This is a genomic window from Beutenbergia cavernae DSM 12333 (assembly GCF_000023105.1).
Classification (GTDB): domain Bacteria; phylum Actinomycetota; class Actinomycetes; order Actinomycetales; family Beutenbergiaceae; genus Beutenbergia; species Beutenbergia cavernae.
Genome location: NC_012669.1, coordinates 2,395,811 through 2,452,895 on the forward strand (window position 1 = coordinate 2,395,811; position 57,085 = coordinate 2,452,895).

Genomic DNA, 57,085 nt, shown 5'->3' on the forward strand with positions numbered 1-57,085 from the left:
CCGCCCCGAGGCGATGTCCACCGTCACGAGCCGCTGCTCCTTGCCCTCGCCCTCCAGGCAGGCCAGGACGTCGGCGCGCGCGGGATGGCAGACCAGGCCGGGGACCTCGAGGCGCCAGCGCTCCTCGCCCGTGTCCGGGTCGACGGCCTGCACGCAGGTCCGCGCGACGACGAGGACCGTGTCGTCGGTGAGGACGATCTCGGCGTCGGGGGCGCACACCTCGGCCATCCACGCCTGCTCCGGTGCGACGGACTGATCGGCGACCACGCCCGGCACGTCCCCGAGCGGCGGGGGGATGCGACCCGCGAGGACCACACCCACGGCGCCGATCCCGAGCGCGACCGCCACCCACGGCAGCACGGGCTGCCACCGCGGACGATCTCCGCGCTCCCCCGCGGCATCGTCCTGGACGGGAGCGCGGCCGTCAGGGTCGAGCTCGATGTCGAGCTCGACCTCGTCGTCCCGCATGCCTCGATCTTCCCTCACGTTCCGCTCGAACGCCGGGGGACGGTGACGTGAGGACGGGTGCACCCCCCGGGCGCATGTGTACGCTCGTACACATGCGCATCGACCACTTCGCCGGAGACTCCCGCACCAACCGCGAGCGCATGCTCGCCGGCGACCTGTACATCGCCGACGACCCCGAGAACGCCCGGCTGGCGCAGCGCGCGATGCGGCTCGCCGACGCCTACCACCGGGCCGCCGTCGAGGACGAGGGTGCCGCCCGACCGCTTCTCGAGGAGCTGCTGGGCAGCCTGGGCGAGGGCGCGTTCGTCAAGGCCCCGCTGTTCGTCGACTACGGCGAGAACCTCCACATCGGCGCGCGTACGTTCGCCAACGTCAATCTCACCGCGCTGGACGTCGCGCGGATCACGCTCGGCGAGGACTGCCAGATCGGCCCGAACGTGCAGCTCCTGACCCCGACGCACCCGGTGGAGCCGGGGCCGCGACGCGACAAGCTCGAGGCGGCTCTGCCCATCACGATCGGCGACAACGTGTGGCTCGGCGGCGGAGTGATCGTGTGCCCGGGCGTGACGATCGGGAGCGACTCGGTGATCGGCGCGGGCTCCGTCGTCACGCGGGACATCCCGGCCGGCGTCGTCGCCGTCGGCAACCCCGCGCGCGTGGTCCGCGAGATCGGCTGAACGGTGCCGGACCCGCACCCCGCCGGGCGCCCGCGCCCGCGCCCGCGACGGCACGACCCGCGACGGAGGGACCGGATCGTCGACGCATGCCTCGACGTCGTCGCGGCCGACGGCGTCGCGGGCACGTCCCACCGGAAGGTCGCCGCGGCCGCGGACGTGCCGCTCGGCTCGATGACCTACCACTTCGCCGGCATGACGGAGCTGCTCCACGCGGCGTTCACGCGGTTCGCCGACGACGTCGCAGAGCGCTTCGAGCGCCGGCTCGCCCCGGCGACGACGACGGCGGAGGTCGCGACCGCCGTCGTCGCGCTCATCACGCAGGACACGTTCGCCACCCGCCGCGACCTCGTCCTCACCCACGAGCTGTACACCCTCGCCGCCCGGGAGCCGGAGTTCCGCGCGATCACCGCCGCCTGGATGGCGCGCAGCCGTCGGGCGCTCGAGCAGCACGTCGACCCGACCACGGCGCGACTTCTGGACGCTCTCGTCGAGGGTCTGACGATCCACCGCGCGCTGGACACCGGCGAACGCGACGAGGCGGCCGTCGTCGTCGGGATCCAGCGGATCATGGCGGAGCCGACGACGGCGACGCCGCACGCCACGCCGGAGTCTCGCTGAGCGCGAAACCGCGTGACGCCGTCGGGCATGCGGCCCAGGATGACGGCATGGACTACACCCACCTCGGCCGCACCGGCCTGTCCGTCTCCCGCCTCGTGCTCGGCACCATGAACTTCGGCCCGCAGACGCCGGAGGCCGACGCGCACGCGATCATGGACGCCGCGCACGAGCAGGGCATCAACTTCTTCGACACCGCCAACGGGTACGGCCGCCCGATCTACCCGGGGGCCACCGAGGACATCCTCGGGCGCTGGTTCGCCCAGGGTGGCGGCCGCCGGGAGCGGACCGTCCTGGCGACCAAGGTCTACGGCGCCATGGGTGACTGGCCGAACGAGGGCAAGCTCTCGGCGCTGAACATCCGCCGGGCACTCGACGCCAGCCTGACCCGGCTCCAGACGGACCACGTGGACCTGTACCAGTTCCACCACATCGACCGGGACACGCCGTGGGACGAGATCTGGCAGGCGCTCGAGGTCGCCGTCGCCCAGGGGAAGGTGCTCTACGCCGGGAGCAGCAACTTCGCCGGCTGGCACATCGCGCAGGCTCAGGAGGCGGCCCGGTCGCGCCACTTCCTCGGCCTGGTGAGCGAGCAGTCGCTCTACAACCTCATCGTGCGGGACATCGAGCGCGACGTCATCCCCGCCGCGCAGCACTACGGGCTCGGCGTCATCCCGTGGTCGCCGCTGCAGGGCGGCCTGCTCGGCGGCGTGCTGGGCAAGGAGGCGTCCGGGAAGCGCCGGCTCGAGGGGAGGGCCGCCGAGGCGCTCGCCGCGCACCGGCCGGCGATCGAGCGGTACGAGGCGCTCGCGGGCCGGCTCGGCGTCGAGCCCGGGTCGCTCGGCCTGGCGTGGCTCCTGCACCGGCCCGGCGTCACCGGACCCATCATCGGCCCGCGCACCATGGAGCAGCTGAACTCGGCTCTCGCGGCGCTCGACGTGAAGCTCGACGACGCCGTGCTGGCCGAGCTCGACGAGATCTTCCCTGGCCACAAGACCTCGCCGGAGGACTACGCCTGGTGAGCTCTCACCGGTCGCACCCGCCGTCCTTGTCGGGACGGGAGTGCGGTCGCGCGATGTCGGCCACCCCCTTGTACGCGTAGGGGTCGCGTCCGGCCACCATGACGATGTCGCGGTAGTCGTGCTTGCCGATGTGCACCCCTTCGGGCATCTGCTGCCACGGCAGGAGCGACTCGGCGCTCATGTAGTGGTTGGTGAGCGCCCGGCGATATCCGCGCCGGCCGGAGTTCTGCAGCGACCGGTGCAGGAGGTAGCCGTTGAAGACGACGGCGGTGCCCGCCGGGATCTGGACGGGCACCGCGTCCTCGTCGGTCCACGGGAAGTCGTACGCCTCGATGGAGCAGTCGAACGTCGGGTCGTCCTGCTCGCGGTCCGGGTAGAGCACGCCATCCCGGTGGGATCTCGGCAGCACCCAGAGGCACCCGTTCTCGATCGTCGCGTCGTCGAGCGCGATCCACGCGGCCGTGAGCGAGCGGTCGCGGGTGGGGATGAAGAACTCGTCCTGGTGCCAGGGCTGCCCCGGCTTGCCCTCGGACTTGATGAAGAGCATCGACTGCATCGCCTTGACGTTCGGGCCGATGACCGTCGTCACGACGTCGACCACCCGTGGTGCGTGGAGCGCCGTGCGCGCCGCCGCCGAGATCTTGTGCGGCTGGTGGATGCACAGGAACTGGCGGAGCAGCTCGTCGGTGCTCGCGGCAGCTGCGGCGCCGGGCGGAGCGGCCCCCACCTCGCCGAGCTCGCCGCGACAGATGCGCGCCGCGTCGTCGTTGAGCGCGGCGACGAGGTCGGCGTCGATCGCGTCGGCGAGGATCACGAACCCGTCCCTGTCGTACGCGGCTTTCAGGTCGTCCTCGTCCGGCGCGGTGAAGACCCGCGGTTCGATCAGCGTGCTCATGCCCAGCTCCCTCGCGTCGAGTGCACGACACCATCGAAGCGTGCCGCCGCCCATCGGTCCATGGCTGGTGCGGCGTGGCGCGCTCGACCGTGTCGAGACCGCACTTGCTGATCCGGCAAGACGACTTGCGCCGTCGGCGCCCGACGCCGCACGCTCGTCGCATGACACACGGGCACGGAGACCACCCCGCCAGCGACGAGCTGACGCGCTTCTGGGAGTCGCGCTACGGCGAGGAGGGCCAGGTCTGGTCGGGGAAGCCGAACGACGTGCTCGTCTCCGTCGCTGCCGACCTCCCACCCGGCCGGGCGCTCGATCTGGGCTGCGGCGAGGGCGGCGACGCCATCTGGCTCGCGCTGCGCGGCTGGGAGGTCACGGGCGTCGACGTCTCGACGGCGGCCCTGGCCCGCGCTGCCGACGCCGCACGGCGGGCCGGCGTCCCGGAGGGCCGGATCCGGTGGGAGGCGGCCGATCTCGCGACCCGGTCGGACGGCGACACCTACGACCTCGTCACGGCGTTCTTCCTCCACTCCCCCGTCGAGATCCCGCGCTCGACGATCCTGCAGCGAGCGGCGCGGCGCGTAGCGCCCGGTGGCCGCCTCCTCGTCGTGACGCACGCGGCGGCGCCGTCGTGGTCGGACGCGCACGACCACCACGGGTACCGGTTCCTGTCGCCGGACGAGGAGGTCGCCGCGCTCGACCTCGACCCGGAGGCGTGGGACGTCGTCGTCAGCGAGCTGCGCCGCCGCGACACGACCGGTCCCGACGGCCGGCCGGCGACGCTCGACGACGGCGTGGTCCTGGCGCGGCGCCGCGCAGTCGCTGACTGAAGCCCGCCCGCGAGGTCAGCCCACCGAGTCCCAGAAGGCGCAGCGGTGCTCCTGCGCGAACGGCGTCGGAGCGATCGCGGCGGCCGAGAGCCCGAGCACCGCGTCCGATCCCCCGTGCAGCCGCTGCCAGCGCGGCGCCCCGCGGTGGTTGGGGTCGCCGTCGTGGGCGAAGGACGACCAGTAGCCGATCATCTCGTCGGCGAGGTCCTGCTGAGCCGGCGACAGCTCCGGGTACACGCTGCCGGGGATCGAGGTGTCCCAGAGGAACGGCAGGTCCCAGCCGTGGTACGCGCCGTAGGGAACGCCGGCCGGCGACGACGCCGGCGCCTCCTCGCGGAGCTCGTACGCGTAGACGGGCGCGTGCCGGCTCGCCGTGCGCGCGGTCTCCAGGACGGGGCATGCGCCGATCCCGCGCCCCCAGTCCGTGAGCACGGTGGCGAGCGCCAGAGAAGGGTGCGCGTGGTCAGCTGCCGGGTAACGCGCGAGGATGGCGTCCCCGTCCGCCCCGAACGCCTCACGCACATCCTCCGCGTACAGCTCCGGCGTCAGGGCGTCGTACCAGCCCACGACGAAGCTGCGCATCTCGTCGCGGGTGCTGCCGACGAGCAGCGGCACGCCGGCCGCGGAGCCACGGGCGATCGCCTCGATCGGCTGTCGCGGGAGGAAGTCGGTGCCGGCGACAGGGCCCCACTGGTCGTCGCGCCGCTCGCCGAACACCGTCGGCTGGGCATCGGAGAAGTCCCGCAGCAGGCTCGCCACCGGCGTCGCGCGCAGGCACGCGGCGACGTCGGCCGCGTCCGCACACCCGATCCGCTCGATCGCCCGCGCGCCGTTGCGGTCGGCGTCGGCCCTCGTCATGACGGGGTTGGCGCAGGCGCCGCTCTGCACGATCGCGCGGTCGAACAGGCCGCGTGATCCCGGCGACGCGAGGTGCGCGCAGACCGAGCGCGCACCCGCGGACTGCCCGGCGAGCGTCACGCGCCGCGGGTCGCCGCCGAACGCGTCGATGTTGCGCTGCACCCAGCGCAGGGCCTCCGCCTGGTCGAGGAGTCCGAACTGCCCGGACGCCGTGCGCGGCGAGTCGAGCTCGGGCGAGGACAGGAAGCCCAGCGCGCCGGTGCGGTAGTTGAGCGTGACGACGACGACGTCCCCGCCGGCGGCGAGCCGGGCGCCGTCGTACTGGCTCGCTCCCCCGGTGCTGAGGTTGCCGCCGTACAGCCACACCAGCACGGGCAGCCGCCCCCGCGTTCCGGGACCGACCGGACGCACGACGTCCAGCGTGAGGCAGTCCTCCTGGCCGACCGCCACCGGGTTCTCCCAGTCGGTGTAGTCGAGCTGGGGACACAGTGGCCCCGGCTGGGTGGCGTCCCGGACGCCGCGCCACGGGAGCGGGGCGCGGGGCGCCGTCCAGCGCGCCTCACCGACGGGCGGGGCCGCGTACGGGATGCCCGTGAATCGGGCGACCCCGTCGGCAGCCTCACCGCGAAGCCAGCCGGAGTCGACACGGGCGAACGGCCGGTGCGCACCGGCGGGCTCCGCCTGCGCGGCAGGTCTGGGCGGCTCCTCCGACGGCGGAGCGGCGGACGCGGCCGAAGCGGTGAGGGCGACGAGGGCGGTTGCGACGACCGCAACCCAGCTCAGACGTGGCATCCCCACAGCCTCGCCGGATCACGGCGCCGGCACATACGACCGTCGTCGGAAGTCGCCTACGTCATCGGGAGTACGGCGGGAAGGTCACTCCGCGGCGGGCGGTGCCGCTTCGTCCTGCTGCGGCGCCTGCTGGCCGGCGTCGGGCTGGGCGTCAGGCTGGGCGGGCGTCTCCTCGCGCTCGACCCCGAGCGTGACCTGCGTGAGGAGCGCGGCGATCGCGCCGACCGCCACGAGCACCGGCGCGACGACGGCGGTGATCGCCGTGATCGCGACACCAGCGGTCAGCGGGATCTCCAGCAGGGTGCGGCCGTCGCTGTTCTTGATGAACACGCGTCGCACGTTGCCCTCGTGGAGGAGGCCCTTGACCTTCTCGAGCAGCTCGGAGCCCGAGACGGTGAACTCCTCGTACCAGGTCTTGCCATCCTCGTGCTTCTCGGTCATCGTGCCGTTCCTCTCGCGCGGATGTCCTCCGCGGCCGGATGTGCCGCGGACACGATCCAGTCTTCCCGACCACCGCCCGCCGGTCGTCCCCATCCAGGCGGATCCGGCCTCAGGGACCACCCGGAGGAGACACCCTTATCATCGCCCGATGCAGGACGATCCCTACGTCTTCCGTCAGTCGGCGCCGTCGATCGCCGAGTACGTCCGCCTGCGCTCGACCTCCGGGCTGAGTCCCCGGACGCCCGAGCAGGCCGCCGGCGCTGTGGCGAACAGCTGGGCGTTCTGTCACGTCCGGCACGCGCCGACCGACACCGCTGTCGCGATGGGGCGCATCATCGGCGACGGCGGCTGGTACTTCCACATCGCGGACATGGCGACGCTGCCGGACCATCAGCGCCGCGGCCTGGGGCGCCGCATCCTGACCTGGCTGCTCGACGAGATCGCCACCCGCGCCCCGGCGAACCCCTACGTGACCCTCATGGCGGACGCACCCGGTCGCCCGCTGTACCGGAGCATGGGCTTCGTGCCGACCGAGCCGCACAGCATCGGCATGCGGCTCGGCTGACCCACGGGCGCAGCCGATCCAGGCCGCGACCTGAACCGACGGGCCGGCCGGCCTGCGTACCGTGGCGTCCGTGCCATCCCCGCGCCTGCACCGTGTCGCCGTCCTCGTGCTCGAAGGTGCGAAACCGCTCGACGTCGGCATCCCCGCGCAGGTGTTCACGACCCGGGCGAGCGTGCCGTACGAGGTGCGGGTGTGCGGCGCTGCCCCCGGTCTCGTCACGGGCGGCGACGGGCTGTCCTACCACGTGGCGGACGGCCTCGACGCGCTGGGGTGGGCCGACGTCGTCTTCGTCCCGGGCTACCGGTTCCCGGACCGTGACGACCCGCCGCCCGCCGTCGTCGACGCTCTCGTCGAGGCGCACGGCCGCGGCACCCGGCTCGCTGCCATCTCCACGGGGGCGTTCGCGCTCGCCGCGACCGGCCTGCTCGACGGCAAGCGCGCCACGACGCACTGGCACTACACGCGGGCGCTCGCGGCGAAGCATCCCAGCGTCAGGGTCGACGAGAACGTGCTGTTCGTCGACGAGGGCTCCGTGCTGACGTCAGCCGGCGCGGCGTCGGGCATCGACCTGTGCCTGCACATCCTGCGTGGCGACGTCGGGGTAGCCGCGTCGAACCACGCCGCCCGACGTCTGGTCGCGGCGCCGTACCGGAGCGGCGGCCAGGCCCAGTACGTGCCACGGAGCGTGCCCGAGCCGCTCGGCGAACGCTTCGCGGCGACCCGGGAGTGGGCGTTGCGCCGGCTCGACGAGCCGCTCACGCTCGAGTCGCTCGCCCGGCACGCCAGGGTGTCGCCGCGCACGTTCTCCCGTCGCTTCGTCGAGGACACGGGGTACACGCCGATGCAGTGGGTCATGCGGGCGCGCATCGACGTGGCGCGCGAGCTGCTCGAGCTGTCGGAGCGAAGCGTCGAGCAGATCGCCGACGACGTCGGCCTCGGCACGGGTGCGAACCTGCGGCAGCACTTCCGGCGCATCCTCGGCACCACCCCGATCGAGTACCGGCGCACGTTCGCGCGAGGCGAGTAGCTCGCTCGGATCCTGGCGCGATCCTTTCGAACCGTGTCGCTGACGCCGCTGTCACCGGCCGACGGCGCCCGCCAACCTGGGAGCGAGGAGAACGACCAGGAGAGGGAATCGCTCATGACTCGCATCGCCATCAACGGGTTCGGCCGCATCGGACGCAACGTGCTCCGCGTGATGCTCGAACGCGGCACGGACCTCGACGTCGTCGCCGTCAACGACCTCACGGAGCCGGCCGCCCTTGCCCGGCTGCTGGCCTTCGACTCGACGTCGGGCCGGCTGGGTCGGCCGGTGACTGTCGACGGCGACGCTCTCGTCGTCGACGGGCGCCGGATCACCGTGCTCGCCGAGCGGGAGCCGGCGCAGCTGCCGTGGGCGGAGCTCGGCGTCGACCTCGTGCTCGAGGCGACTGGCCGCTTCACGTCCGCGTCCGCGGCACGTGCTCACCTCGACGCCGGCGCCTCGCGGGTGCTCGTCAGCGCGCCGTCGGACGGCGCCGACGTCACGCTCGCGTTCGGCGTGAACACCGACGCGTACGACCCCGCGGCGCACACGATCGTCTCGAACGCCTCGTGCACCACGAACGCGCTCGCGCCGCTGGCCGCGGTGCTCGACGAGCTCGCCGGCATCGAGCACGGGTTCATGACGACGGTGCACGCCTACACGCAGGAGCAGAACCTGCAGGACGGTCCCCATCGGGACGCGCGCCGCGCTCGCGCCGCGGCCGTCAACATCGCGCCGACGACGACCGGTGCGGCGAAGGCGATCGGCCGCGTGCTGCCGGGTCTCGACGGCAAGCTCTCCGGCGACTCGATCCGCGTGCCTGTGCCGGTGGGCTCGATCGTCGAGCTCAACACGACCGTCACGCGCGACGTCTCGCTCGACGACGTGCTGGCCGCGTACCGCGCTGCCGCCGACGGGCCGCTGCAGGGGATCCTCGAGTACTCCGACGACGCGCTCGTGTCTTCGGACATCACAGGCAACCCGGCGTCGGCGATCTTCGACTCGGAGCTGACCCGCGTCGAGGGGCGGCACATCAAGGTCGTCGCCTGGTACGACAACGAGTGGGGCTTCTCGAACCGCGTCCTCGACACGCTCGAGCTGCTCGCCGCCGGGTGAGGCGGGCGACCGGGTGGCCGCGGCCCCGCTCGCTCACCCGCCGGCCTCGTGACGGCGTCGGAGCATCTGTTCGCCCGCCTCGACGTACGCCTCGAACAGGTCCGTGAGATCCACCAGGCGGGTCGCCACCCGATCGTCGTCGGCCAGGGCCTGACCGCTGCGCAGGGTCCGGATGAACGCCCTGGACCGCTCATGGCTGGCGGCGAGCAGCTGCTCGAACCCTCCGGCGGCCTCGACGAGCAGTCGCCGGCTGCCCGGCTGCGGGATCGTGCGGGCGAGTCCCCAGGCGACGAGCTCGCGGACCGAGGTGCTGACGGCGCCCGGGCTGAGCCCGAGGTCCGCCCCGATCTCCTGGAAGGAGGTGGCCTCGGACTGGAGCAGCAGGTATCCGTAGGTGCGGCCCGTGGCGCGCGGCAGCTGCCAGGTGGCCAGCATGTCGCCCATCGCCTGAGAGAACGTCAGCTGTTCCTCGGTCACGCGCGCGACCTCCCCGACTCCGTGCGGTCGGCCCATCCCCCGGAGAGGAGGTCGACCAGCGTGTCCGAGACCGCCGTCGGGGCGTCCAGCGTGACGACGTGCCCAGCCCTGGGTATCACGTGCTCCGGGACCCCCTCGGCCCCGGCCCATCGCGGCATGGCTGCCCCGATGTTTCCCGTGCGGTCCTGCTCTCCGCGCAGGAGCGCCAGCGGCACCGGCGTCCGATAGCCCGGTTCCGGCCGTACGAGCGAGGCAGTCGCGCGCCACACGTCCAGGAACGTCGTCTTCGGCATGCGCGCGAAGGTCGCCTCGATCGCGGCGATGGCGGCGGGAGTGACAGATGAGGCGCGGGCCATGATCCCGGGAAGGCGCGCGGCTGGGACGGTGCGGAGCATCGGTGCGGCCGCGCGCAGCAGCCACCGTTCGACGGCGCTGAGCGGCCCGGCGTTCCAGGTGGAGTCGACGACGACGAGGCCGCCGAGCCGGCCGGGGTCGCGGCGCACGAGCGCCTGAGCCAGGTTGCCCCCGAGGGAGTGGCCCACGATCACGGGCTTCCGCAGGCCGAGGAGGTCGAGCAGGGCGGCGACGTCGCCCAGCGCGGCTTCTGCCGTGAAGCGTTCACCGGCGTCGAGCGCCGACGCACCGTGCGCACGCAGGTCCAGTACGACGACGCGGTGGCCCTTCGCATGCAACGCCAGCCCCTGCTCCGCAAACATCTCGTGGTCCAGGCCCGCGCCGTGGACGAGGACGACGGCGCGCCGCTCCCCCGGCAGGTCGGCGAAGTGGATGAGAGTGCCGGGTCGCGGCATCGTCCCGTCGAGATTTAGCATTCTCTAAATATAGATCACGAGGAGGCCGGTGCGGTGCTCGCCGCGGAGACGGCGGGCCGCGCTGACCCGGTGCGGACCAGGTCAGTCCTGGGGCGGTCGCCGCATCTGCTTGATCCCGGACCGACGCTTCTTCGCGTCGATGCGCCGTGCCACCGACCCACGCGTCGGCCGCGTGGCCCGACGGCGCGGTCCGGGCGGGGCGAGCGCGTCGGCGACGAGGGCGGCGAGCCGGGAGCGGGCGGCGTCGCGATTGCGCAGCTGGGCGCGGTGCTCGGACGCCACGACGGTCAGCACTCCCCCGGCCATGCGCCGTCCCAGTCGTTCGACGATCCGGTCACGCTGCACTTCGGTGAGGACATGCGAGGCCGTGACGTCCCATGACAGCTCGACGCGCGAGTCCGCCGTGTTCACGCCCTGACCGCCCGGACCCGACGAACGCGAGAACCGCCAGGACAGCTCCGCCTCCGGGATGGCCAGGGCGTTCGTCACCCGCAGGCCGGGTCGAGCGTGTGCGGGCATTCGCCCATCATCCGGCAGATGCCGCCGGCGCCGGGTCAGCGCTCCACGGGCCACGACCTTCCGGAGCTGGTCGATGTCACATCCGACGGGGCTACGGCGTCACACGGGTGAAGGCGAGAGGAGACAGAGGAGACGATGACGAGGATCCTGATCGTGGGCGGCGGCTATGCAGGCCTCTACACGGCGTGGACGCTCGAGAGATTGCTGAGGAGGGGCGAGGCGAAGGTCACCGTCCTCGACCCGCGCCCCTACATGACGTATCAGCCGTTCCTGCCCGAGGTGGCGTCGGGAGCGATCGAGGCGCGGCACGCCGTCGTCCCGCTCCGCCGGCACCTGCGCCGCACCCGCGTGGTGGCCGGTGCGGCGCGGCGGATCGACCACGCGCACCGCACGGTGCACGCCGTCGGCCCGGACGGTCAGGCGCTCACGTTCCCGTACGACGTCGTCGTGGTGACGGCCGGCGCCGTCACGCGCACGTTCCCGATCCCCGGCCTGCTGGACGAGGCGATCGGCCTGAAGAACGTGGAGGAAGCGGTGGCGATCCGGGACCGGCTCCTCACCGCCTTCGATAGGGCGGCGGCGCTGCCGGACGGCCCGGAGCGGGCGCGGCTGCTCACGGTGACGTTCGTCGGCGGCGGGTTCTCGGGCGTCGAGGGCTTCGCGGAGACGCTGTCGCTCGCGACCGAGCTGCTGGCCTACTACCCGGAGCTACGCCGCGAGGAGCTGGCGTTCCACCTCGTCGAGGCGCAGGGCCGCATCCTGCCGGAGGTGACCGAGCGTCCCGGGCGGTGGGTGGTGAAGCACCTGCGTTCGCGGGGCGGCATCGTCCACCTGGGCGCGAAGCTGGTCTCGGCCGTCGGCGGTCATGTCGAGCTGTCGACCGGCGAGGAGTTCGACTCCGAGCTCATCGTGTGGACGGCGGGCAACGCCGCGAACCCGGTGGTCGCGAAGCACACGGACCTGCCGGTGGACACGCGCGGCTACCTCCTCACGCGGCCGGACCTGCGTCTGGGCTCGGTGGACGAGCCGGTGCCGGACGCGTGGGCGGCCGGCGACGACGCCGCGATCCCCGACCTGGCTCTCGGCGGCGCGTCGTTCACCGTGCCGAACGCGCAGCACGCCGTGCGGCAGGCGCGTCTGCTCGCGGCGAACGTGGTCGCGACGCTGCGCGGGCTGCCGACCCGCGACTACGAGCACCCGTCGCTCGGCGTCGTCGCGACGCTCGGGCGCGGCCACGGGATCTTCCAGTTCAAGCGGCTGGTGATCACCGGCTGGCCGGCGTGGGCGCTGCACCGCGGGTACCACGTGCTGGCGGTCCCGACGTGGGAGCGCAAGCTGCGGGTGCTGCTCGACTGGCTGCCGGCGCTCGCCGGACGGCGTGACCCGGCGTCGCTCGCCGCGGTCAGCAGGCCGCGGGAGGCGTTCAGGCGGGGCGGCACCCCGCCGCCGGAGCGGTCGGACGCGCCGACGTCGCTCGTGGCCTGACGGGTCGGCGCCACCGTGGGCGTCTCTGCGGGTCGCGAGTCCGAGCGGTGGACGGGCACCTGCACGACTCCCGCGGAGGGAGCTCGCACGTCGGCCGTGTTCGTGTGAACGAGTGGCGAGCGCCGCTGTCGCACGTCAGGCCTGACCGCGTGTTTCCTGCAGCCCCGATACGGATGGGGGACGGCGAGGGCGAGTCCGGACTGACCTACGGCGGCGTCTACGTCGCCGCCGAACACGCCCGCCTGCTGCTCGAGCTCGGCGACCTGCGGTTCACCGGGTACGTCGGGCCTCAGGAGGGCTCCTGGGTGCTCGCGATCGCTGGCAACCCGCTCGGACCTGTGGCGCGCGGGAAGCGCCACGTCGCCGACCTCGCCCGTGACCTCGGCGCCAGGCCCCGCCACCGCCCGGCGTCTGCCGCGTTCCGTCTCCTCGGCCTCGATCTGCGCGACCGCATCGCCCTTGGCGCCCGGACTCAGGCTCGGGTCAAGGTCCGCAATCCGGAGCTCGATCCGCTCCGGCACGGACTTGTAGGGGGGGAACGCATGACCGAGCGGGTTGCCGGTGATCGGGTCGCGGCTCATTCCCATCAGGAGCTGGAGCTGGGCCTCCGATGCCCGATCACCGACCGCGAGTTGGCCCTTGCCAAGCGAGACGACTCCGGAACCGAGCCATTGGCCCGGTGGTCTTCCCGCTTCGTAGTAGCGCGTCAGCGGAGTAGGGAGGGTTCCGTCCCCGTCTGCGGCCGCGGCGGTGCGCAGCAGGTACTTGTAGCCATCGCCCGCACTCATCACGCGCATCGAACCGTCACAACGCCTAGGTGCGAGGCACGCAGCCCAGCCGTCTGCGATGCTGGGCATATGACCCAGGGGCCACGCGTCAGCTTGAACGATGTCACAGATGCGCAGCGTCTGGCTCTACGTCGGGCTGCGCGTAACGGCGAGTATCACTTACTGCTCGGCGCCGGGGCAAGCATGGACTCGACATCACACACTGGGGTTTCGCTTCCGGGTAGCAAAAAGCTGATTCAACAGCTATGCGATGCGTTCGACGTGCCCAATGAGCAGGGGGATCTACTCTGGCGGATCTACGATCGCGCTGTCGAGGCTGCCGGCGAATCACGCGTGTACTCGTGGTTTAGGGAGCGCTTCTGGGGTGTCAAGCACCCATACTGGATGGAGTACTACGCGAGAAGCCCGTGGGCAACCGTCTGGACCCTCAACGTCGACGACACATTCGAATCTGCGCACACCGCGGTTGCGAAGGAAACAAGTCGGCAAGTTCAGGTCTTGAACTGGGATGACAGCTTCCGTCAGGGTCGAAGTCTCAATGTCGTCCATCTTCACGGTGTGGTCGATACCGAGGACCCCAGGAAGCTCGTGTTCTCCCTGAGTGAGTACGCAGTCTCGGCGGCGTCTAGGGCGGCTTGGCCGGTCAACTTCCACGACTCGTATGGAAACTCACCATTCGTGATTCTCGGCGCGCGGCTAAGAGATGAACCTGACATCGAGAGCGTCGTATCGCGCCGTCATCCGACCCACGCTGCCCCCAGTTTCTACGTCGCCAGAACGATCTCGCGTGCGATGCACGCGGACTTGACGCGGTGGGGCCTCATCCCGGTTGAGATGACCGCTGAGGACTTTGTTCTTGAATGGGGTGAGCTTACGGGCCTTGACCTCGAACATGACCTGGGCGCAGAGCTTGAACTCGGCATTCGTATCGGCCAGCAGTTCACTGAACTCAAGTCAACCTCATCGCCCGTACCAGCAGGACACGATTTCCTTGGCGGCGACGAACCCCACTGGACCGATATTCAGAACGGCCTAGCAGCCGAGCTTGAATGGGTTACCAAGGCGACACTCGACTGCAATCAGATTGGTCGGTCCCTTCAGAAATCAACGGTCATCGCGTATACCGGAAGGCGCCTAACGGGTCGCTCTACGGGCCTACTTCAGCTCGGCGAGCATCTTAGGAAGGCTTCTTGGAGGACATTTCGGTTCCGCCATGAGGGGCGTATCGACGTCGAGGCACTCCTCGCCTTCGCTGCGGACGGGAAGGCATTGGCTCTCCTCTTCGACGGCGCGGCCGACATCGCGGACGACTTGGATCGACTTGCGACGGAGGCACGTCTCTCCGGAGCAAGCGTCGCCTGCGTGGTCGTCGACGATTCCGCTCGCGAATCCAACATCCTCGGACGGATCAGCGGCTCCAATCTTGCTCACGCACGGGTCGCCGGGATCAACGGCCGCCTGTCAAGGACCGATGCGGCTCGACTAGTTGACACGCTAGAACGGGTGGGCAGACTCGGGATACTCGAAGGACGCCCGGACCCCGCGCGCTTGGCGCACTTTAAGGGCCACGACCTGTTTGATGCGATGGCTCAACTCGAGAACGCACCAGGATTCGGGCGGCGGGTCGAACATCTTGTCCAAGAGCTGAAGGACACCCAGGCGCTCAGAGCCACTCTTGTCGCGTCATATGCGTCTCTCGTGAATCGTCGCCTATTGGTCATTGACGCCAGCAGAATGATCGGGATCAACAGCGACGAGCTAGTTAGGCGGATTCAAGACGATCCGCGCCTTGCGTCTCTTGTCTCGACCGACGGCACCGACGTACGAACTCGCCATCGCTGGCTGGCGCTACAGCCCACAGTCGAACGCATGGGTATCGATAGCGCCGCCGAGATGCTGCGAAATGCGGTTCGAAGCGTTTCATCCAGGCTAAACCAGAAGAGTCTGCGGGAGCGCAATCCAACCGCCCTTCTAGTTGGCAGTTTCATGTCACATCGAAACCTGAACGAAGCTTTTCCTGGCGCAGATCTCGATTCTTGGTACACATCGCTCGTTGACGTGTTCGGGTCCTGGAGCGCGAGGTACTGGGAACAGCGAGCGATCCTCGCACGACGAAACTCTCGATCCGACGCAAATTTGCTCGCCAAGGCGGAGTCTTTTTCACTCCGCGCAACTGAGCTTGTCGCCGATACATACAGCTTTACAACCCTAGGCACGGTTCTTCTGGAGAAGGCTTCACGCGTCCCGTTCGATGTCCATACCTACTACGAGCGCGGGTTGAGCGCTTTTGAGCGTGCCGCATCGCTGGACGCGTCGAGCAGCAACGTTGTTACGTGGATCGCCTTCCTCCGATATGCGACAAAAGTGCTCGAACGTATCTCCTCTGATCACTCCAAGGGCGTCGGTGCGCCGGATCTTGAAGACCTCTGGGGCACCGTGCGCGGCGACTGGAGGCGCACGTATGCGCAGCTGGCCCTTCTTGGGACAGCGAGTGATCACGTCAAGCGCGACCTGCAGAAGCTTCGACAGGACTTCGAGTCGCTTCCGTTGCCACCCGACCCCGACGACGGTTCTTCTCCGGATAGCGCCGGCGGGTAGGTAGCCCGCGCTTCAACCTCGACCTGCAAGGGCGTGATCGCTCCGAGGGCGGGCGGGCGTGACGCAGATCGGCCCTGGCCTGACTACTGGCAGCGGGTGCACCCTGACATGCCGTCAGCGGGACATCGGCGCCGGCTGTGCGAGGTCGTGCACCTGGCAGGTGATCAGCCCGGCGATGGGCTCCATGAGGGGCTCGGGTCCGGGGGCACCGAACCGCCGGAGCCCTCATGCACAACTCCCCGGACCGCGACGACGGTCCACTCCGGGTCGGACCGCTGTTCTCCGGCCGCGGCGGGCTCGACCTCGCCGTCGAGCACGTCTTTAGCGCCGAGACCATCTGGTTCTCCGAACTCAACGAAACCGTCGCCCGCATCTTCGGCCGTCACTGGCCCGACGCGCCGAACCTTGGCGACATCACCGCCATGGACAGGCGCGCAGCGGCACCCGTGGACATTCTCACCGGCGTGTTCCCCTGCCAATTCGTCCTCACAGTCGGACAGCGCGCCGGTCTCACACCCTGCGCCGCGTCCGGACTCTGGTCCAACATGGCCGCCGCATTCGCGGCACTACAACCCAAGCTCGTGGTGATCGAGAACGTCCGCGGGCTGCTGTCCACCACCGCCGCCCAGCGCGCCACACTGGAAGGCACAGGACATGAACGACGCAACCCCGACAATGCGACCTCCGCAACCGATGCGGCCTCGACCCTTCGCGACGTGGAACCCGACCCGTGGCATGTGGGGGACGACGCAACCCGACCTCTCAGGGCGGCGGGCGCCGTTCTCGGCGATCTGGCCGACCTGAGGCGAGACACACGATGGATCGGCCTACCGGCTTCGCTTGTCGGCGCTTCTCACCACCGCTTCCGCATCTTCATCCTCGCCCACCCGCAAGGCCCTGTTCCGAACCCCGCTGGCCTTCGCCTCCTCCCGAGCCGGCGAGTCTCTAGAACAGGTGCGGGCCAGCCGGGGCACGATCGCGCTGTCGCACCAGATCATCGACCTTGCCCTGCACGGACCCGATGGCTCACCGAACAAGCGCAACGAGTCAGAGGCCCTGTGGACGCTGATCAAGGACATCTTCGACGCTGGGGACGCTACGCCGACGCCATCGGCCGATGGGAACCCAGGACCTCACCCGGCACGGTCTGCACCCATCGGAGCCACCTGGATGGCTGACGCCGGCATCGTGCTCCACGTGCTCCAGGGCATCCTCGGCCACCAGTCCATCGAGACCACCAAGGGCTACCTGCACTCCGACCACCGCCACCTAGCCGCAGCCGCGAAACAGGCCAACCGGTCCCTCTCCACGCCCGCACCGAGAAGGGAGCCACGACGCCACGACGGGCCCCACCTGTGACGCCTTGCACCAGCCCGCTCCGGCCGCCCGACACCGGCCGGAGCACCCCTGCCCGCAGATTGGTCCATCTCACAGGCACCATTTGGTCCAATTCATCACCCAGCAGGCCTCACCGAGCGATTGGGGGCGCGGGCCTCGCCAAGACGTCGCAGGACCGACTCGCACGGGCACCGGAAACCGACCCCGGACACGAGGAAGCCCTGGCGAAGAACATGCTCTCACCAGGGCTTTTGCGTCGGGCTGACAGGATTTGAACCTGCGACCCCCTGACCCCCAGTCAGGTGCGCTACCAAGCTGCGCCACAGCCCGCCGGCCCACCGTGGTGGGCCCGGATGAGCCTACCGCAGCCGGGGCCTCGATCAGGACCCTGGACCAGCCCCCGGAGCCGGCATCGCCACGCCGTCGGACGCCGCCACTATCCCCAGCGATCCGCGCCAGGACGCCACCAGTACGAGGACCCCGGTGAGCACGAGCCACGCCACGATCGGGTACACGGTCAGGCGCTGCACCGCGCCCGGCCCGAGACCGACGTCCAGCCCGAGCACGTCCACCGCCACGCCGGCGCACCCCACCGCCAGCAGCGCCGCGCTGGCCCCGACGTAGCCCGCCCGGCGGCCCCACGAGGCGACGATCACGAGCAGTATCGTGACCAGCCCGCCCACGACAGCGGCGACGGACGCCGTCGTGTGCAAAGCCATGCGCACGACGTCGCCGTCGAGCGCCTCGACCACCGACCCCGGGAACACGCCGAGTCCCACGACGCCGAGCGCGAGCACACCAGCCGCCACCAGCACCGGCCCCCGCCAGCGCGTCCGCACGAGCGAGCGCAGCAGCGCAGCCCCGGCGCCCACGAGCAGCCCGAGCGTCACGAACCCCGCGTTCATCACCGCGTGCCGCGGCGAGCAGATCACCCGGTCCGTCACCACGCACTGCGGGACGCCGAGGTCGCTCAGGTAGTTCGCTGACCAGTCGTAGCCCGGCGGCGCCCACCCTGCCGCGACCACGGACTCCAGCACGGGGAACAGTCCTGCGGCGAGCACCACCACACCGCCGGCCAGGTGACCGACGCGCGCTCCGCCGTCGTCGGCCCGACCGGAACGCCCCAAACGCTCACAACGAACGCCTTCGCGGGAAGAACTATCCCCCGCCCCCGGCGCCGGCCCGCCCACCACGCACCCGCCTCACCAGACGGTGTAGCCGCCGTCGATCACCAGGTCGGTGCCGGTGCAGAAGCTCGACGCGTCGGACGCCAGGAACACCACCGCCGGCGCCAGCTCGGCAGGCTCCCCGACCCGCCCCAGCGGCGTCCCGCCGATCCACGTCTTGCCCCACTCCGGCTGCAGCTCGAGCCCCCGGCGAGTCAGCTCGGTCCCGATGTACCCCGGCGAGATCGAGTTCACCCGCACACCGCGCGAGGCCCACTCCCCCGCCAGCGACTTCGTCAGGTGGATGACGCCGGCCTTCGCCGCGTTGTACGACGACTGCGGCTGCGGGTGGTTCGAGATGTGTCCGCTCATGGAACCCGTGTTGATGATGGTCCCGCGGCCCGCGGCGAGCATCGCCCGGCCCTCGGCACGGCAGCAGTAGAAGACGCCGTCGAGGTCGACGGCGAGCACCCGCCGCCACTCGTCGTCGCCCATCTCCTCGGCCGGCGTGTTCGTCACGATCCCGGCGTTGTTCACGGCCACGTCGATCGACCCGAACTCCGAGACGACGTGCCCGACGGCGGCGTCCACGCTCGCAGAGTCCGTCACGTCGAGCTGCACGAAGTCGACGCCGAGCCGCTCCGCCGTCGCCTCCCCGATCTCAGCGTTGAGGTCGCCGATCACCACGCGCGCCCCGGCGTCGCGCAGACCGACGGACACCGCCTCGCCGATCCCCTGGGCACCTCCGGTGACAAAGGCCACGCGGCCTGACAGGTCGAACGGGTTCGTCATCGTCCTCGGACCTCCTCGAGCGGGCGCGACGGCCCTCGCCGCCACCGACCGAAACGCTACCGCCCGCGGCTCCCCGCCTCAGACCGCGACCGCCGACGGCGCCCCCTCCGGCCAGGACAGCGCGCCCCCGAGCGCGTCCGGGTGGTCCAGCCGCACCAGACCCGCGCGCACCTCCGGCAGCGGCGCGTACCGCTCGAGGTCCCGTCGGATCGCCACGACCTCGGCCGCGTCCGGCCCGACGAGCGGCAGCCGCACCCGCGCGCACGGCAGCAGCCCCAGACCGCGCAGCACCACCTTCGTCGCGACGGCCGGCGGCACGTGCCGGTTCAGCGCCCGGACGAGGGGTTCGAGGCGGTGGTGCGCGAGGGCGGCAGCCCGCAGATCTCCCGCCGAGACAGCGTCGAGCAACTGCCGGTACTCCTCGGGCGCCACGTTCGCGGCCACGCCCACCAGCCCTGTCCCCCCGAGCGCGAGCGTCGGGAGCGCGGCGACGTCCGAGCCGGCGAAGTACGCCAGCTCGAGCATCCCGAGGATGTCGGCGGCCCGGGACAGGTCGTCGGTGGCGTCCTTGATCGCGCAGACGTTGGGGTGCGCGGCAGCCCGCTCGAGCGTCGCCAGCTCCAGTCCGACGCCGGAGCGGCGCGGGTTGTCGTAGAGCATCACGGGCACGTCGGCGGCGTCGGCGACGGCCCGCAGGTGCGCGAGCACGCCCGCCTGGCTCGGCCGCACGTACGCCGGGGTCGGCGCGAGCACCGCATCCGCTCCCGCGCGGACGCCGGCCCGGGCGGCCTCGATCGCGCTCGTCGTGTCGTGCTCACCGGTCCCGGACACCACGCGTGCCCGGCCCGCGGCCACGCTCGTGGCGACCCGGACGACGTCGCTCCTCTCGTCGGCGCCCAGCGCGGCGCTCTCGCCGGTCGTGCCCGCGACCACGAGCCCGTCCACGCCGGCGGAGACCAGTCGGTCGACGTGACGCTCCAGGGCGCCGAGATCCAGGTGGCCGTCGGGCGTGAACGGGGTGACGACGGCGGCGAGCAGCCGCCCGAAGGGTGTGTCAGCCATGCCGGCCACGCTAGGCCGAGCGCCGCCGTCGGCGCCGTACGAGAACCGTCAACACCGCCGTCGACGGCGTACGAGTTCCGTCAGGACCCGGGTCGCCGACCGCCCGGCCGACGTAGAACGTAGCCATGACCTTGACCGCGATCATGCCGACCCTGCGCGCCACCATCCCGGACCCGATCGCCCCGGACCAGTGGCCGCTCGGCACCCACGCCACCACCACCGACCTCGTGGTGGGCGGCGTCTCGCTGCACGACCTCGCCGTCCTCTGCCGCACCCCGTGCGTGCACACGGTGGACGCCGTCCCGGCCGGCCCTCGCGGCACCACCCGCGCCCGCCCCGCCGAGACGATCGTGCTGATGTCCGTGCGCGGCGTCGCCCTCGGGGCCGACGGCGTCCCGCACCTCGCGGTCGACGCCGACCTCTCCCGCGTCCGCGTCGCGTGGCCCGAGCTCCGCCTCATCGGGCGTGTCTCCCGGGCGCGCATGGTCCTCGCGACCGTACGGCAGGGCGACGGCGCCGCTCCCGCGGAGACCGAGATCCACGTCCCCCGGGACGTGCGTGCCGGCGACCTCCTCGCCGTCCCCTGCGGCGGCACCCTCCGCCGGCGTGACGTGTGCAGCCGGGACGCCCGGTGAGCCTCCTCCACACCGTCCTGACGAGCCACCTCGCCACGATGCGCGCACCGGTCGGCGGCCCGTGGCCCGACGGGGCGGTCCTCACGCCGGACGACGTGCTCGTGGACGGCGTCTCGCTCGCGGCCACCGCGCAGGTCGCCGCCACCCCGGTGGTGCTGCTCGGACGCCGCGCCGTGCCCGCCGCCGGTCACCACACGACGTCGACGCTCCTGCGCTCGGTGCTCGTGGTCCGGGTCGACGCCACCGTCCCGCGCCTGCGCGGCCTGCCCCGGCAGGTCTGGGTCGACGCGGACCTCTCGGGCTGCTCGCCGATCCTCTCGGAGGTGCGCCTGGTGGGGCGGGCATCCCAGGCCCGGCGCGTGCGCTTCGTCGTCCGCCCGGAGCACGCCGACGCGCACCACGACCTCGCCCGGCTCCCGGAGGACGTGCACGAACGGGACGTTCTCGTGATCCCGTGCCTCGGGGCGATCAGCCCTGCCGACATCGCGCTCTGAGCGACCAGGGCCGAGCCGACGGCGACGCCGGCCGTCAGCCCCGCCTGGCCTCGCCTGGTTCGAACGCCAGCCGGTGCCGTTCCGCCCACACGACGCCGAGCACGAGCAGGTCGGCGAGCACGATCGCCGTCGCGAACCACGGGCTGAACCGGTACAGCGCGAACTGCGTGAGGAGCAGGTTGACGACGACGGCGAGCCGCACCGCCCCGAACGCCGCCGCCCGATCCGTGCGCAGCCGCCAGAACGCCCACCCGAGCGCGGCGGCGCTCACCAGGATCGAGGCGAACGCCAGGTACGCGAGCCAGGCGACGCCGTCGTCCACCGCGCGCGACGCGTCCCGGATCGAGAGCACGAGGGACGCGCCGAGCACCACGCCGACCCCGCCGACCGCCGCCGGCCACGCCCACCGCCGCACGACCACGGCGCGCAGGAGCTCGCTCAGGCGGTGCCCGACGGCACGCACCGGATCGGCCAGCTCGGCGTCGTCGTCCGGGACGGCGTCGAGCAGCGCCCGCACCTCGCCGGCCCCGGGCGCCGACGCGCCGGACTCGGCGAGCCGCACCGCGCTCGCCCGCTGCCACGCGCTGAACCCGCCGACCAGGCCGGACACGGCGTGGTCGGTGGCCCCCGCCAGGTACTCCGCCGCGGCGAACCGGCGTCGCGAGTGCACGGCGTCGGCCCCGAGCACGAGCACCACGCACGTCGCGTACATGACCACGAACGCCGGCTCGTAGAAGTAGTCGTTGTCCGAGGTGAGGAACTTGCCCACCTCGTCGATGAACAGCCCGAACCCGATGCCGCCCACCACGGCCGCCGCGGGCCGCACCACCGGCCCCGCGAACGAGAGCAGGAGCAGCACGGAGAGCGCCATCGCCAGCCCGCCCCACAGCACGTGCGCGACGTGCAGCCCGCCGCCCCCGAGCTGCGGGTAGCCGGCCGCCGCGAGGAACGCCCGTGTCACGGCCACCGTCGCGACCGTCACCACGAGGAACGCGGCCACGTGCCGCATCGCGTCCGGGTCGCGCGGCAGACCCCACCGCAGCAGCGGTGCCCTGCCCGACGGCGCTCGGCGGCCGTCCGCACCCGCGGGCGGCGGGTGCGGCTCGGCCGGGCCGGGCGACGTCACCGGCGGGGCCGCTTCTCCCGCACCCGCACGCTGAGCTGGATCGGCGTCCCGGCGAAGCCGAACGTCTCCCGCAGGCGCCGCTCGATGTAACGCCGGTAGCCGGGCTCCAGGAACCCGGTCGCGAACAGGACGAACCGCGGCGGGCGCGTGTCGGCCTGCGTCGCGAACAGCACGCGCGGCTGCTTCCCGCTCCGCACCGGGTGCGGGTGCGCCGCGGCGAGCTCCCCGAGGAACGCGTTGAGGCGCCCGGTCGGGACGCGGGAGTCCCACGACTCGAGCGCCGTGTCGAGGTGCTTCGCCACCCGGTCCACGTGCCAGCGCGTCTTCGCCGAGATGTTCACCCGCGGCGCCCACTGGACCTGCACGAGGTCGAGCTCGATCTCCCGCTCGAGGAACGGCCGCCGCTCGGGATCCATGAGGTCCCACTTGTTGTAGGCGATCACGAGGGCGCGGCCGGCGTCGATGACCTCCTGCACCACCCGGATGTCCTGCTCCGTCAGGGGCACGCTCGCGTCGACGACGACGACCGCCACCTCCGCCTTCTCGATCGCCGCCTGCGTGCGCAGTGATGCGTAGAAGTCGGCGCCCTGGGCCTGGTGCACGCGGCGCCGGATCCCGGCCGTGTCGACGAACACCCACGGCCGCCCGCCGAGCTCGATCAGCTCGTCGACCGGGTCGCGCGTCGTGCCGGCGACGTCGTCGACGACGACGCGCTCGCTCCCCGTGAGCGAGTTCAGCAGGCTGGACTTGCCGACGTTGGGCTTCCCCACGAGCGCCACCCGCCGCGGGCCGCCGCGCCCGGACGGACGCGCGACGGCGGACCGCTCGGGCAGGATGGCCAGCGCGGCGTCGAGCAGGTCACCGCTCCCCCGGCCGTGCAGCGCCGACGTGGCGAACGGCTCGCCGAGCCCGAGGTTCCACAGCGCAGCGGCGTCGGCCTCACCACGCGCGTCGTCGACCTTGTTCGCCACCAGCAGCACCGGCTTGCCGGACTTCCGCAGGATGCGCACGACGCGCTCGTCCGTGTCCGTGGCGCCGACCGCCGCGTCGACGACGAACATCACGGCGTCAGCCAGCTCGACGGCGATCTCCGCCTGCTCCGCGACCCGCGCGTGGAGGCCACGCGCGTCGTGCTCCCAGCCGCCGGTGTCGACCAGCACGAACGGCCGGCCCGCCCACTCCGCGGTGTACCGCACGCGGTCGCGAGTTACGCCGGGGACGTCCTGGACCACCGCCTCGCGGCGACCCAGGATCCGGTTCACGAGGGTCGACTTGCCCACGTTCGGGCGCCCGATGACGGCGAGGACCGGCAGCGAGGCGTCGTCGGCGTCGTCGTCGCCGAAGCCCCCAGCGCCCTCGAGGAGGGCGCGGTCCTCGTCGTCGAGCTCGTAGTCGTCGAGGCCGGCGCGCAACGCCTCGGCCCGCTGGAGGTCCTCAGCGGCGTCGGCCTCGGGCGCAGAGTCAGGTCGCTCGTCGGTGGTCACCGGCTCATTCTCTCGTGCCTGGCGACCCTTCCGCGCCTCGGGCCTCCCCGGCCACCGGATCGTCGGCGGGCAGGCCCACGCCGGTGCGCGCCGTCGCGTCGGCGATCGTGGCGAGCATCGCGCCGCGGATGACGTCCATGGCGCCCGCGATGGCCCGGCGGCCCGTGGTCGCGCCCGGCTCGGCCGCCTGCACCGGCTCCCCGAACGCGACGTACAGCCGGGACCGCGGACCAGGCACGTGCCCCCGCGAGTCGCCGCTGCGGCGCGTGCCGAGGACCGCGACCGGCACCACCGGCGCGCCGCTGCGGACCGCGAGCCACGCGATCCCGTGCCGCGCCGTCGTCACGTCGCCGCGCCCACGCGTGCCCTCCGGGAACACGCCCACGCACCGGTCCTCCTCGAGCAGCGCGAGCGCCGTCGTCAGCGCCGCCCGCCCGTTCGTGCGATCCACCGGGATCTGGCCCGCCCACCGCATGAGGAACCCCAGCCGGGACGTGAAGAACTCCTCCTTGACGAGGAAGTGCGACTCGCGCGGCACCGCACCGTGCACCACCGGGCCGTCGACGACGCCCGTGTGGTTCGGCGCGAGCAGCACCCGGCCGGTCGGAGGCACGCGATCGGCGTCGAGCACGCTCGTGCTCCACCACACGTGATCGAGGAACCAGCCGACCCGGCGGGACCACGTCGGTCCCCAGCGCCGGATGTCCTCGGGTGTCACGCCGCGGCCCGGACCGGGCGGCGTCGCCCGCTGGCCGGGACCGGTCACGACGGCGTCCGCGCCGCGAGTCGCTCGGCCACCACCTGTTCCACGGCGGCGATCGCCTGCTGGAGGTCGAGGTCGGACGTGTCGACGGTGACGACGCCGTCGGCGGCCACCGTGAAGGTCGAGACGGTGGAGTCGTCGGCGTCGCGACGCAGCACCTGGTCGCGGGTGGCGGCGATCGCGTCGTCGTCGTCCGACCCGTGCACCTCCCGCGCACGCCGGGCGAGCCGCGCGTCCTCGCGGGCCAGGAGCAGGATCCGCACGTCCGCGTCCGGCGCCACGACGGTCGTGATGTCGCGACCCTCGGCGACGATGCCGCGCCCCTCGAACGAGCCTTCGACGCGGAGCGCGTCGGCGATCTCGCTGCGCTGCCGGACCCGCATCCACGCCCGCACGCCGAGATTCGTCGCGACCTTGCTGACGATGGTCGTGATCTGGGTGGTGCGGATCGCGTCCGTGACGTCCGCATCGCCGACGACGACGCGCGCCTGCGCCGGGTCCGTGCGCATCTCCAGGGGCATGACCGCCACTGCACGGCGCACGGCATCCTCGTCGTCGAGGTCCACGCCCTCCTCGCGGCACCACCACGTCGCCGCGCGGTACATGGCCCCGGTGTCGAGGTACGCCAGGCCGCGCGTCGCCGCCAGGTGCCGCCCGATCGTCGACTTGCCGGACCCGGACGGCCCGTCGATCGCGACGACGACGCCGCGTCGTCCGTGCTCCTGGGATGCCGCGCTCATGCGCTCACCACCCGCCAACCCCGTTCCTGCAGCGCCTCCTCGAGCGGCGTGACGGACGCCGGCAGCACCGACAGCACCGCCATGCCGACCCTCTGCCGGGGCGCGTGCTCCATCTGGAAGTCCTCGATGTTCACGCCGATCTCGCCGACCTCGCCGAACAGGCGGCCGAGCTCGCCCGGGCGGTCCGGCACGAGCACCGTGACCTCGCCGTACGTGCGTCGAGCGCCGCCGTGCTTGCCCGGGATCCGAGCCACGCCGGCGTTCCCGCGCGCGACGACGCCGGACGCCGCGGCCATCGACCCTGGCGTCAGCGGGCCGTGCACCGCCGCCTCGTCGAGCGCCGACACCAACGCGGCGAGGTCGTCGCGGACCGCCGCCAGCGTGGCGGCCACCGGGCCGGCGTTCCCCACGAGGATCGCCGCCCAGAGCTGCGGGTCGCTGGCCGCGATCCGGGTCACGTCGCGCAGCCCCTGACCGGCGAGCGCGAGCGCCGACTCCGGGGCGCCCTGCAGCCGCGACGCGACGAGCGAGGCGATGACCTGCGGCAGGTGCGAGACGAGCGCGACCGCCTCGTCGTGCTCGCGTGCGCTCAGCTGCACGGGGCTCGCGCCGACGTCGACGGCGAGGTGCCGAACCGCCATGAGCGCGTCCGGCGACGACGACCCGTGGTCGACGATCACCCACGGGCGTCCGGCGAACAGGTCGGCGTCGGCGGCCGCCGCCCCGGACCGCTCCCGCCCGGCCATGGGGTGCGAGCCGACGTACCGGGCCAGGTCCTCCGCGGCGAGGTCCGCGTCGGCCAGCTCCTCCAGCACGATGCCCTTGACGCTCGCGACGTCGGTCACCACGGCACCCGGATGGGCGCGCAGCTCGCGTGCGACGACGTCGGCCGTCACGTCCGGCGGCACGGCCACCACCACGAGGCGCACGTCGCCGCCGTCGTCGGCGTCCGCGGACGGCTGGCCCGCCCCGACGTCGCGCGCCAGCGCGAGAGCCGACGGCGAGGCGTCGCTCAGCCGCACCGGGACGCCGTGCGTGGCGAGGGCCAGGCCGATGCTCGCGCCGATCAGCCCCGAACCGACGATCAGGACCGGGCCACGGGTCGCCAGGCTCGGCGTCGTCGTCCTCGCCGGCGCGGCGTCCTCCTGACTCACGATGGGCACTGTAGCGGGGCCGGACGGCGCCGCCCGTACGCGCGGCGGGTCGCCGTCACCGGGTGGCGGGGGGCGCGTACCGCAGGTCGAGCACCGGGCCGAGACCCGCCACGCTCGTGCCCTCGGTCAGCGTGAACTCCCCGCCGGCCAGCGTGAGCGATCCGCCCAGGCGGGGCAGCGCGCCGCGCGCGAGCTCCTCGGCGAGCGCCTGGCGCAGGTCCTCGAAGAGGCGGGCGGGCTCCGCCGTCGCCACGAGCTGCACGTCGCGGCCGCCGAGGGCGGCAAGACCGCGCGTGAACGCGAACGACATGCCCTGCTGCGCGTCGAGCACCCCGGCGTGGACCCGTGTCCAGGTGAGCGCCGGGTGCTGCGCCGCCTCGCCCTGGAACAGCACGTCGGTGGTGACCATCGCCTGCTCGGGGATCCACACGCCGCCCGCGTCCGGCCGGTCGAGCACGTTCGCCACCACGTTGGTGAACGTCGCCATCGCGCCGGTCCAGTCGGCGTCGAGCACCACGCCCACGGTGATCGCGCCGCGGTGGCCCTCGACGACCGGGGTGAGCCTGGAGCGCATCGGGCTCACGGCCAGGTCGCCGCCGAGCTGCCGGTCCTCGACCGGGCTCGTGAGCCCGCCGACCACGAACTGGTGCGAGTTGATCGTGATGTCGAGACGGGGCAGCACCGGGGCGTCCATCAGCGGGTCACCCATGCTCGGGCTGATCGCCGAGACGATCTCGCCCAGGCTGCGGGGCGCCTCCGCCAGGAGGACGACGGCGGTGAGAGCCGGTTCGAGGGCGGCTGCGGGCTCCGAGGCGGGGGTCGCCGCTGGGACCGGGGCGCCGACCGCCTCCGCCGGAGCGGGCGCTGCGGGCGCTGCGGCCGCCTCGGCCGCCCGGTACTCGGCGGCGGTGGCGAACCGCTGCTCGCCCGGCAGGATCACGACGGACGCGCTGGGGTGAGCGGCGATCCCGCCGAGGATCGTCCGCAGGAGGGACGCGGCCCCGGCCGGGTCGGCCCCCTCGACCGTCACGCCGAACAGCCCCGTGTGCGCCTTGTACGCCTCGACGATCCCGGCGGCGTCGGGGTGCGCGGCGATCATCGGCCCGAACGCCTGGTTGTACGCGAGCGGCGCCGGCTCCGGGGTAACGGTAGCCGTGCCGGCGGCCTGCCGCACCCGGAAGACCGTCCCCTCCCTCGCCGCCGGAGCTCCGGCGGCCGCCATGCCCGCGACGACGGCGTCGACCTCGGCGTCGAACGAGGAACCCGCGGGGCTGCGCAGGAGCACGATCCCGAGCGCTGTGCTCGGCGGTGGCTGGGACATCGAGGTCCTCTCGGTGGTGGAGGCGGGGCGGGGACTACAGGCCGACGGAGGACATCAGACGGCCGAGCTCCTCGCCGTCGATCACGCGCGTGGCACCCGGTCGCAGCTGGCCGAGCAGCACCGGCCCGACCCGCGTCCGGGTCAGGCGCTGCACGGGGTGCCCGGCGGCGTCCAGGAGTCGGCGCACGATGCGGTTGCGGCCCTCGTGCAGCACGAGCTCGACGACCGCGCTGTCCGGCCCCTGCTCGAGGATGGTGAAGCGGTCGACGCGCGCGGGGCCGTCGTCGAGCTCGATCCCGTCCTTGAGACGCCGCCCGAGCCCGCGGGCCACGCGGCCGGTCACGCGCGCGACGTACGTCTTCGGCACCTCGTACGAGGGGTGCGCGAGGCGGTGCGCCAGCTCGCCGTCGTTCGTCAGCAGGAGGAGGCCCTCCGTGTCGGCGTCGAGCCGGCCGACGTGGAACAGCCGCTCCGGGCGGTCGGCCACGAGCTCCGCCAGCGCGGGCCGCCCGCGGTCGTCGTGCATCGTCGAGTGGACGCCCCGCGGCTTGTTCAGCGCGAGCGTGACGACGCCCGGGTCGAGCTGCAGGCGCAGCCCGTCGACGTGGATGACGGCGGCGGTCGGGTCGACCCTCGTGCCCAGCTCGCGGACGACCTCGCCGTCCACGCTCACCCGGCCCGCCGAGATGAGGTCCTCGCAGGCGCGCCTCGACCCGAGACCGGCGCCGGCCAGGACCTTCTGCAGTCGCACGCCCTCCGCGGGTGCGCTCATCGGGCCGTCCCGTCGACGTCGTCGAGCGCCTCGATGTCCGGCAGGTACGGCGCGAGCGGCGGGAGCTCCTCGAGCGACGCGAGCCCCATCCTCTCGAGGAAGTAGCCGGACGTGCGGTACAGGGTCGCCCCGCTGTCTCCGTCCTGCCCCGCCTCCTCGATGAGCCCACGGGCGAGCAGGGTCCGCACCACGCCGTCGACGTTGACGCCGCGGATCGCCGAGATGCGGCCGCGCGAGACGGGCTGCCGGTAGGCGACGACGGCGAGCGTCTCCAGCGAGGCCTGCGTGAGCCGGGCGGTCTGCCCGTCGAGCACGAGCCGCTCCACGGCCGGGGCGAACGCCGCGGCGGAGTACAGGCGCCAGCCGCCCCCCACCTCCCGCAGCTCGAACCCGCGGGGCCGGACGCCGTCGGCCTCCCCGCGATACTCGGCTGCGAGCTGCGCGAGGAGCTCGCGGACCCGCGGCTCCGGCACGTCCAGGACCGTGGCGAGCCGTGCGGCGGCCACCGGTTCGTCGATCACCATGAGCACCGCCTCGAGCGCGGCCGCCTCGCCGCCGGGGAGCTCCGACCAGGTGGGCAGGGCCGCGGCCGGCGGAGTCGGGCCCTCAGGCTCCGGCGCCTCGTCGGCGTCGGGGATCGGCTCGGGCGTCTCACTCACCCGGCGAGCGTACCGGCGGGCGCGTCCGCGCCAGACGCACCGTCGGCGTCGCCGTCCGGCGCGGGAGACACCTCGTCGAAGTCCTCGCCCACCTCGACGTCGCCCTCCTCGCTGCCCGTCCACCGGATGGTGAGCTCGCCGAGCGCCTCCGCCTGATCGAACGCGACGGCACCCTCGCGGAACAGGTCGAGCAGGGCGAGGAAGCGGGCGACGACGACGTTCGCCGCCTCCGCGTCGTCCGTCAGCGCCCGGAACGACGTCGCCCGCACGTGCCGCAGCCGCGATACCAGGAGCGCCGCCTGCTCCCGCACGCTCACCGTCGGAGCGTGCAGGTGGCCGAGGCCGACCTGCGGCACGGGCTTGGGGACGAGGGCGAGCGCGGCCAGCGCGGCGAGCTGCTCCGGGCCGACCCGCAGCACGAGCTCCGGCAGCAGCGCGGCGAACCGCGGCTCGAGGCGCACGCTCCGGGGCACCGAGCGCCCCGCCGTCTCCCATCGCGCGGCGAGGTGACTGGCCACGTCCTTGAAGGCCCGGTACTGCAGGAGCCGCGCGAACAGCAGGTCGCGGGCCTCGAGCAGCTCGAGGTCCTCGCTGTCCTCCAGGTTCGCCCCCGGCAGCAGCCGCGCGGCCTTGAGGTCGAGCAGCGTCGCGCCGATCACGAGGAACTCGCTCGCCTGCGAGAGGTCCCAGTCCTTCTGGGCGCGGAGGTAGGCGACGAACTCGTCGGTCACCTCGGCGAGCGCGACCTCCGTGACGTCCATCTGGTGCTTCGCGATGAGCGAGAGCAGGAGGTCGAACGGGCCGGTGAAGTTGTCGAGCGTGACCTCGAACGTGCCGCGCCGGGAGCGGCCGGCTGCTGCCTCGACGGGCGCGCCGAGGGTGCCGGCGCCGTCGTCAGGCGACGTCACCGCGGGCGATGAGCTCACGCGCCAGCGACCGGTACGCCTCCGCGCCGGAGTGGCTCGGCGCGTACGTGGTGATGGGCTCGGTCGCCACCGAGGCGTCCGGGAACTTCACCGTGCGCCCGATCACCGTGGAGAAGACCTCGTCGCCGAACGCCTCGCGGACGCGCGCGAGCACCTCCCGCGAGTGGAGCGTGCGGCCGTCGTACATCGTGGCGAGGATGCCGTCGGTGCGCAGCCGCGGGTTCAGTCGGTCGCGGACCTTCTCGATCGTCTCGAGCAGGAGCGCGACGCCGCGCAGTGCGAAGAACTCGGTCTCGAGCGGGACGACGACGCCGTGGGCGGCGGTCAGCGCGTTGACGGTGAGCAGGCCGAGCGAGGGCTGGCAGTCGATGAGGACGACGTCGTAGTCGTCCAGCACGGGACGCAGCACGCGGGTCAGAGCCTGCTCGCGCGCGACCTCGTTGACGAGCTGCACCTCCGCCGCCGACAGGTCGATGTTCGCCGGCACCAGGTCCAGGCCGGCGACGGCGGTCGGCGTGACGATCGTCCGCACGTCGAACTTCGGGTCCATGAGGGCCGTGTAGATCGTGTCGTCGAGCTCGTGGGCGGAGACGCCGAGCCCGGCGGACGCCGCCCCCTGCGGGTCGAAGTCGACGAGCAGGACCCGACGGCCGTACTCCGCGAGCGCCGCCCCCAGGTTGATCGTGGTCGTCGTCTTGCCGACGCCGCCCTTCTGGTTGCACATCGCGACGATCCTCGCGGGGCCGTGCGAGGCGAGGGGCTGCGGCTCGGGGAAGTCCGGGATGGGCACGGAACCTGCGGGCGGGAGCCCGTCGTGGGCGTCGGCGTGCTGGTCGGTCGATGGTGCGCCTGGCGCCTCGGCGGCTGGCGCCTCTGCGGCCGGCGTCTCCGGACGTCCGCCGGGGGCCGCCGTCGGGACGTCGGTACCGACGACACCCTGGGTGTACGTCGGCACGTCGAGTGCAGGCTGCTCCTCGCTCACACGGCCACGCTAGCCTCCGGGCCCGCCTGCGATCTACCGCCCGCGCCGGACGGCACGCGATCAGCGGTGTCTGCGCCGGTACGCTCCAGCAGTGGACCTCAGCCTCGAACTGACGCCTGACCTCCTCGTCGCCTTCCTCACGCTGTTCGTGCTGGAGATCGTTCTCGGCGTCGACAACGTGATCTTCATCTCGATCCTCGCGAGCAAGCTGCCGCCCGATCAGCAGGCGAAGGCGCGCAATCTGGGGCTGACCCTCGCGATGGTGAGCCGGATCGGCCTCCTGTTCGCGGCGTCGTGGATGATCACGCTGACCGAGCCGCTGGTGACCGTCATCGGGCACGACTTCTCGGGCCGTGACCTCATCCTCCTGCTCGGCGGCGCGTTCCTCATCTACAAGGCCGTGAGGGAGATCCACGAGAAGCTCGAGGGGGTCGAGCACGGCCACGGCGGCGGCGGCGCGGCTCGGGCGACGTTCGGCGCGATCATCGCGCAGATCCTCGTGCTGGACGTCGTGTTCTCGTTCGACTCGGTGATCACCGCCGTGGGGATGGTGGACAACCTCGTGGTCATCATCGCGGCAGTGGTGCTCTCGTTCGGGATCATGCTGGTCGCGGCGAAGTACATCTTCGGGTTCGTCAACAAGCACCCGTCGGTGAAGATCCTGGCGCTGTCGTTCCTGCTCCTCATCGGCACGTTCCTCGTGGTCGACGGGTTCGGCGTCCACGTGGAGAAGGCGCTCATCTACGGCCCGATGGCGTTCGCGGTGCTCGTCGAAGCGCTCAACCTCACGTACCGCCGCAAGCAGTACGAGCGGGCGCAGGCCGCCACCCCGGTGGAGCTGCGCAGCCGCCCTCGCCTCGCCGACGACGGCGACGCGCTCGCCGCGGCGGAACGCGACTCCGACGGCGCGATCGGGCTGTCGCGCAAGCCCGTCGCCGTCGCCGTGGCCCCTTCCGACGCCCCCGTCGAGCGGGAGTAGGTCCGCCACGGCGAGCGCCACTCCGGGAGCCCGAGGCGCCACGCCCAGGCGAGTGTGGGGCGTGCGTCCGAGTGCGGTGCGTGCCGCTCCGCACTCGGGCGCACTCCCCGCACTCGCTCTCAGCACCGATCCGGACACGGTTCGCGGCTACAGCGCAACGCGACGGCCTCGGGCCACCTGCTGCGCCATCGCGTGACGGATGCGGGCGACGATCCGCGCCGGGTCACCGAGCTGCTCCCACGTGACGTGCACGAGGCGCCACTCGTGCTCGTCGAGGGCATCGTTGCGTCGCTTCTCGGCGAGGAGCCGGGCTTGCACCTCCGCAGGCTTCCGGCCGTACTTCCCGTCGCCGTCGAACTCGACCGCGACGCGCAGGTCCGGCCAGGCGATGTCGAGCCACAGCAGACCCAGAGCGGTCCGCACCGGGTGCGAGAGATCGGGTCTCGGCAGCCCTGCCTCGTGGGCGATGAGGCGCACGAGCGTCTCCCCGGGAGAACCGGAGCGAGCATCCATCAGCCGAAGCACGCGTTCCGCACGGAGGATGCCCCGAGCACCCCTCATCGACGCCGCGCGGTCCCTGACTTCCTCCGCGCTCGTCCCGATCCGTAGGCCCGAGTCAGCGATCACGAGAGCGGATGCGATCGGGAGCGTGCGCGCACAGTCGATGATCGTCCGCGGGAGGGCTGTCACCGGCACGCCGGCGATCTCCGCTCGATCGCTCGCGGGCAGTCGGCCGACGTGGCGCATCACGGGGTCACCCGGACGCCGACTCACGCCAGGACGTGTGCCCTGCACGAGGTGAACCTCCTCGGCGAGCCGCCACGTCCAGCATCCCCAGAGCAGGGCAGCGCTCGTGTGGCTGAACCAGTGCGGCGTGCGCAGCCGGGCCTCGAGCGCGGCAACCTGCGCCAGGATGCGCTGTTCGCGTTCGGTCCCGAGGGCGCCGGGCTCGTCGGTGCCGTGCCCGGTGACGCGGTAGCAGCCACGCCGAACGCTCTGGAGCTCGCCGCGGCGGAGACGGTGCTCGATCTCGCGCCTGTCATCGACGGAGTACCAGACGAGAGAGGGCGGGACCCGCGGCTCGACCGAGGCGCCCGGGATGAGTTCAGCCATTCCCGGATCCTGCCCGTCGTTTCAGCCGGCCCGGGTTCGTCCTGTGGACGACGACGGTGCCGAGCGCCGTCCACAGGCGTGGGTGGCGCATCGATGACGCGCGTTCTGCTCCGGCGCCCGACCCGCTCCGGCGCGTTCCGCTCCAGTGCGGGGTGAGGGTCCGAGTGCGGTGCGTGCCGCTCCGCACTCGCGCGCTCACCCCGCACTCGCGCGCTCACGACGCTCGCGGGCGCACCACCCGCACCCGGCGGAGGGACCCGCAGCGGGATCGCGCGTCAGCCGCGCGCCCGCGGGTGCGCCGCCGCGTACACCTCACGCAGCGTCTGCGCGGTGACGAGCGTGTACAGCTGCGTCGTCGTCACCGACGCATGGCCCAGCAGCTCCTGCACCACGCGCACGTCCGCGCCGCCCGCGAGCAGGTGCGTCGCGTAGGAGTGGCGCAGCGTGTGCGGCGAGACGTGCTCCTCCAGGTCCGCCCGCCGGGCCGCCGACTGCAGGATCGCCCACGCGCTCTGCCGGCTCAGCGGCCGCCCCCGCATGCCGAGGAACAGCGCCGGCGTGCCGGTCCCCGCCTGAGCCAGCACCGGCCGGGCGCGCACCAGGTAGGCGTCGACGGCGTCGCGCGCGAACCGCCCGAGCGGCACCACGCGCTCCCGGCGCCCCTTCCCGAACAAGCGGACGGAACCGGCGTCGTCGTCGAGATCGATGTCGTCGACGGCGAGCGACGTCGCCTCCGTGATCCGCGCCCCCGTGCCGTACAGCAGCTCCAGCAGCGCACGGTCGCGCAGCGGGCCGGGTCCGTCGCCGGCCGACGCCGCCACGAGCAGCCGCTCGACATCCTCCACGGCGATCGCCTTCGGCAGGCGCTTCGTGGTCGACGGCGGCCGCACGTCGACCGCCGGGTCGCTCGGCGCGATGCCCTCGAGCATGGCGAACCGGTGCCAGCCCCGGACCGCCACCACGGCGCGTGACGCCGACGACGCCGACAAGGCGCTCCCGCCGTCGCTCCCCGTCCGGAGCGCCTCGACGTACGCGTCGACGTCGGCGGGCCGGACGTCGGACAACCGGGCACGACCGAGCGCCCCCAGGTACGCCGCATACCGCGACAGGTCACGCCGGTACGCGGCCAGCGTGTGCGGGCTCAGACCCCGTTCGACGCCGAGGTGCGCGAGGTAGTCCTCGAGGTCGCGCGCGGGCCCGACGGCGTCCATGCGCTCAGAACGGCAGGAACGGATCGACCGCGATCGCCACGAACACCAGCGTGAGGTACGTGATCGAGGCGTGGAACACCTTCATCGCGTGAAGCTTCCCGGGCGCGCGCCCGACGGCACGCCGGTACAGCCCGATGCACGCCCACATGAACCACGCACCGGCGGCCACCGCCGTCGCCGTGTACAGCCAGCCCATCCCGGCCACCGGGATCAGCACCAGCGTGCACGCCACCATCGCCACGCCGTACGCCACCATCTCGCGGGCGACCTTCGTGTCCGCCGCGACGACCGGGAGCATCGGCACGTTCGCGCTCGCGTAGTCGCGCTTGAACTTCATCGACAGCGGCCAGTAGTGCGGCGGCGTCCAGAAGAAGATCACCCCGAACAGCACGAGAGCGGCCCAGTCGAGGCCGCCGGTGACGGCGGACCAGCCGATGAGCACGGGCATGCACCCGGCGGAACCGCCCCACACGATGTTCTGGGACGTCCGACGCTTGAGGATCAGCGTGTAGCCGACCACGTAGAGCAGGATCGCCGTGAGCGTCAGCGCCGCCGCGACGACGTTCACGAACACCGCGAACCAAGCGATCGCGACGACGCCGAGCACGAGGCCGAACACGAGCGCCTCGCGAGGCGTCACAGCACCCGTGACGAGCGGACGCTTCCGCGTCCGCGCCATCACCTGGTCGATGTCGCGGTCGATGTAGCAGTTGAGCGTGTTCGCGGAGCCGGCGGCGAACGCACCACCCACGAGGGTCGCGATCGCGAGCCACCAACCTGGCCAGCCGCCCGCCGCGAGGATCATCGTGGGCAGCGTCGTGACGAGCAGCAGCTCGATGATCCGCGGCTTCGTCAACGCGACGTACGCGCCGACCTTCGCCCGCAACCGCCCACCGCGTGACGACGGGACCGGCGGACGCAGCGATGCCGACGCCGTCTCGCCCGATCCTGCGGCCCCCGGAGTCGTCGCGGGTTCGGCGGTGCGCACTCGTGCCCTCGCTCCCCATCCCCGCAGCGCGGGATCGTGGTGCCGCGCGCCCAGAGGCCGGTGCGGCCGTTCATCGGTCGCGATCCTCCTGCGCTCGCTAGCGCTCGCTGTCGGAGTCTCGCACTGCATTCTCGGTCGCGATCCTCCTGCGCTCGCTAGCGCTCGCTGTCGGAGTCTCGCTCGGATCCGTCTCATCCTATGGCAGCCGCCCGCGTTCCGGACGCCGCGCGCGAGGCCCCGGCCACCGGCAGTACTGTCGTGTGGAACACAGCGAGCGCCCGGTGCGAAGCCCCGGTGCGCCGCCACCAGACGCTTGGATGCGTGCGGCGCAGCGCCCACGCGAGAGTGACGAGAGAGGTCGGACGTGAACGCACCTGCCCCCACGGCACAACAGGTCGGTTGGGACTCGGTGGACGTCGAGGCGGTGAACACGGTCCGCACCCTCGCGGCCGACGCCGTCGAGAAGGTCGGGAACGGCCACCCCGGGACCGCGATCAGCCTGGCCCCGCTCGCGTACCTCCTGTACCAGAACACCATGCAGGTCGACCCGGCCGACCCGCACTGGCTGGGTCGCGACCGGTTCGTCCTCTCCGCCGGGCACTCCAGCCTGACGCAGTACATCCAGCTCTACCTGGGCGGGTTCGGGCTCGAGCTCGAGGACCTCCAGTCGCTGCGGACGTGGGGCTCGAAGACGCCGGGGCACCCGGAGTACCGGCACACCGAGGGCGTGGAGATCACCACCGGACCGCTCGGTCAGGGCCTCGCGAGCGCCGTCGGGATGGCGATGGCCGCCCGCCGCGAGCGCACGCTCTTCGACCCGGACGCGCCGGACGGCACCAGCCCGTTCGACCACACCGTCTGGGTGATCGCGTCCGACGGCGACCTCCAGGAGGGCGTGACGAGCGAGGCCAGCTCGCTCGCCGGCACCCAGGAGCTCGGCAACCTCGTGGTCGTCTGGGACAACAACGAGATCTCGATCGAGGGGCACACGTCCATCGCGTTCACCGAGGACGTCCTCGCACGGTACGAGGCGTACGGGTGGCACACCCAGCGCGTGGACTGGACGAACGGCGGGACGGAGTACCGCGAGGACGTCGACGCGCTCGCCGCGGCGCTCGCCGCCGCGAAGGCCGAGACGTCGCGCCCGTCGATCATCGACCTGCGCACGATCATCGCGTGGCCGGCGCCCACGAAGCAGAACACCGGCGGTGCCCACGGCTCCAAGCTGGGCACCGACGAGGTGCGAGGCCTCAAGGAGGCCCTCGGCGTCGACCCCGACGCCTCGTTCGCCGTCTCCCCCGCCGTGCTCGAGCGCACCCGGTCGCTCGCCGACCGCGTCCGCACGGTGCGGGCCGAGTGGCAGGCCGGGTTCGACAGCTGGCGCGCGGCCCAGCCCGACCGCGCCGCGCTGCTCGACCGGCTCCTCGCGCACGAGCTGCCGGACGGCTGGACCGACGCGCTCCCCACCTGGGGCACCGAGAAGGACGTGGCGACGCGCTCGGCGTCCGGCGAGGTGCTGACGGCGCTCGCCGACGTGCTCCCGGAGCTCTGGGGCGGCAGCGCCGACCTCGCCGGCTCGAACAACACCACGATGAAGGGCGCGCAGTCGTTCATCCCGGCGGAGCACGCCACCAAGGAGTTCCCGGGCGACATCGACGGGCGCACGCTGCATTTCGGCATCCGCGAGCACGCGATGGGGGCGATCCTGTCCGGCATCGCCCTGCACGGACCCACGCGCCCCTACGGCGGCACGTTCCTCACGTTCAGCGACTACATGCGCGGCGCCGTCCGGCTCGCCTCGCTCATGGGCGTCCCGGCGACGTACGTGTGGACGCACGACTCGATCGGGCTCGGCGAGGACGGTCCGACGCACCAGCCGATCGAGCACCTCGCGGCTCTGCGCGCCATCCCCGGCCTCACGATCGTGCGGCCCGCGGACGCCAACGAGACGGCCGTGGCCTGGCGGGAGATCCTGTCCCGCCGTGAGCCGACCGGCCTCGTCCTCACGCGGCAGAACGTGCCGGTCTTCCCGCGCGGTAGGGACGGGTTCGCGGCGGCCGACGGCGTCGCGCGCGGCGCCTACGTGCTGGTGGAGGCATCACGCCCGACGCCGGACGTCGTCCTCGTCGCCACTGGCTCCGAGGTGCAGCTCGCCGTCGCCGCCCGCGAGACGCTCGAGGCCGACGGCGTGGCGACGCGGGTCGTGTCCGCCCCAAGCCTCGAGTGGTTCGCCCAGCAGGACGCCGACTACCGCGAGCAGGTGCTGCCCGCCGCTGTCCGCGCCCGCGTCAGCGTCGAGGCGGGAGTCGCCCTGAGCTGGCACGCGATCGTCGGCGACGCCGGGCGCTCCGTCTCGATCGAGCACTACGGCGCCTCGGCCGACCACGTCACGCTGTTCCGCGAGTTCGGCTTCACCCCGGAGGCTGTCGTCTCCGCGGCGCGCGAGTCCCTCGCCGCCGCGAACGGCGACCCGGCTCCGGCAGGCCGCGTCGCGGCCGGAGCGAGCGCGACGGGCGACCAGGTGGTCTGAGGCCACGCCCCAGGCATGATCCGGGACCTTCCAGACGACGGAGGATCAGATGCAGTCGAACGACCGACTCGAGCGGATCAGCGCCTCGGGCGTCTCGATCTGGCTCGACGACCTCTCCCGGGACCGGCTCGACACCGGTGAGCTCGCGGAGCTCGTGAGCACGAGCCACGTCGTGGGGGTGACGACGAACCCGACGATCTTCGCCGCAGCGCTGCAGGACGGCGACGCGTACGCCGACCAGGTCGGCGACCTCGCCGCCCGCGGGATCGGCGCGGAGGAGGCGGCGATCGCGCTCACGAGCGACGACGTGCGCTCGGCCACGGCCGTGCTCGCCCCCCTCTACACCGCGTCCGGGTTCCAGGACGGGCGCGTGTCGATCGAGGTCGACCCACGTCTGGCCCGCGACACGGAGGAGACGATCGCCCAGGCTCGGCGGCTGTGGGCCCTCGTCGACCGCCCGAACGTGTACGTGAAGATCCCGGCCACCGAGCAGGGCCTCCCCGCGATCACTGCGGCCATCTCCGAGGGGATCAGCGTCAACGTGACGCTGATCTTCTCGCTCGACCGCTACCGCGCCGTCGCGCAGGCCTACCTCGACGGTCTCGAGAAGGCGCAGCTCGCCGGGCTCGACCTGTCTCGGATCGCCTCGGTGGCCTCGGTGTTCCTGTCGAGGATCGACGCCAAGATCGACCCGGTGCTCGACGAGATCGGCGGGGACGAGGCCGCCACGCTCCGCGGCGGTGCCGCGATCGCCGGCGCGCGGCTCGCGTACGAGGCGTTCGAGGAGATCTTCTCGTCGCCGCGCTGGGCCGACCTCTCCTCGGCCGGGGCACGCGTGCAGCGTCCGCTCTGGGCGTCGACGGGGGTCAAGGACCCCTCCTACCCGGACACCCGGTACGTCGACGAGCTGATCGCCCCGCACGTCGTCAACACGATGCCGGAGAAGACGCTGCAGGCGGTGGCGGATCACGCGCGGCTGCCCGACGGCGACGGCCCGGTCGACACCGTGCACGGGACGGCGGTCGCGGCGCGCGAGCACCTCGACGCCGTCGTCCGGCTCGGCGTGCCGTACGAGCGGTTGCTCACCGAGCTCGAGGAGGAAGGCGTCGAGAAGTTCGTCGCCAGCCAGAACGAGCTGCTCGGCACGGTGCAGAGCGAGCTCGACAAGGCCGCCTCTCGCACCAACGGGGCCACGGCGTGAGCCCCGCGAAGGTGTCCGCCGGTCAGAACCCGTTGCACAACCCGCTCGACCGCCGGCTCCCCCGCATCGCCGGCCCGTCGGGGCTCGTCATCTTCGGCGTCACCGGGGACCTGGCCCGCAAGAAGCTGCTCCCCGCCGTCTACGACCTCACGAACCGCGGCCTGCTCCCGCCGGGCTTCGGCCTCACGGGCTTCGCGCGCCGCGACTGGAACGCCGACCACTTCGCCCAGGTCACGAAGGAGGCGGTGCAGGCGCACGCCCGCACGCCGTTCCGGGAACGCGTCTGGAAGCAGCTGGAGGCCGGGATCCGGTTCGTCCCCGGCGAGTTCGACGACGACGCGGCGTTCGAGCGCCTCGCCGACACCGTGGCCGAGCTGGACCGGGAGCGGGGTACCGGCGGCAACCACGCCTTCTACCTGTCGGTGCCCCCGAGCTCGTTCCCGCTCGTGTGCCAGCAGCTCGCGGAGTCCGGCCTGTCCCAGTCGAAGCCGGGGGCGTGGCGGCGGGTCGTCATCGAGAAGCCGTTCGGGCACGACCTGGCCTCCGCGCGCGAGCTCAACGACGTCGTTTCCCAGGTGTTCCCGAGCGACTCGGTGTTCCGCATCGACCACTACCTCGGCAAGGAGACGGTCCAGAACCTCCTCGCCATGCGGTTCGCGAACCAGCTGTTCGAGCCGGTGTGGAATGCGAACTACGTCGACCACGTCCAGATCACGATGGCCGAGGACATCGGCATCGGCTCGCGCGCCGGGTACTACGACGGCATCGGAGCGGCCCGCGACGTCATCCAGAACCACCTCCTCCAGCTGCTCGCCCTCACCGCGATGGAGGAGCCGGTCTCGTTCGACGCCGCCTCGCTGCGGGCCGAGAAGGAGAAGGTCCTCTCCGCCGTCGTCCGCCCCCGCGACCTCGGGCGGCACACCGCCCGCGGGCAGTACGCGGCGGGCTGGCAGGCGGGCGAGAAGGTCCTGGGGTACCACGACGAGGACGGCATCCCGGCGTCCTCCACCACGGAGACCTACGCGGCGATCCGTCTCGACGTCGACACGCGCCGCTGGGCCGGAGTCCCGTTCTACCTCCGCGCCGGCAAGCGGCTCGGGCGCCGGGTGACGGAGATCGCCGTCGTGTTCAAGCGTGCGCCGCACCTCCCGTTCGCCCTGTCCGCGACGCAGGAGCTCGGGCAGAACGCGATAGTGATCCGCGTGCAGCCCGACGAGGGCGTGACGCTCCGGTTCGGCGCCAAGGTGCCGGGCACCGCGATGGAGGTGCGCGACGTCACGATGGACTTCGGGTACGGGCACGCGTTCACGGAGTCCTCCCCCGAGGCGTACGAACGGCTCATCCTCGACGTGCTGCTCGGCGACCCGCCGCTGTTCCCCCACCACCGCGAGGTCGAGCTCTCCTGGGAGATCCTCGACCCGATCATCGACTACTGGGAGCGCCACGGCCGTCCCGACGCGTACCGTCCGGGCACCTGGGGGCCGGAGAGCGCCGACGCCATGCTCGCCCGCGACGGACGGATCTGGAGGCGACCGTGATCATCCGGCTCGAGGAGACGACGACGTCGAAGGTCGCCGCCCGGCTCGTCGCGTTGCGGGAGGAGGGTGGTGCCGTCGCGCTCGGGCGCGTGCTCACGCTCATCGTCGTCGTCAACGGCGGGGACCTCGAGGAAGCCGTCGACGCGGCGAACGACGCCAGCCGCGAGCACCCCTGCCGCGTGATCGTCATCGTGGCGGGCGCGGCCGGCGAGGCGGACGGCCTCGACGCGGAGATCCGCGTCGGCGGCGACGCCGGTGCGAGCGAGGTCATCGTGCTGCGGCCGCACGGCGCCGTCCGCGAGACTCTCGACACGCTCGTCATGCCGCTCCTGCTCCCGGACGCGCCGATCGTCACGTGGTGGACGCACGAGGTGCCCGTCTCCCCCGCCGAGTCCCCGCTCGGCGTGATGGCGCAGCGGCGTATCACCGACGTGCTGCAGTGCCCCGACCCCAGGGCGGAGCTGACGAGGCTGGCGGCGCACCACAGCCCCGGCGACACCGACCTCGCCTGGGCCCGCGCGACGCTCTGGCGGGGTCTCATCTCCGCGGCGCTCGACGAGCCGCCGTTCGAGACCGTGCGCTCCGTGACGATCACGGGGAACAGTGCGCATCCCTCGGTCACGATGCTCGCGGCCTGGCTCGGGCTCGCCCTGCGCACGGCCATCACCGTGGAGCACGAGGCGGACGCGGTCGCGCTCACCGGCGTCCGTCTGACGCGCGCCGGTGGCGACATCGCGATGGTGCGACCCGAGGGCTCGTCCGTCCTGCACATCACCCGCCCCGACGGGATCAAGCAGAAGGTCTCGTTGCCGCTGCGCACGCTGTCGGACTGCCTCGTCGAGGAGCTCCGGCGGCTCGACCCGGACGAGGTGTACGGGACGGTGCTGACGAAGGGACTGGCGCGCCTCGCGAAGGAGGAGAAGCGATGAGCGCACGGGCCGTCGTCGTCCATCCCGACGCCGAGACGCTCGCCGAGGCGGTGGCCGCCCGGCTCGCGCTCGCGATCGCCGACGCCCAGGCGGTGGCGAGCCCGGTGCACGTGGTCCTCACCGGCGGCACCGCGGGCACCGCGTCGCTCGCCGCGCTCGGCCGCAGCCCGCTCCTCGGGCTGGTCGACCGGACGAGCCTGCACGTGTGGTGGGGCGACGAGCGTTTCCTCCCCGCCGGCGACCCGGACCGCAACGAGACGCAGGCGCGTGCCGCCCTGCTCGACGTGCTCGACCTGCCCGCCGGGAACGTGCATGCGGTGCCGGGACCCGACGTCGTCGGCTCGCCGGAGGATGCGGCGGCCGCGTACGCCGCCGAGCTCGCCGCGCACGCTCCCGACGGCGCTACGGTTCCGGGCTTCGCCGTCCTGCTGCTCGGCGTCGGCCCGGACGCGCACGTGGCATCGCTCTTCCCCGGGCAGCCGGCCCTCGACGTGACCGGGGTGGCCGCCGTCGGCGTCCAGGGTGCGCCGAAGCCGCCACCGGAACGGGTCTCCCTCACGTTCGAGGCGATCGCGGCGGCGCACCAGGTGTGGTTCGTCGTCGCCGGGGCGGACAAGGCCGACGCCGTCCGGGCGGGCCTCGGCGGCGTCGACGTCCACGAGGCGCCGGTGAGCGGGGCGCACGGGCACGACGTCACGCTGTGGCTGCTGGACGTGGCCGCGGCCGGATCCGAGGAGGACGACGGATGAGCGACGACTCAGCGCGCCAGGTGTGGGCCGAGGTCGACGACTGGGCGGCGCAGGCGCTGCTGCCCGCGGACCCGGTGCTCGAGGCGACGCTGGAGGCGAGCACGGCGGCCGGCCTGCCGGCGATCGCCGTGTCGCCGCTGCAGGGAGCCTTCCTCCAGGTGCTGGCACGCACGGTCGACGCCCGGCTGGTGGTGGAGGTGGGCACGCTCGGTGGCTACTCGACGACGTGGCTGGCGCGGGGCGTGGCCGGCGACGGCCGGGTCGTGACGATCGAGTACTCGCCGCGGCACGCCGACGTCGCCCGCGTGAACCTGGCTCGGGCCGGCCTGCTCGAGAAGGTGGACGTCCGCCTCGGTGACGCGACGGAGGCGTTGCCCGCCCTCGCCGACGAGCTGGGCGACGAGCGCGCGGACCTCGTGTTCCTCGATGCGGACAAGGCGAACCTGCCGACGTACGTCGAGTGGGCGATCAGGCTGGTGCGCCGCGGAGGGCTCGTGGTCGTCGACAACGTCGTCCGGGGCGGAGGCGTGGTGGACCCCTCCCGCGACGACGCCGACGTGCAGGGCGTGCGGGCGATGCTCGAGGCGCTCCGCGACGAGCCGCGCCTCGATGCGACGGTCCTGCAGACGGTGGGCGCCAAGGGCTACGACGGCGTGCTGGTGGGGATCCGTACGGACGTGCGCGACCCCGACTGACCGTCGCGCCGGGGATCGCGCCTGGAGTGGGGTAGATCGGGGACCCATGCGCTCCCGAGACGACCCCAGTCACGCGGAATCCGCGTCTGAGCACTGTCAAGCCCTGAGCTGGTGCCCACCGACGAAGGCGAGATCACCAACGAGCGGCGACGGAAGGATGATCCGGCCCGGAGTGGCTGGGCGTGGGGCGCGACGAAGGAGCGCCCGGGCAGGCTGGATCATCCTTGCGGCGACGCGATCGCACCCACAGACGCGGACGCACCCGCAGACGCGACCTCAGCCGCCCCGACGAGCGCGAAGCGCGGCGAGCGCCTCTTCGAGGAGCTCGGCACCCTCGGCGTCGCTCCGACGCTCCTTCACGTACGCGAGGTGCGTCTTGTACGGCTCGTTCTTGGGAGCCGCTGGCGGGTTCTCCTGGTCCTGGCCGGCAGGGAGCCCGCAGCGGGGGCAGTCCCACGTCTCGGGGACGACCATCCCCGGCTCCTCGGCGAAGCTGGGACGCGTCTCGTGGCCGGCGGCGCACCAGTAGGACACCCACACCCGCGGCGCGGCCTCCCCACGTTCCGCCTCGCCCATCGGGCCTGCGCCGACGCGCGACCCCCGGATTGCGCTACCACCAGCCACGTGCGTCCCTTCTCAGACCGTGAACTTCTGGATCAGACCCAGCAGCACCACGACGACGCCCCAGATGAGGGCGGTGCCGATGGTGATGCGGTTGAGGTTGCGTTCGGCGACGCCCGACGACGCGACGCTGGTCGACAGTCCGCCCCCGAACATGTCGGAGAGGCCCCCGCCCTTGCCCTTGTGCATGAGGATCGTCAGGATCAGGATCCCGCTCGTGAGCACGAGCAGGACCTGCAGGGAGATGCGTAGAGCGTCCACGTGGTTCCGTTCTTCACGTCGCGGGTCGTACCCACCGTACGCTGCGGCAGCGGCGGGCCCGGTCAAGGATAGGCGATCGGGCCCGCCGCCTGCCACGAACGACCGGCTAGAGGCCGACGGCGTGCTGCTGGTAGCGGACGATGGCCGCGAACTCGTCGGCGTCGAGGCTCGCCCCGCCGACGAGCGCGCCGTCGACGTCGGGCTTGGCCATGATGGCCGCGACGTTCCCGGACTTCACGGAGCCGCCGTAGAGGACGCGGACGGCGCCTGCCACCTCCGGTGAGTACAACTCGCTGAGGCGGACGCGGATCGCCGCGCAGACCTCCTGCGCGTCCTCGGGTGTCGCGACCTCGCCGGTCCCGATGGCCCAGACGGGCTCGTACGCGACGACGATCGTCGCGGCGTCGTCGGCGGAGATCCCGTCGAACGCGCCGTCGACCTGAGCGAGCGTGTACGGCACCTGCTCGCCGGCCTGCCGCACGTCGAGCCCTTCGCCGACGCACACCAGCGGGACGATGCCCTCGCCGAGCGCCGCCTTCGACTTCGCGTTGACGACGGCGTCGTCCTCCGCGTGGAACTGGCGCCGCTCGGAGTGCCCGATGATCGCGTAGGTGACGCCGAGCTTCGCCAGCTGGGAGGCCGACACCTCACCGGTGTACGCGCCGGAGGCGTGCGCCGAGACGTCCTGGGAGGCGTAACGGATGCCCAGCCGGTCGGCGTCGACGAGCGTCTGCACGGACCGCAGGTTCGTGAACGACGGCGCGACGACGACCTCCACGCCGGTGTAGTCGTGCTTGGCGTCCCCGAGCGTCCACGCGAGCTTCTGCACGAGGTGCGTCGCCTGGTGGTGGTCGAGGTTCATCTTCCAGTTGCCCGCCATCAGCGGGGTACGGGTGCTGGCCATGATCAGTCCTCCAGGACGGCGAGGCCGGGGAGCGTCTTGCCCTCGAGGAACTCGAGGCTCGCGCCACCTCCGGTCGAGATGTGGCTGAACCCGGCCTCGTCGAAGCCGAGCGAACGGACGGCCGCCGCGGAGTCTCCGCCGCCGACGATGGTGAAGGCGCCGGCTGCGGTGGCGTCGGTGAGCCCCTGGGCGACGGCGCGCGTGCCGGCGGCGAAGGCGTCGAACTCGAAGACCCCCATGGGGCCGTTCCAGACGACGGTCTTCGCCCCGCGGATGACGGCGGCGAACGCCTCGCCGGACTCGGGTCCGATGTCGAGGCCGATCGAGTCCGCCGGGATCGCGTCAGCGGCGACGACCTGGTGCGGAGCGTCAGCGGCGAACGCCTCGGCCGCGACGATGTCCGTCGGGAGCACGATCGTGACGCCGGACTGCTCGGCCTGGTCGAGGTAGCCCTTGACCGTGTCGATCTGGTCCTCCTCCAGCAGGGACTTGCCCACCTGGTGGCCCTGCGCCGCGAGGAACGTGAAGACCATCCCGCCGCCGATGAGGAGCGTGTCGGCCTTCGTGAGCAGGTTCGCGATGACGCCGAGCTTGTCGGAGACCTTCGAACCGCCGAGGACGACGGCGTACGGCCGCTCGGGATCGTCCGTCGCCTTCCGCAGCGCCGTCACCTCCGCGAGCACGAGGTCGCCCGCCGCGTGCGGGAGCAGGGTGGCGACGTCGTACACGCTGGCCTGCTTGCGGTGCACGACGCCGAAACCGTCGGAGACGAACGCGTCGGCCAACTCGGCGAACGCGCGCGCCAGCTCGAGGCGCTCGGCGTCGTCCTTGCTCGACTCGCGCGGGTCGAACCGCACGTTCTCGAGCAGCGCGACGTCGCCGTCGGAGAGCGCAGCGACCGTCTCGTGCGCGGACGGGCCGACGACGTCGGCCGCGAGCGCGACGGGCGTGCCGAGGAGCGCTCCGAGGCGCTGCGCGACGGGCGCGAGCGAGAACGCCGGGTCCGGCGCGCCCTTCGGCCGCCCGAGGTGCGCCGTCACGACGACCTTGGCCCCGGCGTCGACGAGCCGCTTCAGCGTGGGCAGCGCCGCGCGGATCCGGCCGTCGTCGGTGATGGTGGTGCCGTCGAGCGGCACGTTGAAGTCCGAGCGGACGAGCACGGTCTTCCCGCGCAGCTCGCCCAGGTCGTCGATGGTCCTCATCGTCTCTCCTCAGGTCGGGTCGTGAGGCCGGTCGAGCGCCTCGGTGACGTCAGTGGCCGGACAGACCTCCGCGCCCGTCCTGGCGGAGCGGGCGCGGAGGCATGAGCCGGGATGCGGACTACGTCAGAGCCGCTCGCCCACGTACTTCGTGAGCGCGACGAGGCTGTTGGAGTAGCCCCACTCGTTGTCGTACCAGGCCACGACCTTGACCTGGTTGCCGATCACCTTCGTGAGCTTCGCATCGAAGATGCTCTGGTGCGGGTTGGTGACGATGTCGGACGACACGATCTCGTCGTCGACGTACTCGAGCACGCCCTTGAGGTCGCCGTCGGCAGCGGCCTTGACCGCCGCGTTGACGTCGTCGACGGTCAGGTCCTCGCGACCCACGTTGACCGTGAGGTCGGTGGCGGAGCCGGTGATGACCGGCACGCGCAGGGCGTAGCCGTCGAGCTTGCCCTTGAGCGCCGGCAGCACGAGGCCGATGGCCTTCGCGGCGCCGGTCGACGTCGGCACGATGTTCTGCGCGGCTGCGCGGGCGCGGCGGAGGTCCTTGTGCGGACCGTCCTGCAGGTTCTGGTCGCCGGTGTACGCGTGGATCGTCGTCATGAGGCCGTGCTGGATGCCGAACGCGTCGTTGATCGCCTTCGCGAGCGGCGCGAGGCAGTTCGTGGTGCAGGACGCGTTCGAGATGACGTGCTGCGTGGCCGGGTCGTACTCCGTGTGGTTCACGCCGACGACGAACGTGCCGTCGTCGTTCTTGCCGGGCGCGGAGATGATGACCTTCTTGGCGCCCGCGTCGATGTGCGCCTTGGCCTTGGTGGCATCGGTGAAGAAGCCCGTGGACTCGATGACGACGTCCGCGCCGAGCTCCGCCCACGGCAGGTTCGCCGGGTCGCGCTCCTCGAGCGCGCGGATCTTCGTGCCGCCGACGATGATGTTGCCCTCGTCGTAGGACACCTCGGCCGGGAAGCGGCCGAGCACGGTGTCGTACTTGAGCAGGTGCGCGAGCGTCTTGTTGTCCGTCAGGTCGTTGACGCCCACGACCTCGATGTCCGCCCCCGACGCGACGATCGCTCGGTAGTAGTTCCGTCCGATGCGGCCGAAGCCGTTGATACCGACGCGGATGGTCACCATGTCCTCCTCGTGCGCGGAGCGCGCAGGTCGTTGCGATGGAGCTCGCCCACGTCGACCGGATCAGTACCCCGTCGGGCGCAGGCGGCGGGGCGGACCCTTGGGGCCGCCCTCCATCTTGCGACCCTACACCGGCTCCGGAGGGGTCACCTGGGTAGGAGGTCCCGCCCAGGGGGGCGTCTCAGAGGTCGAGCATCTCCGGTGTGAGGATGCTCTCGGTGTCGGGGATCCCGAGGTCCGACGCCTTCTTGTCGGCCATCGCGAGAAGGCGCCGGATGCGGCCGGCGACGGCGTCCTTCGTCAGCGGCGGGTCGGACAGCTGGCCCAGCTCCTCCAGCGAGGCCTGCTTGTTCTCGAGGCGCAGCCGGCCGGCCTCGACCAGGTGGTCGGGCACGTCCTCGGCGAGGATCTCGAACGCCCGCTCCACGCGTGCGCTCGCCGCGACCGCCGCCCGTGCCGACCGCCGCAGGTTCGCGTCGTCGAAGTTCGCCAGGCGGTTCGCCGTGCCGCGCACCTCCCGACGCATCCGGCGCTCCTCCCAGGCGAGGACGGCGTCGTGCGCGCCCATCCGGGTGAGGATCGCGGAGATCGCGTCGCCGTCCCGGATCACGACCCGGTCCACCCCGCGCACCTCGCGCGCCTTCGACGTGATGCCGAGCCGGCGGGCGGCACCCACGAGCGCCAGCGCCGCCTCCGGCCCGGGGCACGTGACCTCCAGGGCCGAGGACCGGCCGGGCTCCGTGAGGGATCCGTGCGCGAGAAAGGCACCCCGCCAGGCGGCGACCGTGTCGCCGATGCTCGCGGAGACCACCTGGGGCGGGAGCCCGCGCACGGGCCGCCCGCGGCTGTCCAGCAGCCCGGTCTGCCGAGCGAGCGCCTCGCCGTCGCGCACGACGCGGACGACGTACCGGTTGCCCTTCCGCAGCGCGCCACCGGAGACGACGATGATGTCGCTCACGTGGCCGTACACCTCGGCGATCGCGACGCGGAGCCGGCGGGCAGCGATCGCCGCGTCCAGCTCCGCCTCGATCACGATGCGGCCCGAGATGATGTGGAGTCCCCCCGCGAACCTCAGCGTCGCCGACACCTCGGCCTTGCGGCTGGAGATCTTGTCGACCCGGACTCTGGCCAGCTCGTCCTTCACGGCAGCGGTCAGCGACATGGCGGCCATCCTGCCACTCATCGGACCGCTCCCACGTCGCCCCAGGTGCCCGCGAACGCGTCCCGGTACGCGGCGGCGAGGCGCAGCGGGTCGTGCCGCGGCGTCCCGTCGTCGGCCCGGACCTGGCGCAGGACGAGCTCTCCCCCGAGCCTCCGCACGCTGGCCTCCAGCTCCCTGACGTCGTCCACCCACGTCGGATCGGCGACCACGACGTCGAGGCGCAGGTCCGGGTCGTAGCGCGACAGCGCGACCACGTGGTCGGCGGCGGAGAAGCCCTCGGTCTCCCCCGGCTGCGCCTGCAGGTTGAGCGTCAGGGCCACGCGGGCGCCGCCGTCGTGCACCGCGTCCCGCAGCTCGGGCACGAGCAGATGGGGCATGACGGACGTGTACCAGGATCCGGGGCCGAGCACCACCCAGTCGGCCGCGCGGACGGCTGCGACCGCCTCCGGGCACGCCGGTGGCCCCTCCGGGACCAGGCGCACGCGCGCGACCCGCCCGCTCGTCACGGCGACCCGGCTCTGGCCGCGGACGACGACGTCGAGGCCACCGTCGCGCGTGACGTCCGCCTCGATCTGGAGCGGCACCGCCGCCATGGGGAGCACCCTGCCGCGCGCGCCGATCAGCTCGGCGAGCCCGTCCAGGCCGGAGACCGGGTCGCCGGCGACCGCCCACGCCGCGGCGATGACGAGGTTGCCGGCCGCGTGCGCGTCGAGCGGGCCGTCGGTGTCGAAGCGGTGCTGCAGCAGGTCGTGCCACCGCCGGCCCCGGGGCGTGTCGTCGCACAGGGCCGCCAACGCCATCCGCAGGTCACCCGGCGGGAGGATGCCGAGCTCGGAACGCAGCCGACCGGACGAGCCGCCGTCGTCGGCCACCGTCACGACGGCGGTGAGGTCCGGGGTGAGGTGCCGCAACGCCATGAGCGTGGACGAGAGCCCGTGACCGCCGCCGAGGGCGACGATGCGGGGCGGCGCCGACGGCGTCGGGCCGAGCGGGTCGAGATGCACGGTCACTCGCGACCCAGGTCACGGTGCAGGGTGCGGACCGAGTTGCCGTCCTCGCGGAGCCGCTCCGCCATCGCCTCGGCGATCGCGACCGACCTGTGCTTGCCGCCGGTGCAGCCCACCGCGATCGTGACGTACGGCTTCTGCTCGCGGAGGTAGCCGTCGAGCACGGGCTCGACGGCGGACACGTACGCGTCGACGAAGTCCTGCGCACCGGGCAGCGCCAGCACGTAGTCGCGCACGGCGTCGTCACGGCCCGTGAGATGGCGCAGCTCCGTGACCCAGTACGGGTTGGAGAGGAACCGCACGTCCACCACGTGGTCGGCGTCCAGCGGCAGCCCGTACTTGAAGCCGAACGAGACGAGCGTGAGTCGCAGCGGCCGGTCGGCCTCGCCGGCCACCACGTCCCGCACCTGCGCCGCCAGCTCATGGACGGTGAGGTCGGTGGTGTCGAGGACGACGTCGGACCGCTCCCGCAGGTGCGCGAGCACCCGGCGCTCCTCGGCGATCCCGTCGAGGATCCGCCCGTCGCCCTGCAGCGGGTGCGGGCGACGGACCTGCTCGAAGCGCCGCACGAGCACCTCGTCCGAGGCGTCCAGGAACACGATCCGGTACTCGAGGTCCTGCGCCCGGATGTCGTCGATCACCCGGGCCAGATCGGCGAAGAACTCGCCGCCGCGCACGTCGACGACCACGGCGAGCCGCCGCACCCCGGCCCCGCTCGCCGTCATCATCCCCGCCAGCGGCAGCAGCATCGTCGGCGGCAGGTTGTCGACGACGTACCAGTCGAGGTCCTCCAGGACCGCCGCGGCACGGGTGCGCCCGGCGCCCGACATCCCCGTGATGATGAGCAGCTCCGCGCGCTCGTCCTCAGGCCGTGGCGTGTGCGCCTCGAGCATCGGGATCCCCTCGGGGACCGTGGGCGGACCGGACGGTTCGGGGCTCGGCGCGCTCATCCCCCCAGGATGCCAGGCGAGCGGGTGCTCAGCCCTCGGGGACGACGACGGCGTCCCGACCGTCCGGGTCCGCGGCGGCCCCGTCCGCCGTGCCCGGCTCGCCGACGGCGCCCGGCTCCGTCGTCGCGTCGTCGGGTGACGGCGCCAGGGCGGCCAGCACCTGCTCGGCCGTGCGCCTGCCGAAGCCGGGGACCGCCGCGATCTCCTCCGGCGTCGCCGCGCGGATCCTTCGCACCGAGCCGAAGGCCTGGAGCAGCGCGGCCTGCCGCGACGGCCCGAGCCCCGGGACGTCGTCGAGCGTGGACCGCGTCATCGACTTGCCCCGGCGCTTGCGGTGGTGCGTGATCGCGAACCGGTGCGCCTCGTCCCGCACGCGCTGCAGGAGGTACAGGCCCTCGCTGGCGCGCGGGAGCACGAGCGGGTACTCCTCGCCCGGCAGCCACACCTCCTCGAGCCGCTTCGCCAGGCCGACGAGGGCCACATCGCTCACGCCGAGCTCGTCGAGCGCGCGCTGGGCGGCCGCCACCTGCGGTGGCCCGCCGTCGACGACGACGAGGTTCGGCGGGTACGCGAACCTCGCCGGCCGGCCCGTCTCCGGATCCACCGGGCCGGCGATCGCGACGCCGTCGTCGTCCTCCGCCGGCACCTCACCGCTCCCGCCGCCGGCCACGCCGACGTCGCGCTGCGCGAGGTAGCGGCGGAAGCGCCGCGTGATGACCTCGTGCATGGCCTCGGTGTCGTCGCGGGCGCCCTGCCCGTCGGCACCTCGGACCACGAACTGGCGGTACTCGGACTTGCGCGCCAGCCCGTCCTCGAACACCACCATCGACCCGACCTGGTGCGTGCCCTGCAGGGTCGAGATGTCGTAGCACTCGATGCGCAGCGGTGACTCGGCCAGGCCGAGCTCCTCCTGAAGCTCGGACAGCGCACGCGACCGGGACGTCAGGTCACCGGCTCGGCGCGTCTTGTGCAGCGCGAGCGCCTGCTGCGCATTCGTCCGGACAGTCTCGGCGAGGGCGCGCTTCTCGCCGCGCTGCGGGATCCGCAGCGAGACCCGGGAACCGCGCAGCGTGCTGAGCCACTCCGCGAGCTCGACGGCGTCGTCCGGCAGCGCCGGCACGAGCACCTCGCGCGGCACGCCGGTCGCGCCGCCGTCCGGGCCCTTCTCCGTGGCGTACGGCCCGTACACCTGCTGGAGCAGCCGCTCGACGAGCGCTCCGTCGTCGAGGTCCTCCACCCGCTCGGTGACCCAGCCGCGCTGCCCGCGAACCCGCCCGCCGCGCACATGGAACACCTGGACCGACACCTCGAGCTCGTCGGCGGCGAGCGCGAACACGTCGGCGTCGGTGCCGTCCGCGAGGACCACGGCGTTCTTCTCGACCACGCGGCGCAGCGCGTTGATGTCGTCCCGCACGCGCGCGGCGCGCTCGAAGTCCAGCTCGGCGGACGCGGCCGCCATCTCGGACTCGAGCCGGCGCAGGAAGACGCCCGACTCCCCCGCCATGAACGAGCAGAAGTCCTCGGCCAGATCGCGGTGATCCTCGACGCTGATGCGGCCGACGCACGGGGCCGAGCACTTGTCGATGTACCCGAGGAGGCACGGGCGACCGCTCGCCGCCGCTCGCTTGTAGACACCGGACGAGCACGTCCGGACGGGGAACACGCGCAGCAGCAGATCGACGGTCTCCCGGATCGCCCACGCGTGGCCGTAGGGCCCGAAGTACCGCGTGCCCTTCCGCTTGGCGCCGCGCATCACCTGGACGCGTGGGACCTCCTCACCCATGGTGACGGCGAGGTAGGGGTACGACTTGTCGTCCCGGTACTTGACGTTGAACCTCGGGTCGAACTCCTTGATCCACGAGTACTCGAGCTGGAGCGCCTCGACCTCGGTCCCGACCACCGTCCACTCGACGGAGCTCGCCGTCGTGACCATCTGCTGCGTGCGTGGGTGCAGCGCGCTGAGGTCCTGGAAGTAGCTCGAGAGACGGGACCGGAGGCTCTTCGCCTTCCCGACGTAGACGACGCGGCCGTGCGGGTCCCGGAACCGGTACACCCCCGGCGCGTCCGGGATCTCCCCGGGACGCGGTCGGTACGTCGTCGGGTCAGCCATGCCTCCACCTTAGAACGTGTGTCCCACGGTCCGCGTGCACCAGGATGGTGGCTGTGGCCGGACACCAGGGGACGCCGCTGCGCGTCATGACGTTCAACATCAAGTACGACGACGCCGCCAGCCCCGTCGCCGCGTGGGCGCCGCGCCGGGCCGCCGTCGCCGCCACGATCCGGGCGGCTGCTCCCGACGTGGTCGGGCTGCAGGAGGTCCAGTCCCACCAGCTCGCGGACCTGCGCGCGGACCTGCCGGAGTACGAGGCCGTGGGCGTGGGCCGCGACGACGGCGCCGCGGGCGGCGAGCACGTGCCTCTCCTCGTGCGCCGGGCCGCGTGGCGCATCGCGGAGTGGGGCACGTTCTGGCTGTCCGAGACGCCGGCGGTGCCGAGCCGGTTCGCCGGGACGACGTTCCCGCGGACCTGCACGTGGGCGGTGCTGGAGCCTGTCGACGGCGCCGGCCGGGCCGGATCGATCGGCGTGTGGAACGTGCACCTCGACCACGAGAGCACCGACGCCCAGGCATTCGGGCTGCGGGTCGTGCTCGACGCCGTCCGGGAGCGCGGCGACGTCCCCGCCGTCGTCCTCGGCGACCTCAACGCCGGCCCCCGCACCGAGCCCTTGGCCGTGGTCGCCGGCGCGCTCCACGACGCGCGCACCCGGAGCCGCACCGCTCCCACCGGCCCCGGCGGGACGTTCCACGACTGGGTCCCGGACGCCGTCGCGGACACAGCCGGCGACGACGACTCCCGCATCGACCACGTGCTCGTGTCCGACGCCGTCGGCGTCGTCGCGTACGACGTGCCGGTGCCCGGACCGGGTGTCGTGCCGAGCGACCACCTGCCCGTCGTCGTCGACCTCACCGTCTGAGCCGCAACTCGACGGACAGACGCGGCGGCCCGCGCTACCGTGTGCCGATGGGAGGACTCCACTCGTACACGGTGAGCGTCGACTGGACCGGCGCGCGCGAGGGCGGCACGATCGGCTACCGCGCCTACTCCCGCGAGCACGAGGTCCTCATCACCGGGAAGCCGCCCCTGCCCGGGTCGGCCGATCCCGCGTTCCGCGGCGACCCTGAGCGCTACACGCCGGAGGAGCTGCTGGTCGCCGCCCTCGCCCAGTGCCACATGCTGTGGTTCCTGCACCTGGCGTCGACGTCCGGCGTCGTCGTGACCTCCTACTCCGACCGCGCCCTCGGGACGATGCGCGTCGAGACCGGCGGCGCCGGCCAGTTCGTCGAGGTCGTGCTGCACCCTCGGGTCGAGCTCGCGCGCCGCGACGCGTCCGACGGCGCGGAGCCCGTCGACGACGCCGCCCTCGCCGTGCTCCACGAGCGCGCCCACGACCACTGCTTCATCGCCCGCTCGGTCAACTTCCCGGTGCTGCTGGACCCGGCGCCGCTCGGGGCCGGCGCACCCGCCTGAGCTCGCGCACGGGCTCGCCGGTCAGGCGCTGACCGGTTCCCGCTCGGCCGGCACAAGATCCGACAGGAAGGCCCCGGTGTGGCTCTCCGCCGCGCGGGCGATCACCTCGGGCGTCCCCTCCGCCACGACCGTCCCGCCCCCGTTGCCACCCTCCGGGCCGAGGTCGACCACCCAGTCGGCGTTCCGGATCACGTCGAGGTTGTGCTCGATGACGATGACGGTGTTGCCCTTGTCGACCAGGCCCTGCAGCACCTCGAGCAGCTTCCGGATGTCCTCGAAGTGGAGCCCCGTGGTCGGCTCGTCGAGCACGTACACCGTGCGGCCGCTCGACCGCTTCTGCAGCTCGCTGGCGAGCTTCACCCGCTGGGCCTCGCCCCCGGACAGCGTGGGCGCCGGCTGCCCGAGCCGCACGTAACCGAGACCGACGTCGACGAGGGTGCGCAGGTGACGCGAGATCGCCGGAACGGCGGCGAAGAAGTCGGCGGCCTCCGAGATCGGCATCGCCAGCACGTCGGCGACGGTCTTGCCCTTGAAGTGCACCTCGAGCGTCTCGCGGTTGTACCGGGCGCCGTGGCACACCTCGCACGGCACGTACACGTCCGGGAGGAAGTTCATCTCGATCTTCAGCGTCCCGTCGCCCGAGCACGCCTCGCACCGGCCGCCCTTGACGTTGAACGAGAACCGCCCCGGGGTGTACCCGCGGACCTTCGCCTCGGTGGTCTCGGCGAACAGCCGGCGCACGTGGTCCCAGACCCCCGTGTACGTGGCGGGGTTCGACCGCGGCGTCCGCCCGATCGGACCTTGGTCGACGTGCACCGTCTTGTCGAGCCCGTCCATGCCCGTGACCCGGGTGTGCCGGCCGGGCACGTGCCGCGCACCGTTGAGCTCGTTCGCGAGCACGTTGTACAGGATCCCGTTGACGAGCGTCGACTTGCCGGAACCCGACACCCCCGTCACGGCGACGAACAGGCCGAGCGGGAACGACACCGTGACGCCGCGCAGGTTGTTCTCCCGCGCGCCGACCACCGTGAGCTGTCGCTTCGCGTCCCGCGGCCGGCGCACCGGCGGCACCGGGATCTCGCGGCGACCGTCGAGGTACGCACCGGTGAGCGACTCCTCCGCCTCGAGGAGCCCGGCGAAGTCCCCGGAGTGCACGATCCGCCCGCCGTGCTCCCCCGCCCCCGGCCCGATGTCCACGATCCAGTCGGCGGCCCGGATCGTGTCCTCGTCGTGCTCGACGACGATCAGCGTGTTCCCGAGGTCGCGCAGACGCGTGAGCGTGTCGATGAGCCGCCGGTTGTCCCGCTGGTGCAGCCCGATGCTCGGCTCGTCCAGGACGTACAGCACGCCGACGAGGCCCGAGCCGATCTGCGTCGCGAGGCGGATCCGCTGCGCCTCGCCGCCGGACAGCGTGCCCGACGGGCGGGACAGCGTCAGGTAGTCGAGCCCGACGTCGAGCAGGAACCCGAGGCGGGCGTGGATCTCCTTGAGCACCTGCCCGGCGATCGCGCGCTCCCGCACCCCCAGGTCGAGCGTGTCGAGGAAAACCTTCGCCTCGTCGATCGGCAGCGCGCACACCTCGGCGATGGAGCGGCCGCCGATGCGCACCGCGAGGACCTCCGGCTTGAGGCGGGTGCCCTGGCACACCGGGCAGGGCACCTCGCGCATGAAGCCCTCGTACTTCTCCCGGGACCACTCGGACTCCGTCTCCGAGTGCCGGCGCTGGATGAACGTGACGGCGCCCTCGAAGCCCGAGGAGTACTGCCGCTCGCGCCCCCAGCGGTTCTTGTACCGCACGTGGACCTCGTGGTCCTTGCCGTACAGGACCGCCTCCTTCGCGCGCTTCGGGAGGGCGCGCCACGGGACGTCGACGGAGAACCCGAGCTCCTCGCCGAGCGCGGCCAGGAGCCGGCCGTAGTACTCCGACGAGGCCTGCGCCCATGGGGCGATGGCGCCCTGCGCGAGCGTCAGCTCCTCGTCCGGTACGAGCAGCTCCGGGTCGACCTCGAGCCGCGACCCGAGGCCCGTGCACTCGGGGCACGCCCCGTACGGCGCGTTGAACGAGAACGTGCGCGGCTCGATCTCGTCGAGCGCGAGCGGGTGGTCGTTCGGGCACGCCCGCTTCTCGGAGAAGCGCCGTTCCCGATCGGGTGCGTCGGCCGGAAGGTCCACGAGCTCGACGACGAGCAGGCCCTCCGCGAGGCGCAGCGCCGTCTCGACGGAGTCGGTGATCCGCTGCCGCGAGCCCGCCCGGGCCACGAGGCGGTCGACGACCACCTCGATCGAGTGCTTGAGCTTCTTCTCCAGCGTCGGCGGCTCGGCGAGCGGCACGACCTCGCCGTCCACCCGGGCGCGGGCGAAGCCCTGCTGCTGCAGCTCGCGGAACAGGTCGGCGTACTCGCCCTTGCGCCCACGGACCACCGGAGCCAGCACCTGGAACCGGGTGCCCTCGTCCAGCTCGAGGAGCCGGTCGACGATCTGCTGCGGCGTCTGCGCCGTCACGCGCTCGCCGCAGACCGGGCAGAACTGCGTGCCGGCACGAGCGAACAGCAGCCGGAGGTAGTCGTACACCTCGGTGATCGTGCCGACCGTCGAGCGCGGGTTCCGGTTCGTCGACTTCTGGTCGATCGACACCGCCGGGGACAGCCCCTCGATGAAGTCGACGTCCGGCTTGTCCATCTGACCGAGGAACTGACGGGCGTACGAGGACAGCGACTCCACGTAGCGCCGCTGGCCCTCCGCGAAGATCGTGTCGAACGCCAGGGAGGACTTCCCGGAGCCGGACAGGCCCGTGAAGACGATGAGGCGGTCGCGCGGAAGATCGATCGAGACGTTCTGCAGGTTGTGCTCGCGCGCGCCGGAGACGACGAGGTGTTCACTCACCGTGCCATGGTAGGCGCGCCCACCGACATCGCACACCTGTTCGACGGCGTGTCGGCGCGGCGGGTCGCGGGATGCCTCGGCCCAGCGCGCTCC

The 57,085-nt window shown here is 72.6% G+C and carries 54 protein-coding genes, 1 tRNA gene and 2 pseudogenes (1 of these 57 only partly in view); 22 read left to right on the plus strand and 35 right to left on the minus strand.

The genetic code is table 11. The features are described 5' to 3' along the window. Positions 1-468: the beginning of an outer membrane protein assembly factor BamB family protein gene (locus tag BCAV_RS10700; protein ID WP_015882616.1), read on the minus strand. Its footprint begins 849 nt before the window's first position; the window shows 468 of its 1,317 coding nt (coding positions 1-468); the start codon lies at positions 466-468; its stop codon lies beyond the left edge, outside the window. Between the two features lie 92 nt (positions 469-560). On the opposite strand from BCAV_RS10700, the gene BCAV_RS10705 reads away from it, so the two are divergent. The 3 genes from BCAV_RS10705 to BCAV_RS10715 are packed head-to-tail and all read left to right on the plus strand — an operon-like array spanning position 561 to position 2,782. After that, positions 561-1,145, plus strand: coding sequence for a sugar O-acetyltransferase (locus BCAV_RS10705; protein ID WP_015882617.1), 585 nt, complete (start codon positions 561-563; stop codon positions 1,143-1,145). 3 nt (positions 1,146-1,148) lie between these two features. Continuing rightward, positions 1,149-1,763, plus strand: a complete 615-nt coding sequence (locus BCAV_RS10710; RefSeq protein ID WP_015882618.1) for a TetR/AcrR family transcriptional regulator — start codon at positions 1,149-1,151, stop codon at positions 1,761-1,763. A 47-nt stretch (positions 1,764-1,810) separates the two neighbouring features. Then, positions 1,811-2,782: an aldo/keto reductase gene (locus tag BCAV_RS10715; protein ID WP_015882619.1), complete on the plus strand. Its 972-nt coding sequence runs from the start codon at positions 1,811-1,813 to the stop codon at positions 2,780-2,782. Positions 2,783-2,786: 4 nt separating this feature from the next. Here the strand turns inward: BCAV_RS10715 and BCAV_RS10720 are convergent, their stop codons facing one another. After that, positions 2,787-3,677 (minus strand): phytanoyl-CoA dioxygenase family protein, encoded by an 891-nt coding sequence (locus BCAV_RS10720; RefSeq protein WP_015882620.1) that lies wholly within the window; start codon positions 3,675-3,677, stop codon positions 2,787-2,789. A 161-nt stretch (positions 3,678-3,838) separates the two neighbouring features. Here BCAV_RS10720 and BCAV_RS10725 point away from each other — a divergent pair, with 161 nt between their 5' ends. Further along, positions 3,839-4,504 (plus strand): class I SAM-dependent methyltransferase, encoded by a 666-nt coding sequence (locus BCAV_RS10725; RefSeq protein ID WP_015882621.1) that lies wholly within the window; start codon positions 3,839-3,841, stop codon positions 4,502-4,504. Positions 4,505-4,519: 15 nt separating this feature from the next. Here the strand turns inward: BCAV_RS10725 and BCAV_RS10730 are convergent, their stop codons facing one another. Then, positions 4,520-6,154: a carboxylesterase/lipase family protein gene (locus tag BCAV_RS10730; protein WP_015882622.1), complete on the minus strand. Its 1,635-nt coding sequence runs from the start codon at positions 6,152-6,154 to the stop codon at positions 4,520-4,522. A gap of 84 nt (positions 6,155-6,238) precedes the next feature. Continuing rightward, positions 6,239-6,595 (minus strand): DUF4342 domain-containing protein, encoded by a 357-nt coding sequence (locus tag BCAV_RS10735; protein WP_015882623.1) that lies wholly within the window; start codon positions 6,593-6,595, stop codon positions 6,239-6,241. A gap of 148 nt (positions 6,596-6,743) precedes the next feature. On the opposite strand from BCAV_RS10735, the gene BCAV_RS10740 reads away from it, so the two are divergent. From BCAV_RS10740 to gap (BCAV_RS10750), 3 genes are all read left to right on the plus strand, one after another. Further along, the gene (locus BCAV_RS10740) at positions 6,744-7,160 is read left to right on the plus strand and encodes a GNAT family N-acetyltransferase (protein WP_015882624.1); all 417 of its coding nucleotides are present in this window, start codon (positions 6,744-6,746) and stop codon (positions 7,158-7,160) included. Positions 7,161-7,221: 61 nt separating this feature from the next. After that, the gene (locus BCAV_RS10745; RefSeq protein ID WP_015882625.1) at positions 7,222-8,187 is read left to right on the plus strand and encodes a GlxA family transcriptional regulator; all 966 of its coding nucleotides are present in this window, start codon (positions 7,222-7,224) and stop codon (positions 8,185-8,187) included. 114 nt (positions 8,188-8,301) lie between these two features. After that, positions 8,302-9,300: a type I glyceraldehyde-3-phosphate dehydrogenase gene (gene gap, locus BCAV_RS10750; RefSeq protein ID WP_015882626.1), complete on the plus strand. Its 999-nt coding sequence runs from the start codon at positions 8,302-8,304 to the stop codon at positions 9,298-9,300. A gap of 33 nt (positions 9,301-9,333) precedes the next feature. Here gap (BCAV_RS10750) and BCAV_RS10755 read toward each other — a convergent pair whose 3' ends face one another. The 3 genes from BCAV_RS10755 to arfB all read right to left on the minus strand — a co-directional run bounded on the left by BCAV_RS10755 (position 9,334) and on the right by arfB (position 11,126). Further along, the gene (locus BCAV_RS10755; RefSeq protein WP_015882627.1) at positions 9,334-9,777 is read right to left on the minus strand and encodes a GbsR/MarR family transcriptional regulator; all 444 of its coding nucleotides are present in this window, start codon (positions 9,775-9,777) and stop codon (positions 9,334-9,336) included. Continuing rightward, on the minus strand, positions 9,774-10,607 hold the full coding sequence (locus tag BCAV_RS10760; protein ID WP_015882628.1) for an alpha/beta fold hydrolase: 834 nt from the start codon (positions 10,605-10,607) through the stop codon (positions 9,774-9,776). Before BCAV_RS10760 ends, BCAV_RS10755 begins: the two co-directional genes overlap by 4 nt. A gap of 81 nt (positions 10,608-10,688) precedes the next feature. Then, positions 10,689-11,126: an alternative ribosome rescue aminoacyl-tRNA hydrolase ArfB gene (gene arfB, locus BCAV_RS10765; RefSeq protein WP_015882629.1), complete on the minus strand. Its 438-nt coding sequence runs from the start codon at positions 11,124-11,126 to the stop codon at positions 10,689-10,691. 135 nt (positions 11,127-11,261) lie between these two features. Between arfB and BCAV_RS10770 the strand changes: the two genes are divergently transcribed. Beyond that, the gene (locus tag BCAV_RS10770) at positions 11,262-12,611 is read left to right on the plus strand and encodes an NAD(P)/FAD-dependent oxidoreductase (protein ID WP_015882630.1); all 1,350 of its coding nucleotides are present in this window, start codon (positions 11,262-11,264) and stop codon (positions 12,609-12,611) included. A gap of 392 nt (positions 12,612-13,003) precedes the next feature. On the opposite strand, the pseudogene BCAV_RS22135 reads toward BCAV_RS10770, so the two are convergent. Next, a pseudogene (locus BCAV_RS22135) lies at positions 13,004-13,408 on the minus strand (relaxase domain-containing protein); the annotation flags it as partial. 375 nt (positions 13,409-13,783) lie between these two features. On the opposite strand from BCAV_RS22135, the gene BCAV_RS22140 reads away from it, so the two are divergent. The 3 genes and pseudogenes from BCAV_RS22140 to BCAV_RS23210 all read left to right on the plus strand — a co-directional run bounded on the left by BCAV_RS22140 (position 13,784) and on the right by BCAV_RS23210 (position 17,356). Next, positions 13,784-15,997 carry a P-loop NTPase gene (locus BCAV_RS22140; RefSeq protein WP_245529034.1) on the plus strand — a complete coding sequence of 738 codons (2,214 nt, stop codon included), beginning with the start codon at positions 13,784-13,786 and terminating at the stop codon, positions 15,995-15,997. A 227-nt stretch (positions 15,998-16,224) separates the two neighbouring features. Then, positions 16,225-16,605: pseudogene (locus BCAV_RS23205) on the plus strand (DNA cytosine methyltransferase); the annotation flags it as partial. Positions 16,606-16,951: 346 nt separating this feature from the next. Next, the gene (locus BCAV_RS23210; protein WP_050761721.1) at positions 16,952-17,356 is read left to right on the plus strand and encodes a tyrosine-type recombinase/integrase; all 405 of its coding nucleotides are present in this window, start codon (positions 16,952-16,954) and stop codon (positions 17,354-17,356) included. 235 nt (positions 17,357-17,591) lie between these two features. Here BCAV_RS23210 and BCAV_RS10785 read toward each other — a convergent pair. The 4 genes from BCAV_RS10785 to dapA all read right to left on the minus strand — a co-directional run bounded on the left by BCAV_RS10785 (position 17,592) and on the right by dapA (position 20,355). Further along, positions 17,592-17,665 (minus strand) — tRNA-Pro (locus BCAV_RS10785). 50 nt (positions 17,666-17,715) lie between these two features. Further along, positions 17,716-18,396 (minus strand): DUF998 domain-containing protein, encoded by a 681-nt coding sequence (locus BCAV_RS10790; RefSeq protein ID WP_187292812.1) that lies wholly within the window; start codon positions 18,394-18,396, stop codon positions 17,716-17,718. 141 nt (positions 18,397-18,537) lie between these two features. After that, positions 18,538-19,293 carry a glucose 1-dehydrogenase gene (locus tag BCAV_RS10795; protein ID WP_015882635.1) on the minus strand — a complete coding sequence of 252 codons (756 nt, stop codon included), beginning with the start codon at positions 19,291-19,293 and terminating at the stop codon, positions 18,538-18,540. 78 nt (positions 19,294-19,371) lie between these two features. Beyond that, positions 19,372-20,355, minus strand: a complete 984-nt coding sequence (gene dapA, locus BCAV_RS10800) for a 4-hydroxy-tetrahydrodipicolinate synthase (protein WP_015882636.1) — start codon at positions 20,353-20,355, stop codon at positions 19,372-19,374. Between the two features lie 125 nt (positions 20,356-20,480). Between dapA and BCAV_RS10805 the strand changes: the two genes are divergently transcribed. Both BCAV_RS10805 and BCAV_RS10810 read left to right on the plus strand, forming a co-directional pair. Next, positions 20,481-20,990, plus strand: a complete 510-nt coding sequence (locus BCAV_RS10805; RefSeq protein ID WP_015882637.1) for a hypothetical protein — start codon at positions 20,481-20,483, stop codon at positions 20,988-20,990. Further along, entirely contained in the window at positions 20,987-21,484 is a 498-nt protein-coding gene (locus tag BCAV_RS10810) for a hypothetical protein (protein WP_015882638.1), read from the plus strand. Before BCAV_RS10805 ends, BCAV_RS10810 begins: the two co-directional genes overlap by 4 nt. Positions 21,485-21,518: 34 nt before the next feature. Here the strand turns inward: BCAV_RS10810 and BCAV_RS10815 are convergent, their stop codons facing one another. The 10 genes from BCAV_RS10815 to BCAV_RS10860 are packed head-to-tail and all read right to left on the minus strand — an operon-like array spanning position 21,519 to position 31,219. Continuing rightward, positions 21,519-22,610, minus strand: coding sequence for a hypothetical protein (locus BCAV_RS10815; RefSeq protein ID WP_015882639.1), 1,092 nt, complete (start codon positions 22,608-22,610; stop codon positions 21,519-21,521). After that, a complete protein-coding gene (gene der / locus BCAV_RS10820) occupies positions 22,607-24,094 on the minus strand; it encodes a ribosome biogenesis GTPase Der (RefSeq protein WP_015882640.1) in 1,488 nt (495 codons plus the stop codon). Before der ends, BCAV_RS10815 begins: the two co-directional genes overlap by 4 nt. Positions 24,095-24,098: 4 nt before the next feature. Next, positions 24,099-24,860: a lysophospholipid acyltransferase family protein gene (locus tag BCAV_RS10825; protein ID WP_015882641.1), complete on the minus strand. Its 762-nt coding sequence runs from the start codon at positions 24,858-24,860 to the stop codon at positions 24,099-24,101. Then, on the minus strand, positions 24,857-25,597 hold the full coding sequence (gene cmk / locus BCAV_RS10830) for a (d)CMP kinase (protein ID WP_015882642.1): 741 nt from the start codon (positions 25,595-25,597) through the stop codon (positions 24,857-24,859). The genes BCAV_RS10825 and cmk overlap by 4 nt, the downstream gene beginning before the upstream one ends. After that, entirely contained in the window at positions 25,594-26,751 is a 1,158-nt protein-coding gene (locus BCAV_RS10835; RefSeq protein ID WP_144016762.1) for a prephenate dehydrogenase, read from the minus strand. The genes cmk and BCAV_RS10835 overlap by 4 nt, the downstream gene beginning before the upstream one ends. A 55-nt stretch (positions 26,752-26,806) precedes the next feature. Beyond that, positions 26,807-28,072 (minus strand): hypothetical protein, encoded by a 1,266-nt coding sequence (locus BCAV_RS21635; protein ID WP_015882644.1) that lies wholly within the window; start codon positions 28,070-28,072, stop codon positions 26,807-26,809. A 34-nt stretch (positions 28,073-28,106) separates the two neighbouring features. Next, the gene (locus BCAV_RS10845) at positions 28,107-28,844 is read right to left on the minus strand and encodes a pseudouridine synthase (RefSeq protein WP_015882645.1); all 738 of its coding nucleotides are present in this window, start codon (positions 28,842-28,844) and stop codon (positions 28,107-28,109) included. Further along, positions 28,841-29,503, minus strand: a complete 663-nt coding sequence (gene scpB / locus BCAV_RS10850) for an SMC-Scp complex subunit ScpB (RefSeq protein ID WP_015882646.1) — start codon at positions 29,501-29,503, stop codon at positions 28,841-28,843. The genes BCAV_RS10845 and scpB overlap by 4 nt, the downstream gene beginning before the upstream one ends. After that, entirely contained in the window at positions 29,500-30,429 is a 930-nt protein-coding gene (locus BCAV_RS10855; protein ID WP_144016763.1) for a segregation and condensation protein A, read from the minus strand. The genes scpB and BCAV_RS10855 overlap by 4 nt, the downstream gene beginning before the upstream one ends. Continuing rightward, positions 30,398-31,219, minus strand: coding sequence for a ParA family protein (locus BCAV_RS10860; RefSeq protein ID WP_050761842.1), 822 nt, complete (start codon positions 31,217-31,219; stop codon positions 30,398-30,400). Before BCAV_RS10860 ends, BCAV_RS10855 begins: the two co-directional genes overlap by 32 nt. A 283-nt stretch (positions 31,220-31,502) precedes the next feature. Here BCAV_RS10860 and BCAV_RS10865 point away from each other — a divergent pair, with 283 nt between their 5' ends. Then, positions 31,503-32,390, plus strand: a complete 888-nt coding sequence (locus BCAV_RS10865) for a TerC family protein (protein WP_015882649.1) — start codon at positions 31,503-31,505, stop codon at positions 32,388-32,390. 147 nt (positions 32,391-32,537) lie between these two features. Here BCAV_RS10865 and BCAV_RS21640 read toward each other — a convergent pair whose 3' ends face one another. The 3 genes from BCAV_RS21640 to BCAV_RS10880 all read right to left on the minus strand — a co-directional run bounded on the left by BCAV_RS21640 (position 32,538) and on the right by BCAV_RS10880 (position 35,702). Next, positions 32,538-33,503 (minus strand): hypothetical protein, encoded by a 966-nt coding sequence (locus tag BCAV_RS21640; RefSeq protein ID WP_015882650.1) that lies wholly within the window; start codon positions 33,501-33,503, stop codon positions 32,538-32,540. Positions 33,504-33,778: 275 nt separating this feature from the next. Next, the gene (locus BCAV_RS10875; protein WP_015882651.1) at positions 33,779-34,714 is read right to left on the minus strand and encodes a site-specific tyrosine recombinase XerD; all 936 of its coding nucleotides are present in this window, start codon (positions 34,712-34,714) and stop codon (positions 33,779-33,781) included. A 4-nt stretch (positions 34,715-34,718) separates the two neighbouring features. Beyond that, complete coding sequence (locus BCAV_RS10880; protein WP_425358460.1) at positions 34,719-35,702, minus strand: heme o synthase; 984 nt, start codon at positions 35,700-35,702, stop codon at positions 34,719-34,721. Between the two features lie 364 nt (positions 35,703-36,066). Between BCAV_RS10880 and tkt the strand changes: the two genes are divergently transcribed. The 6 genes from tkt to BCAV_RS10910 are packed head-to-tail and all read left to right on the plus strand — an operon-like array spanning position 36,067 to position 43,344. Then, positions 36,067-38,232, plus strand: coding sequence for a transketolase (gene tkt, locus BCAV_RS10885; RefSeq protein ID WP_015882653.1), 2,166 nt, complete (start codon positions 36,067-36,069; stop codon positions 38,230-38,232). Between the two features lie 49 nt (positions 38,233-38,281). Further along, complete coding sequence (tal, locus tag BCAV_RS10890; protein ID WP_015882654.1) at positions 38,282-39,433, plus strand: transaldolase; 1,152 nt, start codon at positions 38,282-38,284, stop codon at positions 39,431-39,433. Beyond that, complete coding sequence (gene zwf / locus BCAV_RS10895; RefSeq protein WP_043347014.1) at positions 39,430-40,971, plus strand: glucose-6-phosphate dehydrogenase; 1,542 nt, start codon at positions 39,430-39,432, stop codon at positions 40,969-40,971. The genes tal and zwf overlap by 4 nt, the downstream gene beginning before the upstream one ends. Next, complete coding sequence (locus BCAV_RS10900) at positions 40,968-41,900, plus strand: glucose-6-phosphate dehydrogenase assembly protein OpcA (protein WP_015882656.1); 933 nt, start codon at positions 40,968-40,970, stop codon at positions 41,898-41,900. The genes zwf and BCAV_RS10900 overlap by 4 nt, the downstream gene beginning before the upstream one ends. Continuing rightward, entirely contained in the window at positions 41,897-42,649 is a 753-nt protein-coding gene (gene pgl, locus BCAV_RS10905; RefSeq protein ID WP_015882657.1) for a 6-phosphogluconolactonase, read from the plus strand. Before BCAV_RS10900 ends, pgl begins: the two co-directional genes overlap by 4 nt. Further along, complete coding sequence (locus tag BCAV_RS10910; protein WP_015882658.1) at positions 42,646-43,344, plus strand: O-methyltransferase; 699 nt, start codon at positions 42,646-42,648, stop codon at positions 43,342-43,344. Before pgl ends, BCAV_RS10910 begins: the two co-directional genes overlap by 4 nt. A 276-nt stretch (positions 43,345-43,620) precedes the next feature. On the opposite strand, the gene BCAV_RS10915 is transcribed toward BCAV_RS10910, so the two are convergent. The 9 genes from BCAV_RS10915 to uvrC form a co-directional block, all read right to left on the minus strand. Continuing rightward, on the minus strand, positions 43,621-43,968 hold the full coding sequence (locus BCAV_RS10915) for an RNA polymerase-binding protein RbpA (RefSeq protein WP_043347017.1): 348 nt from the start codon (positions 43,966-43,968) through the stop codon (positions 43,621-43,623). A gap of 12 nt (positions 43,969-43,980) precedes the next feature. Further along, entirely contained in the window at positions 43,981-44,226 is a 246-nt protein-coding gene (gene secG / locus BCAV_RS10920) for a preprotein translocase subunit SecG (RefSeq protein ID WP_015882660.1), read from the minus strand. 106 nt (positions 44,227-44,332) lie between these two features. Continuing rightward, on the minus strand, positions 44,333-45,130 hold the full coding sequence (gene tpiA, locus BCAV_RS10925) for a triose-phosphate isomerase (protein WP_015882661.1): 798 nt from the start codon (positions 45,128-45,130) through the stop codon (positions 44,333-44,335). A 2-nt stretch (positions 45,131-45,132) separates the two neighbouring features. Further along, on the minus strand, positions 45,133-46,332 hold the full coding sequence (locus BCAV_RS10930; protein ID WP_015882662.1) for a phosphoglycerate kinase: 1,200 nt from the start codon (positions 46,330-46,332) through the stop codon (positions 45,133-45,135). Between the two features lie 123 nt (positions 46,333-46,455). Then, complete coding sequence (gap, locus tag BCAV_RS10935) at positions 46,456-47,463, minus strand: type I glyceraldehyde-3-phosphate dehydrogenase (protein ID WP_015882663.1); 1,008 nt, start codon at positions 47,461-47,463, stop codon at positions 46,456-46,458. Between the two features lie 181 nt (positions 47,464-47,644). Beyond that, entirely contained in the window at positions 47,645-48,625 is a 981-nt protein-coding gene (gene whiA / locus BCAV_RS10940) for a DNA-binding protein WhiA (RefSeq protein ID WP_015882664.1), read from the minus strand. 17 nt (positions 48,626-48,642) lie between these two features. Next, positions 48,643-49,629: a gluconeogenesis factor YvcK family protein gene (locus BCAV_RS10945; RefSeq protein ID WP_015882665.1), complete on the minus strand. Its 987-nt coding sequence runs from the start codon at positions 49,627-49,629 to the stop codon at positions 48,643-48,645. A 2-nt stretch (positions 49,630-49,631) separates the two neighbouring features. Continuing rightward, positions 49,632-50,582, minus strand: coding sequence for an RNase adapter RapZ (rapZ, locus tag BCAV_RS10950; protein WP_043347021.1), 951 nt, complete (start codon positions 50,580-50,582; stop codon positions 49,632-49,634). 28 nt (positions 50,583-50,610) lie between these two features. Continuing rightward, complete coding sequence (gene uvrC, locus BCAV_RS10955; protein WP_015882667.1) at positions 50,611-52,692, minus strand: excinuclease ABC subunit UvrC; 2,082 nt, start codon at positions 52,690-52,692, stop codon at positions 50,611-50,613. 53 nt (positions 52,693-52,745) lie between these two features. Between uvrC and BCAV_RS10960 the strand changes: the two genes are divergently transcribed. Together BCAV_RS10960 and BCAV_RS10965 are read left to right on the plus strand one after the other, a co-directional pair. Continuing rightward, complete coding sequence (locus tag BCAV_RS10960; protein ID WP_015882668.1) at positions 52,746-53,555, plus strand: endonuclease/exonuclease/phosphatase family protein; 810 nt, start codon at positions 52,746-52,748, stop codon at positions 53,553-53,555. A 47-nt stretch (positions 53,556-53,602) separates the two neighbouring features. Beyond that, on the plus strand, positions 53,603-54,109 hold the full coding sequence (locus BCAV_RS10965; protein ID WP_015882669.1) for an OsmC family protein: 507 nt from the start codon (positions 53,603-53,605) through the stop codon (positions 54,107-54,109). A 21-nt stretch (positions 54,110-54,130) separates the two neighbouring features. On the opposite strand, the gene uvrA is transcribed toward BCAV_RS10965, so the two are convergent. Continuing rightward, positions 54,131-56,992 carry an excinuclease ABC subunit UvrA gene (gene uvrA / locus BCAV_RS10970; RefSeq protein ID WP_043347024.1) on the minus strand — a complete coding sequence of 954 codons (2,862 nt, stop codon included), beginning with the start codon at positions 56,990-56,992 and terminating at the stop codon, positions 54,131-54,133. Between the last annotated feature and the right edge of the window lie 93 nt (positions 56,993-57,085).

Coding starts and splice junctions, on each gene's coding strand:
- BCAV_RS10760 (WP_015882628.1), bottom strand. CDS start 10,607: ATGCTAAATCTCGACGGGACGATGCCGCGACCCGGCACTCTCATCCAC.
- BCAV_RS10735 (WP_015882623.1), bottom strand. CDS start 6,595: ATGACCGAGAAGCACGAGGATGGCAAGACCTGGTACGAGGAGTTCACC.
- BCAV_RS10845 (WP_015882645.1), bottom strand. CDS start 28,844: ATGAGCGCACCCGCGGAGGGCGTGCGACTGCAGAAGGTCCTGGCCGGC.
- rapZ (WP_043347021.1), bottom strand. CDS start 50,582: ATGAGCGCGCCGAGCCCCGAACCGTCCGGTCCGCCCACGGTCCCCGAG.
- BCAV_RS10805 (WP_015882637.1), top strand. CDS start 20,481: ATGACCTTGACCGCGATCATGCCGACCCTGCGCGCCACCATCCCGGAC.
- arfB (WP_015882629.1), bottom strand. CDS start 11,126: ATGCCCGCACACGCTCGACCCGGCCTGCGGGTGACGAACGCCCTGGCC.
- BCAV_RS10715 (WP_015882619.1), top strand. CDS start 1,811: ATGGACTACACCCACCTCGGCCGCACCGGCCTGTCCGTCTCCCGCCTC.
- BCAV_RS21640 (WP_015882650.1), bottom strand. CDS start 33,503: ATGGCTGAACTCATCCCGGGCGCCTCGGTCGAGCCGCGGGTCCCGCCC.
- whiA (WP_015882664.1), bottom strand. CDS start 48,625: ATGTCGCTGACCGCTGCCGTGAAGGACGAGCTGGCCAGAGTCCGGGTC.
- BCAV_RS10705 (WP_015882617.1), top strand. CDS start 561: ATGCGCATCGACCACTTCGCCGGAGACTCCCGCACCAACCGCGAGCGC.
- BCAV_RS10795 (WP_015882635.1), bottom strand. CDS start 19,293: ATGACGAACCCGTTCGACCTGTCAGGCCGCGTGGCCTTTGTCACCGGA.
- BCAV_RS10965 (WP_015882669.1), top strand. CDS start 53,603: ATGGGAGGACTCCACTCGTACACGGTGAGCGTCGACTGGACCGGCGCG.
- BCAV_RS22140 (WP_245529034.1), top strand. CDS start 13,784: ATGGAGTACTACGCGAGAAGCCCGTGGGCAACCGTCTGGACCCTCAAC.
- BCAV_RS10930 (WP_015882662.1), bottom strand. CDS start 46,332: ATGAGGACCATCGACGACCTGGGCGAGCTGCGCGGGAAGACCGTGCTC.
- BCAV_RS10730 (WP_015882622.1), bottom strand. CDS start 6,154: ATGCCACGTCTGAGCTGGGTTGCGGTCGTCGCAACCGCCCTCGTCGCC.
- BCAV_RS21635 (WP_015882644.1), bottom strand. CDS start 28,072: ATGTCCCAGCCACCGCCGAGCACAGCGCTCGGGATCGTGCTCCTGCGC.
- uvrC (WP_015882667.1), bottom strand. CDS start 52,692: ATGGCTGACCCGACGACGTACCGACCGCGTCCCGGGGAGATCCCGGAC.
- gap (WP_015882626.1), top strand. CDS start 8,302: ATGACTCGCATCGCCATCAACGGGTTCGGCCGCATCGGACGCAACGTG.
- BCAV_RS10910 (WP_015882658.1), top strand. CDS start 42,646: ATGAGCGACGACTCAGCGCGCCAGGTGTGGGCCGAGGTCGACGACTGG.
- cmk (WP_015882642.1), bottom strand. CDS start 25,597: ATGAGCGCGGCATCCCAGGAGCACGGACGACGCGGCGTCGTCGTCGCG.
- BCAV_RS10770 (WP_015882630.1), top strand. CDS start 11,262: ATGACGAGGATCCTGATCGTGGGCGGCGGCTATGCAGGCCTCTACACG.
- BCAV_RS10720 (WP_015882620.1), bottom strand. CDS start 3,677: ATGAGCACGCTGATCGAACCGCGGGTCTTCACCGCGCCGGACGAGGAC.
- BCAV_RS10740 (WP_015882624.1), top strand. CDS start 6,744: ATGCAGGACGATCCCTACGTCTTCCGTCAGTCGGCGCCGTCGATCGCC.
- BCAV_RS10875 (WP_015882651.1), bottom strand. CDS start 34,714: ATGGACGCCGTCGGGCCCGCGCGCGACCTCGAGGACTACCTCGCGCAC.
- pgl (WP_015882657.1), top strand. CDS start 41,897: ATGAGCGCACGGGCCGTCGTCGTCCATCCCGACGCCGAGACGCTCGCC.
- tal (WP_015882654.1), top strand. CDS start 38,282: ATGCAGTCGAACGACCGACTCGAGCGGATCAGCGCCTCGGGCGTCTCG.
- tpiA (WP_015882661.1), bottom strand. CDS start 45,130: ATGGCCAGCACCCGTACCCCGCTGATGGCGGGCAACTGGAAGATGAAC.
- dapA (WP_015882636.1), bottom strand. CDS start 20,355: ATGGCTGACACACCCTTCGGGCGGCTGCTCGCCGCCGTCGTCACCCCG.
- BCAV_RS10725 (WP_015882621.1), top strand. CDS start 3,839: ATGACACACGGGCACGGAGACCACCCCGCCAGCGACGAGCTGACGCGC.